This is a genomic window from Streptococcus sp. WB01_FAA12 (assembly GCF_012843315.1).
GTDB lineage: Bacteria > Bacillota > Bacilli > Lactobacillales > Streptococcaceae > Streptococcus.
The window spans coordinates 1-57,671 of record NZ_JABAEX010000008.1 but is presented as its reverse complement, the minus strand read 5'-3'; the positions used below and the strand labels follow the sequence as shown (position 1 = coordinate 57,671).

Annotated in this window: 47 protein-coding genes, 9 tRNA genes and 1 pseudogene (1 of these 57 running past the window's edge); 8 read left to right on the top strand and 49 right to left on the bottom strand. The window is 42.3% G+C overall.

The annotated features are described in order from the left end of the window. Positions 1-239 carry the start of an ATP-binding cassette domain-containing protein gene (locus tag HF881_RS08755; protein ID WP_169447165.1) on the bottom strand. Its footprint begins 469 nt before the window's first position, so 239 of the gene's 708 nt are visible here — the first part of the coding sequence; its start codon is at positions 237-239; its stop codon lies beyond the left edge, outside the window. Between the two features lie 285 nt (positions 240-524). On the opposite strand from HF881_RS08755, the gene HF881_RS08750 reads away from it, so the two are divergent. Continuing rightward, positions 525-1,007: an S-ribosylhomocysteine lyase gene (locus HF881_RS08750; protein WP_000032544.1), complete on the top strand. Its 483-nt coding sequence runs from the start codon at positions 525-527 to the stop codon at positions 1,005-1,007. 58 nt (positions 1,008-1,065) lie between these two features. Here the strand turns inward: HF881_RS08750 and HF881_RS08745 are convergent, their stop codons facing one another. Beyond that, a complete protein-coding gene (locus HF881_RS08745) occupies positions 1,066-3,171 on the bottom strand; it encodes an ATP-dependent Clp protease ATP-binding subunit (RefSeq protein ID WP_169447164.1) in 2,106 nt (701 codons plus the stop codon). Between the two features lie 393 nt (positions 3,172-3,564). Then, a complete protein-coding gene (gene pflB / locus HF881_RS08740; RefSeq protein ID WP_025172329.1) occupies positions 3,565-5,880 on the bottom strand; it encodes a formate C-acetyltransferase in 2,316 nt (771 codons plus the stop codon). A gap of 236 nt (positions 5,881-6,116) precedes the next feature. Between pflB and dinB the strand changes: the two genes are divergently transcribed. After that, positions 6,117-7,178: a DNA polymerase IV gene (gene dinB, locus HF881_RS08735; RefSeq protein ID WP_169447163.1), complete on the top strand. Its 1,062-nt coding sequence runs from the start codon at positions 6,117-6,119 to the stop codon at positions 7,176-7,178. A 33-nt stretch (positions 7,179-7,211) separates the two neighbouring features. Here dinB and HF881_RS08730 read toward each other — a convergent pair whose 3' ends face one another. Next, on the bottom strand, positions 7,212-8,057 hold the full coding sequence (locus HF881_RS08730; protein WP_169447162.1) for an undecaprenyl-diphosphate phosphatase: 846 nt from the start codon (positions 8,055-8,057) through the stop codon (positions 7,212-7,214). Positions 8,058-8,118: 61 nt separating this feature from the next. Beyond that, positions 8,119-10,008 carry a DUF2207 domain-containing protein gene (locus tag HF881_RS08725; protein ID WP_169447161.1) on the bottom strand — a complete coding sequence of 630 codons (1,890 nt, stop codon included), beginning with the start codon at positions 10,006-10,008 and terminating at the stop codon, positions 8,119-8,121. 132 nt (positions 10,009-10,140) lie between these two features. On the opposite strand from HF881_RS08725, the gene HF881_RS08720 reads away from it, so the two are divergent. Beyond that, the gene (locus HF881_RS08720; RefSeq protein ID WP_169447160.1) at positions 10,141-11,706 is read left to right on the top strand and encodes an ABC transporter substrate-binding protein/permease; all 1,566 of its coding nucleotides are present in this window, start codon (positions 10,141-10,143) and stop codon (positions 11,704-11,706) included. Next, positions 11,703-12,443 (top strand): amino acid ABC transporter ATP-binding protein, encoded by a 741-nt coding sequence (locus tag HF881_RS08715; RefSeq protein ID WP_169447159.1) that lies wholly within the window; start codon positions 11,703-11,705, stop codon positions 12,441-12,443. The genes HF881_RS08720 and HF881_RS08715 overlap by 4 nt, the downstream gene beginning before the upstream one ends. A 93-nt stretch (positions 12,444-12,536) precedes the next feature. Here the strand turns inward: HF881_RS08715 and HF881_RS08710 are convergent, their stop codons facing one another. The 25 genes from HF881_RS08710 to HF881_RS08590 form a co-directional block, all read right to left on the bottom strand. Further along, positions 12,537-12,752: a hypothetical protein gene (locus tag HF881_RS08710; RefSeq protein ID WP_001130035.1), complete on the bottom strand. Its 216-nt coding sequence runs from the start codon at positions 12,750-12,752 to the stop codon at positions 12,537-12,539. 102 nt (positions 12,753-12,854) lie between these two features. Next, positions 12,855-13,751 (bottom strand): SPFH domain-containing protein, encoded by an 897-nt coding sequence (locus HF881_RS08705; protein ID WP_084974060.1) that lies wholly within the window; start codon positions 13,749-13,751, stop codon positions 12,855-12,857. A gap of 77 nt (positions 13,752-13,828) precedes the next feature. After that, complete coding sequence (gene ilvA, locus HF881_RS08700; protein ID WP_084945604.1) at positions 13,829-15,079, bottom strand: threonine ammonia-lyase IlvA; 1,251 nt, start codon at positions 15,077-15,079, stop codon at positions 13,829-13,831. A 78-nt stretch (positions 15,080-15,157) separates the two neighbouring features. Beyond that, positions 15,158-16,180 (bottom strand): ketol-acid reductoisomerase, encoded by a 1,023-nt coding sequence (ilvC, locus tag HF881_RS08695; protein ID WP_169447158.1) that lies wholly within the window; start codon positions 16,178-16,180, stop codon positions 15,158-15,160. A gap of 64 nt (positions 16,181-16,244) precedes the next feature. After that, a complete protein-coding gene (ilvN, locus tag HF881_RS08690; RefSeq protein ID WP_001253806.1) occupies positions 16,245-16,721 on the bottom strand; it encodes an acetolactate synthase small subunit in 477 nt (158 codons plus the stop codon). After that, positions 16,714-18,414 (bottom strand): acetolactate synthase large subunit, encoded by a 1,701-nt coding sequence (locus HF881_RS08685; protein WP_169447157.1) that lies wholly within the window; start codon positions 18,412-18,414, stop codon positions 16,714-16,716. The genes ilvN and HF881_RS08685 overlap by 8 nt, the downstream gene beginning before the upstream one ends. A gap of 264 nt (positions 18,415-18,678) precedes the next feature. After that, complete coding sequence (gene fusA, locus HF881_RS08680) at positions 18,679-20,760, bottom strand: elongation factor G (RefSeq protein WP_169447156.1); 2,082 nt, start codon at positions 20,758-20,760, stop codon at positions 18,679-18,681. Between the two features lie 245 nt (positions 20,761-21,005). Then, entirely contained in the window at positions 21,006-21,476 is a 471-nt protein-coding gene (gene rpsG / locus HF881_RS08675) for a 30S ribosomal protein S7 (protein ID WP_000087876.1), read from the bottom strand. Between the two features lie 19 nt (positions 21,477-21,495). Further along, positions 21,496-21,909: a 30S ribosomal protein S12 gene (gene rpsL / locus HF881_RS08670; RefSeq protein ID WP_001142332.1), complete on the bottom strand. Its 414-nt coding sequence runs from the start codon at positions 21,907-21,909 to the stop codon at positions 21,496-21,498. Positions 21,910-22,229: 320 nt separating this feature from the next. Then, a complete protein-coding gene (locus HF881_RS08665; RefSeq protein ID WP_169447155.1) occupies positions 22,230-22,829 on the bottom strand; it encodes a response regulator transcription factor in 600 nt (199 codons plus the stop codon). A gap of 1 nt (position 22,830) precedes the next feature. After that, a complete protein-coding gene (locus tag HF881_RS08660) occupies positions 22,831-23,928 on the bottom strand; it encodes a sensor histidine kinase (RefSeq protein WP_125449818.1) in 1,098 nt (365 codons plus the stop codon). 4 nt (positions 23,929-23,932) lie between these two features. Next, positions 23,933-24,667 carry an ABC transporter permease gene (locus HF881_RS08655; RefSeq protein ID WP_125449816.1) on the bottom strand — a complete coding sequence of 245 codons (735 nt, stop codon included), beginning with the start codon at positions 24,665-24,667 and terminating at the stop codon, positions 23,933-23,935. 12 nt (positions 24,668-24,679) lie between these two features. Then, on the bottom strand, positions 24,680-25,555 hold the full coding sequence (locus tag HF881_RS08650) for an ABC transporter ATP-binding protein (RefSeq protein WP_125449814.1): 876 nt from the start codon (positions 25,553-25,555) through the stop codon (positions 24,680-24,682). After that, positions 25,542-25,736, bottom strand: coding sequence for a hypothetical protein (locus HF881_RS08645; protein WP_125449812.1), 195 nt, complete (start codon positions 25,734-25,736; stop codon positions 25,542-25,544). The genes HF881_RS08650 and HF881_RS08645 overlap by 14 nt, the downstream gene beginning before the upstream one ends. After that, positions 25,733-25,939 carry a hypothetical protein gene (locus tag HF881_RS08640; protein ID WP_169447192.1) on the bottom strand — a complete coding sequence of 69 codons (207 nt, stop codon included), beginning with the start codon at positions 25,937-25,939 and terminating at the stop codon, positions 25,733-25,735. Before HF881_RS08640 ends, HF881_RS08645 begins: the two co-directional genes overlap by 4 nt. Before the next feature lie 121 nt (positions 25,940-26,060). Next, positions 26,061-26,630, bottom strand: coding sequence for an SP0191 family lipoprotein (locus HF881_RS08635; RefSeq protein WP_169447154.1), 570 nt, complete (start codon positions 26,628-26,630; stop codon positions 26,061-26,063). A gap of 7 nt (positions 26,631-26,637) precedes the next feature. Further along, complete coding sequence (locus tag HF881_RS08630; protein WP_169447153.1) at positions 26,638-28,302, bottom strand: DAK2 domain-containing protein; 1,665 nt, start codon at positions 28,300-28,302, stop codon at positions 26,638-26,640. Between the two features lie 2 nt (positions 28,303-28,304). Continuing rightward, positions 28,305-28,670: an Asp23/Gls24 family envelope stress response protein gene (locus HF881_RS08625; protein ID WP_000216441.1), complete on the bottom strand. Its 366-nt coding sequence runs from the start codon at positions 28,668-28,670 to the stop codon at positions 28,305-28,307. Positions 28,671-28,822: 152 nt separating this feature from the next. Further along, positions 28,823-29,011, bottom strand: a complete 189-nt coding sequence (gene rpmB, locus HF881_RS08620) for a 50S ribosomal protein L28 (RefSeq protein ID WP_001140948.1) — start codon at positions 29,009-29,011, stop codon at positions 28,823-28,825. A 105-nt stretch (positions 29,012-29,116) separates the two neighbouring features. Then, positions 29,117-29,791 (bottom strand): hypothetical protein, encoded by a 675-nt coding sequence (locus HF881_RS08615; RefSeq protein WP_169447152.1) that lies wholly within the window; start codon positions 29,789-29,791, stop codon positions 29,117-29,119. Between the two features lie 5 nt (positions 29,792-29,796). After that, positions 29,797-30,243, bottom strand: a complete 447-nt coding sequence (locus HF881_RS08610) for a LytTR family DNA-binding domain-containing protein (RefSeq protein ID WP_000776591.1) — start codon at positions 30,241-30,243, stop codon at positions 29,797-29,799. Between the two features lie 113 nt (positions 30,244-30,356). Next, complete coding sequence (locus HF881_RS08605) at positions 30,357-30,860, bottom strand: phosphatase PAP2 family protein (protein ID WP_169447151.1); 504 nt, start codon at positions 30,858-30,860, stop codon at positions 30,357-30,359. A 94-nt stretch (positions 30,861-30,954) separates the two neighbouring features. Further along, the gene (locus HF881_RS08600) at positions 30,955-32,715 is read right to left on the bottom strand and encodes an ABC transporter ATP-binding protein (RefSeq protein WP_169447150.1); all 1,761 of its coding nucleotides are present in this window, start codon (positions 32,713-32,715) and stop codon (positions 30,955-30,957) included. Then, complete coding sequence (locus HF881_RS08595) at positions 32,705-34,474, bottom strand: ABC transporter ATP-binding protein (protein WP_169447149.1); 1,770 nt, start codon at positions 34,472-34,474, stop codon at positions 32,705-32,707. The genes HF881_RS08600 and HF881_RS08595 overlap by 11 nt, the downstream gene beginning before the upstream one ends. Further along, entirely contained in the window at positions 34,458-34,919 is a 462-nt protein-coding gene (locus tag HF881_RS08590) for a MarR family winged helix-turn-helix transcriptional regulator (protein WP_169447148.1), read from the bottom strand. Before HF881_RS08590 ends, HF881_RS08595 begins: the two co-directional genes overlap by 17 nt. A gap of 192 nt (positions 34,920-35,111) precedes the next feature. On the opposite strand from HF881_RS08590, the gene HF881_RS08585 reads away from it, so the two are divergent. Further along, positions 35,112-35,810: a DUF308 domain-containing protein gene (locus HF881_RS08585; protein WP_169447147.1), complete on the top strand. Its 699-nt coding sequence runs from the start codon at positions 35,112-35,114 to the stop codon at positions 35,808-35,810. Positions 35,811-35,859: 49 nt separating this feature from the next. Here the strand turns inward: HF881_RS08585 and HF881_RS08580 are convergent, their stop codons facing one another. Further along, entirely contained in the window at positions 35,860-36,576 is a 717-nt protein-coding gene (locus HF881_RS08580) for a YebC/PmpR family DNA-binding transcriptional regulator (RefSeq protein ID WP_169447146.1), read from the bottom strand. A gap of 102 nt (positions 36,577-36,678) precedes the next feature. Continuing rightward, on the bottom strand, positions 36,679-38,043 hold the full coding sequence (locus HF881_RS08575; RefSeq protein ID WP_169447145.1) for an MATE family efflux transporter: 1,365 nt from the start codon (positions 38,041-38,043) through the stop codon (positions 36,679-36,681). Between the two features lie 109 nt (positions 38,044-38,152). Here HF881_RS08575 and HF881_RS08570 point away from each other — a divergent pair, with 109 nt between their 5' ends. Continuing rightward, the gene (locus HF881_RS08570; RefSeq protein WP_000060279.1) at positions 38,153-38,707 is read left to right on the top strand and encodes a GNAT family N-acetyltransferase; all 555 of its coding nucleotides are present in this window, start codon (positions 38,153-38,155) and stop codon (positions 38,705-38,707) included. A 56-nt stretch (positions 38,708-38,763) separates the two neighbouring features. On the opposite strand, the gene recA is transcribed toward HF881_RS08570, so the two are convergent. The 8 genes from recA to rpoB form a co-directional block, all read right to left on the bottom strand. Continuing rightward, complete coding sequence (gene recA, locus HF881_RS08565) at positions 38,764-39,912, bottom strand: recombinase RecA (protein WP_169447144.1); 1,149 nt, start codon at positions 39,910-39,912, stop codon at positions 38,764-38,766. Between the two features lie 54 nt (positions 39,913-39,966). Next, entirely contained in the window at positions 39,967-41,223 is a 1,257-nt protein-coding gene (locus HF881_RS08560) for a competence/damage-inducible protein A (RefSeq protein ID WP_169447143.1), read from the bottom strand. 73 nt (positions 41,224-41,296) lie between these two features. Further along, on the bottom strand, positions 41,297-42,331 hold the full coding sequence (locus tag HF881_RS08555; protein ID WP_169447142.1) for an LCP family protein: 1,035 nt from the start codon (positions 42,329-42,331) through the stop codon (positions 41,297-41,299). Positions 42,332-42,335: 4 nt separating this feature from the next. Beyond that, on the bottom strand, positions 42,336-42,857 hold the full coding sequence (locus HF881_RS08550) for a GNAT family N-acetyltransferase (protein ID WP_169447141.1): 522 nt from the start codon (positions 42,855-42,857) through the stop codon (positions 42,336-42,338). Beyond that, a complete protein-coding gene (gene tsaE, locus HF881_RS08545; protein ID WP_061417733.1) occupies positions 42,847-43,290 on the bottom strand; it encodes a tRNA (adenosine(37)-N6)-threonylcarbamoyltransferase complex ATPase subunit type 1 TsaE in 444 nt (147 codons plus the stop codon). Before tsaE ends, HF881_RS08550 begins: the two co-directional genes overlap by 11 nt. A 103-nt stretch (positions 43,291-43,393) precedes the next feature. Continuing rightward, positions 43,394-44,017: a hypothetical protein gene (locus HF881_RS08540; protein WP_206283193.1), complete on the bottom strand. Its 624-nt coding sequence runs from the start codon at positions 44,015-44,017 to the stop codon at positions 43,394-43,396. A gap of 283 nt (positions 44,018-44,300) precedes the next feature. After that, entirely contained in the window at positions 44,301-47,966 is a 3,666-nt protein-coding gene (gene rpoC / locus HF881_RS08535) for a DNA-directed RNA polymerase subunit beta' (RefSeq protein ID WP_169447140.1), read from the bottom strand. Between the two features lie 32 nt (positions 47,967-47,998). Then, a complete protein-coding gene (rpoB, locus tag HF881_RS08530) occupies positions 47,999-51,601 on the bottom strand; it encodes a DNA-directed RNA polymerase subunit beta (RefSeq protein WP_169447139.1) in 3,603 nt (1,200 codons plus the stop codon). 439 nt (positions 51,602-52,040) lie between these two features. Between rpoB and HF881_RS08525 the strand changes: the two genes are divergently transcribed. Further along, complete coding sequence (locus tag HF881_RS08525) at positions 52,041-55,757, top strand: pullulanase (RefSeq protein ID WP_169447138.1); 3,717 nt, start codon at positions 52,041-52,043, stop codon at positions 55,755-55,757. Positions 55,758-56,067: 310 nt separating this feature from the next. Then, positions 56,068-56,714: pseudogene (locus tag HF881_RS08520) on the top strand (transposase). A 75-nt stretch (positions 56,715-56,789) separates the two neighbouring features. Here HF881_RS08520 and HF881_RS08515 read toward each other — a convergent pair. From HF881_RS08515 to HF881_RS08475, 9 genes are all read right to left on the bottom strand, one after another. After that, positions 56,790-56,863 (bottom strand) — tRNA-Pro (locus HF881_RS08515). Between the two features lie 16 nt (positions 56,864-56,879). Then, a tRNA-Arg gene (locus HF881_RS08510) sits at positions 56,880-56,953 on the bottom strand. A gap of 11 nt (positions 56,954-56,964) precedes the next feature. Next, a tRNA-Leu gene (locus HF881_RS08505) sits at positions 56,965-57,050 on the bottom strand. Between the two features lie 7 nt (positions 57,051-57,057). Continuing rightward, a tRNA-Gly gene (locus tag HF881_RS08500) sits at positions 57,058-57,129 on the bottom strand. A 21-nt stretch (positions 57,130-57,150) separates the two neighbouring features. Then, positions 57,151-57,223 (bottom strand) — tRNA-Thr (locus HF881_RS08495). 12 nt (positions 57,224-57,235) lie between these two features. Further along, positions 57,236-57,317 (bottom strand) — tRNA-Leu (locus tag HF881_RS08490). Positions 57,318-57,322: 5 nt separating this feature from the next. Next, positions 57,323-57,395, bottom strand: a tRNA-Lys gene (locus HF881_RS08485). A gap of 22 nt (positions 57,396-57,417) precedes the next feature. Next, positions 57,418-57,490: transfer RNA gene (locus tag HF881_RS08480), tRNA-Asp, on the bottom strand. Positions 57,491-57,492: 2 nt separating this feature from the next. Beyond that, positions 57,493-57,565 (bottom strand) — tRNA-Val (locus tag HF881_RS08475). Positions 57,566-57,671 lie beyond the last annotated feature (106 nt).

Here is a 57,671-nt window from a genome sequence, read left to right as displayed (position 1 = left end):
GCACCTACCGTTCTGAGTGGATAAGTCATTGACTGATAGGTTTGTCCATCAAAAGTCGCAGTTCCTGCTGTCGCCCGATCTAACCCCAAGAGAATCCTCAAGGTCGAGCTTTTACCAGCACCATTCGGGCCCAGAAAAGCTGTAATCCGCCCGCTTCTAGCTGTAAAAGAAATATCTTCCAAAATCTGCTTGCTGCCATGCTTCTTGCAGACTCCTTCTATTTTCACCATATGTTCCATACTGAACTCCTTTATCTTTATTTTCTCCAGTATATCCAATCTAGTTCAGAATTAGTTCAGAGATCGAGCAAAAATTCTAAAAGTTAATCCCACCTTTCAAAACTCGCTCTAGCTTCATTAGAAAGAACTCAGTTTTTCTTTTCCTTTACTTCATTCTTTCTTTATAATTCTGCGGATTTTGTATGGAGACTTTGTTATAATGCTAGTCTCAAAAAGTCATTTATCAAACTCCATCAAGAGCACCCTTTATGATATAATGAAAGAAGAAAACTGAAAGGAACGACCATGTCAAAAGAAGTTATTGTTGAAAGTTTTGAACTTGACCACACCATTGTTAAAGCACCCTATGTCCGCTTGATTGGAGAAGAAACAGGGCCAAAGGGAGACATCATCTCCAACTTTGATATTCGCTTGGTGCAGCCAAATGAGGACTCTATCCCTACTGCTGGGCTTCACACTATTGAACACCTCTTAGCAAAACTCATCCGTACCCGCATTGACGGCATGATTGACTGTTCGCCATTTGGTTGCCGTACAGGCTTCCACATGATTATGTGGGGACGTCACACCAGTGCTGAGATTGCAGCTGTTATCAAGGATTCGCTCAAGGAAATCGCTGAGACTACTACTTGGGAAGATGTCCCTGGAACAACCATTGAATCTTGCGGAAACTACAAGGACCACAGCCTCTTTTCAGCTAAAGAATGGGCGAAACTCATCCTAGAACAAGGAATCTCAGATGATGCCTTTGAGCGTCATGTCATCTAAACACAAAAGGAACCAGCTTTTAGCTAGTTCCTTCTTTTTTTATTCTCAAAATCTTGAGTTAGGCTTTTTCACGAATGACCAAAACGCCATCTTCCATATCTGCTTCCAGATGTTTAGCATCAAGGTTATCCAAGTGGAAGTCTGTCACCTTATCACGAATTTGTTGTTCAACCACACGACGGAGAGGACGAACACCCATGACTTCATCATAGCCTTCTTCTGTGATAAAGTCCTTAGCTGCTTGACTAACTTCCAAATCAATGTCTTTCTTAGCCAAGGTTTGGTTGACTTCAGCCAACATCAAGTCCACAATCTTAGAAAGGTCTTCCTTATTCAAGTGTGAAAACTCGATAACTGCATTAAAGCGGTTAAGGAACTCTGGACGGAAGTATGGTTTCAAACGCTCCATCAATTCTGGTTTATCTGCATCTTCCGTCAAGTTAGCTTCATAGCCAAATCCAGCGTTTGATGTTGCGATAATGACAGTGTTTTTAAAGTTCACGGTATTTCCTTGACCATCTGTCAAACGACCGTCATCCAAGACTTGGAGGAGAAGGGTGATTACTTGAGGATCAGCCTTTTCAATTTCGTCCAAGAGAATGATAGAGTATGGATTGCGACGAACACGTTCTGTCAAGGTATTGCTATTGTCATCATACCCTACATAACCGGCTGTTGTACCGATCAGCTTAGAAACAGCTGTGCGGTCACTATATTCGGACATATCCAAGCGGATAATTGCGTCCTTGGTTCCAAACATATCGAGCGCCAATTGCTTAGCAAGCTCCGTCTTACCAACCCCAGTAGGCCCTACAAAGAGAAAGCTACCGATTGGGCGATTGCCTTCATCAAATCCTGCACGGTTACGACGAATAGCACGAGCTACTGCTTCAACCGCCTTATCTTGGCCGATTACCTTGTGTTCCAAGCGATGAGCCATATCTTTCAAACGTTCGATGTCTGACGCTCCCATTTGTGACACTGGAATACCTGTCATTCGCTCTACAGACTCAGCCACATCGTTGATGCTTGCAGTCACTTTCATGTCTTCTGTGTGGTTTTCGACTTTTTTCTCTAATTCTGCAATACGTGTTTTAGCATTGAGAGCTGCTTCAAAGTCTTCTGCCTCAACTGCTTTTTCTTGCTTGTCTTTTTCTGCTTCAATTTCCCGTTCAACAGCATGCACATCTGTTACAGGATGTTGAGCTGCCAAGTGAGCTGCCGTTACATCGACAAGGTCGATAGCCTTATCTGGCAAGCTGCGTTGTGGAATGTATTGGATAGAATAATCCACTGCTGCTTTTAAGACTTCGTCTGGCAAGATAACATTGTGATGTTGTTGATAGAGGTCACGAATCCCTTGAAGGATTTTAAAGGTATCCTCTGCTGAAGGAGCATTGACCTTGACTTCGTTGAAACGACGAGCAAGAGCTGCATTTTTCAAGATAGTGTTACGATATTCGTCTTGAGTCGTTGCCCCAATAACTGTCAACTCACCTCGAGAGAGAGCTGGTTTGAGAATATCTGCAAGACCTTTAGAACCACTATCGCCTCCGATTGAACCAGCACCAAGGATTTGGTGAATTTCATCAAAGAAGAGGATGATATTTCCTGCTTCTTTCACTTCGTTGACTAGGTTTTGAACGTTTTCTTCAAAGCTACCACGGTATTGAGTACCAGCCTCAAGACCTGAGATATCAATAGAAATAATTTCCTTGTTCTTGATGGCAGCCGGAACATCTCCGTTCACAATCGCTTGTGCTAGACCTTCGACAACGGCTGTCTTACCAACACCTGCATCTCCGACCAGAACAGGATTGTTCTTGGTACGACGTGAGAGGATTTCAGATGTTTCTTGAATTTCCTTGTTTCGTCCGATAACAGGATCCAACTTGCCCTCACGAGCTTCCGCTGTCAAGTTACGACCTAGTTTAGCAAGGACACCGTCTTGTTTCATACCTGAAGCGTGTTGTTGCATTTGTCCATCAACTTCTGCATTTCCTGGCAATTGACCAGTTGCACGATAGTGAGCAAATTCCTCAGGTGTCACTTCACGTCCATTAATCAAGTAGCGACGGTTTTCAGAACTGTATCCTCGCATACCACTCATCAATTGGTTAAATAAATCATCCATGTTGTTAAAGTTATTAAAGTTGTTATTCATATTCTTTACCTCGTTTATTGTTAATTATTTGCGATCTCTGATATTGACTATCTTTGACCTTTGTTTTAAAAATTTTAGACTAGCTAACTAGCTACCCTACGTATAATTTCTGGTTTTTCTTTCTTAAATAAGCCTTCTATCATCTTCTTTTCAAAGTCTGTTAGATTTAACATAGGCCTCACCCCTTTCTAGGGTATCTGTCGTACATTTTCAAGAAATAGAATCGTTGAAAATGAGCTTTTTAAGGAATTCATTTTCCTTATGTTTCTACTATATCACTTTGGTCAGTAAAAGTCAATAATTTTTTGACCAAATTTGACTATTTTTTAAAAAATTTTTAAGCACACAAAAAGCCAGTCATATCGACTGGCTTTTCTCTATTACAATTGAATCTTAGCTCAATGCGTCATCCATTGAAAGAACTTCGTGGAAGACACGTTGTGTCAATTCAGTTTTTTGTTCTGGAGTGAGGTATTTAGTGTTTACACAGTATCCAGAGATACGTACGATAACGTCTTCACCTGACATGATCTTTTCGTAAACATCGTTCAAGTCCATAACGTTCAAGTTAACGTGTTGTCCACCGTTTTCGAAGTAACCATCAAGGATTGTTACCAAGTTATCAACTTGTTCGTCACGAGTCTTACCAAGAGCACGTGGAGAAACTTGAGTTGTCAATGAGATACCGTCAGCTGCGTAACCAAAGTCAAGGCTAGCAAGTGAGTTCAAGTTTTGCAACCATCCACCTTTAGCTTTGTTAGAAGGGTTCGCACCTGGTGAGAAGAATTCAAGTTTAGACAAGTTCACAGAACCATCTTCGTTGAGGTATACACCTTTGTGGACTGGTGAGTTACCAGTTTGTTTAGAGTAAGCAACGTTAGATGTGATTGTCAAAAGTGATACTGTAGCTTCTGCGTCTTTGTAAAGTTTGTGGCTACGTAGACGAGTTGTGTAAGCTTCGATCAACCATTCTGCCAATTCGTTTGAACGTGGGTCATCTTCACCCCAACGTGGGTATTCACCGATTGTTTCGTAATCGTAGATGTAACCATCTTCATCACGGATTGGTTTAACGGTAGCGTATTTAATCGCTGACAATGTATCAACAGTGTTAGCAAATCCACAGATACCGAATCCCATGTTGGCACGTTGTTTAGTTGGCAAGAAGGCCATTTGAACAGCTTCGTAGTTGTACTTATCAGTCATGTAGTGAATGATGTTCAAAGCATCTACGTAAGTGTCTGTCAACCAGTCAAGAGATTTTTCAAAGTTCGCTTTAACTGATTCGAATTCAAGAACTTCGTCACGAATAGGGTCGATGTCAAATACTTTGTAGTCTTTGTGAACATCGTCATAACCACCATTCAAACCAGTAAGAAGGGCTTTCAAAACGTTTACACGAGCACCGAAGTACTGGATGTTGTGGCGTTGATCTTCGTTTTCTGGGTCAAGTGGTGACACACAGCATGAGATACAGCTCATTTCCCCGTATCCGTCTTTAGCCATTGTTGTTACACCTTCGTATTGAATAGAAGAGTGTTTGTGGCTCATGTGCATACAGTAGCGACGGAAGTTGTAAGGCAATTTGTCAGTCCAAAGAACTGTCAAGTTTGGCTCTGGAGAGTTACCGATATTGTCAAGAGTGTTCAAGAAACGGTAGTCCATCTTAGTAACACGGTGACGACCGTCGTTACCCATACCAGCCATAGAAGTTGTGATGAAGGTTGGGTCACCTGAGTACAATTGGTCATAAGCTTTTGTACGAGCAAATTTAACTGTACGAAGTTTCATAACGAAATCATCAACGAATTCTTGGATTTCTGATTCAGTAAATGTACCACGAGCAAGGTCACGTTCTGCAAAGATATCAAGTACGATTGGCACACGTCCTAGAGATGTTGCAGCACCGTTAATAACACGGCAGACAGCCATGAAGGCGATATTAACCCATTGGATAGCTTCTTTAACGTTCATCGCTGGTTTGCGAACATCAACTCCGTAAAGGTCACCCAAGCGAACAACTTGTTGCAATGCTTGGTATTGAAGATTCACTTCTTCACGAAGACGGATTGTTTCTTCATCAATTTCTTTGATTGCATTCCAGTCGTTTACTTTTTCTTGCATCAAGTAGTCTGCACCGTAAAGAGCAAGACGTGCGTAAACACCGATGATACGTCCACGTGAGTATGCATCTGGAAGACCAGTTACAGTGTGAGCGTGACGAGCACGACGAATGTTTGAAGTGTAGGCACGGAAGATACCGTCGTTAACTGTTGTTACGTATTTAGTAAAGATTTCGTGAACAGCTGGGTCTGGTTCGTATCCATTTTCTTTCAAAGTAGTTTCAGCCATACGGATACCACCTTTTGGCATGAAGTTCAATTTGAAGAGTTCATCGTTTTGGATACCGAAGATAACTTCGTTTTCTTTGTCGATAAATCCTGCAGGGATATCAGCAATAGATGTTGGACGAGTGTCCATTGGGAAACGAGTTTCTTCGTAGTGAGCTTTTGTTTCTTCTACAATCTTTTTAATGTGAAGTGAACGTTCTGTTGGTCCAGCAAGGAAGCTTTCATCTCCATCGTAAGGTGTGTAGTTAGCTTGAACGAAGCGAGAAACGCTTGCTTTTTCTTTCCAATCTACGCCTTTGAAGCCTTCCCAAGCTTTATCAAAAATATCTTGTGCTTCAACAACTGTCTTAACAACCATGTTAATGTCCTCATTTTTCTTTCTAGTAACAGTCATCTGTTACATTCATGAGACCAGTATACCATACAGTAACCGATTTCAACAAGCGAAAAAAGGCTTTTTTATCACTTTCTTTTCTAATACAGTCTGTTTATCGGCACAATCTGTATTATATATTTGAAAGAATGAGTACTCTTTTCCATTTTTTCAGAAAAAAAGGTATAATGAATAAAAAATGACATTAGAAAGGAAGCAAAATGCTCATATTTCCATTGATTAATGATTTGTCCAGAAAAATCATCCATATCGACATGGATGCCTTTTTTGCTGCGGTGGAAATAAGAGATAATCCTAAGTTAAAGGGCAAGCCTGTTATCATTGGGAGTGATCCCAGACAAACAGGCGGACGGGGAGTTGTGTCTACTTGTAGCTACGAGGCACGAGCCTTTGGCATTCACTCTGCCATGAGTTCTAAAGAAGCTTATGAGCGTTGTCCTCAAGCCGTCTTTATCTCAGGGAATTATGAAAAATACAAGACTGTGGGGCTTGAAATTCGAGCTATTTTTAAGCGCTATACCGATCTGATTGAACCTATGAGTATTGACGAGGCTTACTTGGATGTGACGGAAAATAAACTTGGTATCAAGTCGGCAGTCAAAATAGCTCGTCTCATCCAACAAGATATCTGGCAGGAACTACACCTGACTGCTTCTGCAGGTGTTTCTTATAACAAATTTCTAGCTAAAATGGCCAGCGATTATCAAAAGCCACATGGTTTGACAGTTATCCTCCCAGAACAAGCTCAAGATTTTCTCAAACAAATGGACATTGCTAAATTCCATGGCGTGGGCAAAAAAACAGTTGAACGCCTTCATGAAATGGGCATTTATACTGGTGCAGACTTATTAGACGTTTCTGAAGTCACTTTAATCGATCGGTTTGGCAGACTCGGTTTTGACCTTTATCGGAAAGCTAGAGGCATTCATAACTCACCAGTCAAGTCCAATCGCATTCGTAAGTCCATCGGCAAGGAGAAAACCTATGGTAAGATTCTTCAGGCAGAAGAAGACATCAAAAAAGAGCTGACTCTTCTCTCCGAAAAGGTAGCTCACAATCTCAGCAAGCAGGACAAAGCTGGAAAAATCATTATCCTTAAAATTCGTTATACTGACTTCTCCACTCTGACTAGACGAAAAAGCCTCCCACAAGCAACACAGGATGCTAGCCAGATTTCTCAAACTGCCCTTCAACTTTACGAAGAACTAGCTGAAAAAGAGAAAGGCGTTCGTTTACTAGGAATTACAGTGACAGGATTTTAAAAAGCTTGAAGGAAAATTCCCTCAAGCTTTTTCTTATACAAACAAACGCACAAAACTATAGAGCAACAAGACACTACCGAGTACGATACGGTATTTACCAAAGAGTGTAAAGTCGTGTTTCTTCACATAGCTGGTCAAGAAACGAATGGCAACCATGCTGACTGCAAAGGCAACTCCCATAGCGACCAAGAGCAAGAACAGTTGGCCAAAACTCAAGAGTTGACCTGCTTTAACAAATTTGAAAATCTTTAAAGCACTAGCTCCGAACATAACAGGAATCCCAAGGTAAAAGGTAAACTCCGTTACAACAGAGCGGCTTGTCCCATTCAACAAACCACCGACGATAGTAGCACCTGAACGACTTGTTCCTGGTAAAAGGGCGAGGACTTGGAAGAGCCCAATGTAAAGGGCTGTTTTATAAGGCAACTTGTCTAGCTCTGTTACTGTTGGTTCAATAGCTTGGGCCTTATTTCTTTTTTCAAGATAGATAAAGGCAACACCATAGATAATCAACATAATGGCAACTGAAACCATGTTGTGGAAGTTGGCATCAAACCAATCATCTAGTTTAAAGACCAATAGCAAAGGCAAGGTTGCAACGAAGACTTTTGACCACAACTGCCAAGTTCGACGAACTTCGACCTTGTTTTTACCAGGTTTGAAGGGATTGAGCTTGTTAAAGTAAATTACCATAACTGCTAAAATGGCACCGAGCTGAATGACAACATTAAACATGGACATGAAGGCTTCATTTTGGTCCTTGTATTGGACAAATTCTTCAACCAAAATCAAGTGACCTGTACTTGAAATGGGCAACCATTCTGTAATTCCTTCAACAATCCCAAAAAAGATTGACTTCAAAATTTCAATAAAATACATACATTACTCCTTTTTCTGTCCTCTATTATAGCATAATTTCGGATGTTGCGATAGATTTTTTCTAGAAGGCGCCGATGCTACCACCGCCTCCGCCTCCTGAGAATCCGCCACCTGACGAACCACTTCCAGAAGATACAGAGTAGTTACTAGCTGTATTTGCAATACTAGCATAGTGGCTCATTTGAGCAGTTGAATGATAAAACATACTGTGCCAGCCATAAGCTACGTAAAGATTGATATCTGGATTCTCAACTTGAATCTGATAAGATTTCATCAAATGACTCACCTTGTCCGCATAACCAAATAAAGTAGCATAGACAAGGAGGCGATTCCAAAGAACAATACTCTCTAATTCTGCCTTGTCTAGGTGAGCGATATCGCGAAGCATGTTTTCAAAACTAGTCCAGAGATAGTATGCTTCTAGTCCTTCTTCGTTTAAAACACCATCACGAGTATCAAATCGGGTCGTCCAATAATAGACGGCAGCTAACATCAAGCTCACAAACCCAAGGATAGGAAGTGGCAGAGAAAGGTACCCGTGAGCATCCAAACTATACAAGAACCAGCCAAAACCAACGAAAGCAGGTAGAAGCGTAGAGACACCTATCGTCAATCGCAGGATTTTTTCCCCATTACTCAGTGGACGATAATAATCTGGAAGTTGCAAAGAGGAAACCCGCTTTCTCACCCCATCCTGCATCTGCTTCAGAGCTTGCTCGAAAGAAGACTTAAGCTTACGTCCTGTTTTCTGAATCCTTTTTTCATCAGCTGCTTTGGCACCTTGGTAAAGACTAGTTGACACTTGGTAATCTGCAAACAAATCTGAAACAAGCACTTCTTCTCTTCCTGAAAAGGCCAAATTAAGGCAATCTTTTTCAAAACTTGCCAATCCTTTTTCTTTTACGACTTTTAGACGGACCTCATCTCCATTTGAGATGATTGAAACATTTCCACGGTCAATCACATCCAATAAAGTGGCCTGAACGAGTTGGTCAAAGGTGAACTTCCCTCCTCCCTTGGTCAAGGGGCTGACTTCCTCTAAAGAAGTAGAGTAAACAGTTTCCGATAAAACCATCGGTTCTAAGTCCATTGGCGGTTCATAGAGACGGTGATTTTTAGCATATTTCTTCGATGGGGAGGTTTTTCTTCTGTAAATGCAGTATAAAATAACACTAAAGACTAAAGAAAGCGAGAGTAGCAAAGGGATGATCCACGTAACCAGAGCTTTGCTTTGAGCTTTTTCAGCAGTAATGGATTCCTCTATTTGTTCAAATTCTGCTAAACGATTGCCCTTCAATCCCTGATCCAAAGCTGTTCCAAAATCTTTTCTAGGCCAATATGCATGCAATTCAACCCCACGCTGACGAGGTAGGTTCTGTAAATGAACACGATAATCACCATCTATCTTTTCTACCTTGCCCTCTGTAAAGAGTTTCCCTGTATGAAAGAATAATTTTTCTGCTCCATTAAAGCCCGTTACTCGAAACTCAAATTTTTCGATAGGTTCTGAACTATCCGTCAGGGGCTGCCAATTAAGTTCCGCGATATCATCATATAGAAATAAGAGATTTTTTAGTTGCCATGTGATTACCACTTCAACGGTATCCCCCCCTTGGCCTGGATTATACACTTTTACAGTATAGCCTTCCGATTCTTCTATCACTTCACTATTGACATTTTCAATGGTAGCAGCATTCTTCCATACCTGAATCTTCGGACTGGAATCTATTTCAAAGCCCTTTGGCATCTTACCCGCATGGCCAAGTCCTACTAGTTGTCCATTAAAGTCTTCATCAAAATAATAGACTACTTTCTCCCTAAATTCTGCTGTATTATCTGCATGAATATACAAATCACCTTGATAAGAGCGAATCTTGAAATCAACCGCAAAAACAGAGAGTGGTAAAATACAAAACAAGCTAAATAAAAGCAAGAAAAAAGTCTTTTTCACAACACAATCCCCCTTTTTATCTTTGCTATCATTATATCATTTTTTATAAGTAAAGGCTTACTTGTATTGAAAATCTCACTATTTTTAGATACAATAGAGAGAGTCATTTTTAGACTAGAAATAGGAGAAAACATGAAAAAATTATGCTTATCTATCCTTGCTAGCCTAGCCCTTACCTTAGGACTAGTTAGCCAAGTCCAAGCCGACGAATATTTACGCATCGGGATGGAGGCTGCTTACGCCCCCTTCAACTGGACCCAAGACGATGATAGTAACGGCGCCGTCAAAATCGACGGTACCAACCAATATGCCAACGGCTACGATGTTCAAATTGCTAAAAAGATTGCCAAAGACTTAGGCAAGGAACCTTTGGTCGTGAAAACCAAATGGGAAGGGCTTGTTCCAGCCCTTACTTCTGGCAAAATCGATATGATCATTGCAGGTATGAGCCCAACGGCTGAACGTAAACAAGAAATTGCCTTTTCAAGCAGTTACTATACTAGTGAACCTGTTCTATTGGTCAAAAAGGACTCCGCCTATGCCAACGCCAAATCTTTAAACGACTTTAGCGGAGCAAAAATCACATCTCAACAAGGCGTTTACCTTTATGACTTGATTTCTCAAATTCCAGGTGCCAAAAAAGAAACAGCTATGGGAGACTTTGCCCAAATGCGTCAAGCTCTAGAGGCTGGTGTTATCGATGCCTATGTTTCTGAACGACCTGAAGCCCTGACCGCTGAATCTGCCAACGCTAAGTTCAAAATGATTCAACCCCAACCAGGTTTCAAAACTGGCGAAGAAGACACCGCTATTGCCATTGGTCTTCGTAAAGATGACAGCCGTATCAGCCAAATCAATGCGAGTATCGAAACCATCTCTAAGGATGAGCAAGTAGCCCTCATGGATCGTATGATCAAAGAGCAACCAGTTGAGGCGACAACAACGGAGGAAGAAAGTAGTTTCTTTAGCCAAGTCGCTAAGATCCTTTCTGAAAACTGGCAACAACTCTTGCGTGGTGCTGGTATCACACTCTTAATCTCCATTATCGGAACCATCACAGGTCTCATTATCGGACTTGCAATCGGGGTCTTCCGTACGGCCCCTCTATCTGAAAACAAGGCCATCTATGGCTTGCAAAAACTACTTGGCTGGATTCTCAATGTCTATATTGAGATCTTCCGTGGTACGCCAATGATTGTTCAATCGATGGTTATCTACTACGGTACAGCACAAGCCTTCGGAATCAATCTCGATCGTACACTGGCTGCCATCTTCATCGTTTCAATCAACACGGGTGCCTATATGACAGAAATCGTCCGTGGAGGTATCCTAGCAGTCGACAAGGGACAATTTGAAGCCGCAACTGCTCTTGGTATGACCCATAATCAGACCATGCGCAAGGTTGTCCTCCCTCAGGTCGTTCGCAATATCTTACCTGCTACTGGTAATGAGTTTGTTATCAATATCAAAGATACCTCTGTATTGAACGTTATTTCAGTTGTTGAGCTTTATTTCTCAGGAAATACTGTCGCAACTCAAACCTACCAATACTTCCAGACCTTTACAATCATTGCCGTGATTTACTTTGTCCTCACCTTCACCGTAACGCGTATCCTACGCTTCATCGAACGCCGTATGGACATGGATACCTATACTACAGGTGCTAACCAAATGCAAACGGAGGATTTGAAAAAATGACACAACCAATCCTTGAAATCAAACACCTCAAAAAATCCTATGGGCAAAACGAAGTGCTAAAAGACATTTCTCTCACCGTCCATAAAGGAGAGGTTATTTCCATCATCGGAAGCTCAGGAAGCGGAAAATCAACCTTCCTTCGTTCGATCAATTTACTAGAAACACCTACAGAGGGAGAAATTCTCTATCGAGGAGAAAACGTCTTAGAAAAAGGCTATAACCTCACCCATTATCGTGAAAAACTCGGTATGGTTTTCCAATCCTTTAATCTATTTGAAAACCTGAATGTCCTTGAAAATACTATCGTTGCCCAAACGACTGTACTCAAACGCGACCACTCTGAAGCTGAAAGAATTGCAAAAGAAAATCTCGAAAAAGTTGGTATGGGAGAACGTTATTGGCAAGCCAAGCCTAAACAACTCTCTGGTGGACAAAAGCAGCGTGTAGCCATCGCTCGCGCTCTCTCCATGAATCCTGATGCCATTCTCTTCGACGAACCAACATCTGCTCTTGACCCGGAAATGGTCGGAGAAGTCCTCAAAATTATGCAGGATTTGGCTCAAGAAGGCTTGACCATGATCGTCGTAACCCACGAGATGGAATTCGCCCGCGATGTCTCTCACCGTGTCATCTTCATGGACAAAGGCGTCATTGCAGAAGAAGGCAAACCAGAAGACCTCTTCACGAACCCTAAAGAGGAACGAACACGAGAATTTCTTCAACGCTATCTCAACTAACAAACAAAGGCTGCATATTTTATGCAGTCTTTTTGCTAACTGTTTGCAAAACAAAAGGCAGACCCATTTTAAGAATCTGCCTGTAAGCCTAGTTTAATCTTCAAATTTTTCATGATTCTTATCATAAAAATCAATCAAGCCTAGAGCTGTTTCAAATGAAATATTTTTTACCTTTGCACGACCTTGCGCTAGAGCGATGATTGACATTTCACGCGCATTTGTTTCCTTAGAGATACGGTAACCTGTGATTTTCTTATCACGAACCCAGCCAACAACTGATTCTACTTTTTCAAAGTTTGATTTAGCCATGTTCTTCTCCTATTTTGTTCTTTACGATACTGAAATATATCCATTCTTTTAGGATTATCTACAAAAAACATCTACTTATTGAAAACAAATAATGAATTGTTATTACTTAGCTTTTAAAGCTGATAATATGCTTGTTCGTATATCTTCAACTCCATCAGGATTTGCTGGTAGGAAGATGGTATTATTGCCCTTATTGTCTGCGAAATTATTCAAAGTATCCAAATACTGATTTGTTAATAGAATGGACATAATCTGGGCTTCCGTGAGTTCAACATTGGCTCCTTTTAATTCTTGAATAGAATCAGCAAGTCCGTCAACAATAGCCTTACGCTGTTCTGCAATCCCTACCCCGTGTAGGCGATCTTTTTCTGCCTCTGCTTCCGCCGCTGTCACAATCTTAATCTTATCTGCTTCTGCAAGTTCTTGCGCAGCGACTCTCTTACGTTGGGCAGCATTGATTTCATTCATTGATTGTTTAACTTCAGCGTCAGGCTCAACCTTCGTAATCAATGTTTTTACAATGATGTAACCATATGTAGACATTTCTTCTGCTACTTGCTTTTGAACTTCTAATGCGATTTCATCTTTTTTCTCAAATAATTCATCCAAGGTCAATTTAGGTACAGACGAACGCAAGGCATCCTCAATATAGGATTTGATTTGAGCTTCTGGTCTCATTAGTTTATAGTAAGCATCTGTGACATTGTTCTCATTCACACGATACTGAGTCGCCACATTCATGGTCACAAATACATTATCTTGTGTTTTTGTTTCCACGACGATCTCACTTTGCAATAGACGCAACTGCACCCTGGCCGCAATTCTATCAATTCCAAAAGGTGCTCGTACATGAATACCACTATTACTCAACTTTTGGTATTTACCAAAACGCTCGATAATAGCGACAGACTGTTGTCGTACCACATACACAGAGCTGACAATAATCGCTGATGCAATCAGCACTAGAATAAAGAGAACAAGTAAAACATGTAAAACCATGGGAATCTCCCCCTTTCGTCACCATCATTATAGCATCATTATAGGAAATTGGCAAATAATATGATAGCAAATTTATTTTAGACTAGCATATTATACAAAGTCTCATTTCCGTTCAGATTGATATAAGATGGGTCAAACTTTTCCATCCGATGAATCAAGCCAGCATAATCATGCTTATCAGCAAGAGCAATCCCAATCAAGACTGGCCCTGTCCCCTTGCTTGCTCGTTTGATATATTCAAAACGAGTGATGTCATCATTTGGCCCCAAAATGTCATTTACAAACTCTCGTAGAGCTCCTGGACGTTGTGGGAAATTGACTACAAAGTAATGCTTGATGCCATCGTAAATCAAGGCACGTTCTTCCATCTCTGGCATACGGTTGATATCGTTATTTCCCCCAGAAATGATACAGCAAATCGTCTTACCTTTGATATAGTCTGATAGAACTTCCAAGGCTGCAATGCTGGCCGCTCCAGCAGGTTCGGCGACAATCCCTTGCTTAGAATAAAGATCAATCAAGGTCTCCGAAATCAAACCCTCATCTACTCCAATAAGAGTTTCAACATTCTGACGAGTTGCTTCATAAGTCAACTGCCCAACTTTCTGCACAGCTATTCCATCAGCAAATTTGTCAATTTCTTTGAGTTTAACTGGTCCTCCAGCCTCAAAGGCTGCCTTCATCGAACGGGCACCATTGGCTTCTACACCAATCACCTCGATAGCGGGATTGGTTTCTTTGATATAGGTCGAAACCCCTGCAATCAGTCCGCCACCACCTACCGGAACTAGTACTGTATCAAAATCAATAGACTCTTTACGGGCTTCTTCAAGAATTTCATAGGCTACAGTCCCTTGACCAGCTTGAACATGGATATCATCAAAAGGATCAATGAAGGTACGGTTTTCTGACAACGTAAACTCTTGCGCTGCCTTAGCAGAAGCATCAAATGTATCCCCAACCAACTTGATTGTCACAAACTCTCCACCGAAAAAGCGAACCTGCCCAATCTTTTGTTGCGGTGTTGTGATGGGCATAAAAATTGTTGCAGGAATCTTCATCTCCTTACAAGTATAGGCGACACCTTGGGCATGATTTCCCGCAGAGGCACAGACTACACCACGCTCACGTTCTTCTTTTGATAGTTGAGAAATGGCATAATAGGCTCCGCGAATTTTAAAAGAGCGAACTCTTTGCGCATTCTCCTTTTTCAGATAGATCTTAGCTCCATACTTTTCTGATAAGTAATGATCATATTCCAGTGGTGTATTCACTACTACACCACTTAAAACTTTGTGGGCTTTCACCACATCTTTTGCACTTAGCATGTCTCCTCCTCAAATACTTTACAAGGTAAAAAGCGAGTTAGGTCCCCCCCAACTCGCCTTCTGTTTTTATTCTAAGAATTAGTTATAGATTTTGAAAGCATCATCGTCGTTTTTACCAACGAATGGCATTGCTTTACGTAGTTCTGCACCAACTTTTTCAATTTCAAGGTTAGCTGCTTGTTCACGGTAAGCAGTGAGTTTTGGACGGCCAGACTTGTAGTCATTTACAAAGTCATTTGCAAATGTACCATTTTGGATGTCTGCAAGAACTGCTTTCATGTTTTCTTTAACTTGCTCAGTAATCACACGTGGGCCTGATACATAGTCACCGTACTCAGCAGTATTTGAAATAGATTGACGCATTTTCTTGAATCCACCTTCATAAATCAAGTCAACGATCAATTTCATTTCATGAAGAACTTCAAAGTAAGCCAATTCTGGGGCATAGCCTGCTTCTGTCAAGACTTCAAAACCTGCTTCGATAAGGGCAGTCAAACCACCACAAAGTACAGCTTGTTCACCAAACAAATCTTCTTCTGTTTCTTCTTTGTAAGTTGTTTCAAGCAAACCTACACGAGCTGCTCCAACCCCTTTACACCAGTCCATGGCAATATTTTTCGCATTCCCTGTAGCGTCTTGGTAAACTGCATAAAGAGCTGGAACACCAAAACCTTCTTCGTAAGTACGACGTACCAAGTGACCTGGTCCTTTAGGAGCACACATGAAGACATCTACATCTGCAGGAACTTTGATAAATTCAAAGTGGATGTTGAAACCATGGGCAAATCCAACTGCATTTCCAGCTTCCAAGTTTGGAGCGATTTCTGCTTCGTACAATTCTTGTTGGATTTCGTCTGGTGCCAAAATCATGATGACATCAGCCAATTTAGTCGCTTCTGCTACTGTATAAGTGTCAAATCCATCTTCTTTTGCTTTGTCAAAAGATTTACCAGGACGTACACCGATGATGACATCACGACCTGAGTCACGCAAGTTTTGCGCATGCGCATGTCCTTGTGAACCATAACCGATTACGGCGATTTTTTTACCATCAAGCGCTGCTACTTTAACATCTTTTTCGTATTCCATTTGAACTGCCATAGTTTTTCTCTCTTTTCTATTTTTATTGCCTCATAGGCTGGTTTAACAAATTTAAGTTAGATTTTTAGTCGCGGGTAAATCCAGTTGCACCCGTACGAGCGATATTTTTAATACCGTATGGTCGAATCACTCGCAATAAAGCTTCACTCTTTTCAGCATTTCCAGTCATCTGGATCGTAATCGAACTTGGAGCCACATCCACCACCGTTGCACGGAAAGGTTGAATAATAGCCAAGATTTCTGCACGCTTCTCAGCAGGAGCAGATACCTTTACCAAGATAACTTCTCTTTCCAAGTGTGGTTTATCTGTAATATCCCGAATGCGAATCACATCGATCTGACGGTTGAGTTGCTTGATGATTTGCTCGACCTCATCATGTGAAGCCACATCAATAATGATGGTAATCCTTGATACATCAGGATTCTCTGTCGCACCAACTGAGATACTCTCAATGTTGACTTGACGACGAGAAAGGACACCTGTAAAACGATTGAGGACTCCTGAACGATTTTGTAGTTTTGCCGTTAACATTCTACGCATGGAACTTCACCCCCAACATCTCATGATTGCTCTTACCGGCTGGTACCATTGGTAAGACCTGTTCCTTACGAGAAATGTCCACCTCGATAAACATGGGCACATCCTCCAGAATGGATTCTAGATCCTTCTCTATCGTCTCTGGATTATCAAACTTGTAGTTTTTGATTCCGTAAGCCTGTGCCATCAGCTGGAAGTCAGGAAGAGTATCAAACACTGACTCTGACGTTCTACCTTCATAGAAAGATTCCTGCCACTGACGAACCATTCCTAGGGAGTGGTTATTCAGCATCACGACCTTAATGGGTACCTTGTAGATGTTTAGGATGGCTAGTTCTTGGTTGGTCATTTGGAAACCACCGTCACCGACAAACAGAACTACTTCTTTTTCTGGATTGGCAATCTTAGCTCCAATAGCTGCAGGAACTCCAAATCCCATGGTACCCAAGCCACCTGAAGTGACCAATTGACGTTCATTCTGATATGGATAATACTGGGCTGTCCACATTTGGTGTTGGCCAACGTCTGTGACAACAATGGCATCTCCATTCGTCAACTCGCCGATGCGTTCAATGACTGCCTGCGGTTGAACCACACGTTCCTTCTTATCATAAGAACGAACGCGGTTCTTGTCCTTAGTGACTTTGTCAATCCACTTTTCAGTATTATTATGAACAGTTGGTTCTGCCAGTAGCATCTGCAAGGCTTTCTTAGCATCCCCAACCACTGGAATATCTGCATTAATAATCTTGCCAATCTCTGCTGGGTCAATGTCGATATGAGCAACCTTGGCATTCTTAGCAAAGGTCTTAGGATTACCAGTCAGGCGGTCATCGAAACGGCAACCAATACTAATCATAAAGTCCGCTTCGGTCATGGCAATGTTGGCTGCGAAAGAACCGTGCATGCCTCCCATACCAAGGAAGAGTGGATGACTTGTCGCAATCGTTCCTTGCCCCAAAAGACTGGTCACAACTGGAATTTGGTAACGTTCAGCAAATTCATTAAGTTCATTAGAAGCTTCTGCATAGCTGATACCACCACCTGCCAACAAAACAGGTTTCTTAGCCTTAGACAATTGTTTCAAGATTTTCTTGATTTGCATGTCATTTGGTTCTATCGTCGGTTGATAACTCGGTAAATGGACTTCTGGTGAATAGATGAAGTCTGTCTCTAAGGCAGATACATCCTTAGGCAAGTCAATCACGACTGGGCCCGGACGACCTGTGGTCGCGATATGGACAGCTTCCGTAATGATACGAGGAATATCAGCTGTCTCACGGACTTGATAATTGTACTTGGTAATAGGCATGGTAATACCGACAATATCCGCCTCCTGAAAGGCATCCTTCCCAATTCCTGCTCGAGCGACTTGTCCCGTAAAGACCAAAAGAGGAACACTATCACTCATGGCATCCGCGATCCCTGTAATGGCATTTGTTGCTCCTGGTCCACTTGTGACGACGGCGACACCCAACTTTCCAGTTGATTTGGCATAACCTTCAGCTTCGTGCAAACAGCCTTGCTCATGACGGCCTAAAATGTGACGAATACCTTTGAAATTATAAATCGCATCATATAAAGGCAAGACAGCCCCACCAGGATAACCAAATATGGTATCAATTCCTAAATCACGGAGTGTTTCCAAAACTAGGTCCGACCCCGTCTTAGGAGAGTCTAAACTGATTTTCTCCATTGTTCCCCTTTCTCTTCTTTTAAAAATAGCTTGTTACTATCATACCATTTTTTCAAAAATTTTCAAGACAAAAGAAGCAATTTTCTGAATTTTCTATCTAAACGTGTTTTTATGAATGTTTTTCCTATTTTTATAAATATGAATAGGGAATTGAACGATCTTATTACTTCCAAATTTAATTTAGAGTATATTTTTCTAATCTTCTTTGATATAGAACATAAAAAAGAAGCCACCATAGTGACTTCTTTCTATAGCGAAGATGGATTATTCTTCACCTTTGTTTTTCTTAATGATTTCTTCTTGTACTGACTTAGGTACATCTTCATAGTGGTCGAATACCATCATGAAAGTACCACGTCCTTGAGATGCCGAACGAAGAACAGTTGCGTAACCAAACATTTCAGCAAGCGGAACGTAAGCACGAACGATTTGGCTGTTACCGTGAGCTTCCATACCATCTACACGTCCACGACGAGCAGTTACGTGACCCATAACATCACCAAGGTTTTCTTCAGGAACAGTGATGGTTACAAGCATCATTGGCTCAAGGATAGCTGGTTGTGCTGACTTAGCAGCTTCTTTAAGGGCAAGTGAAGCCGCGATCTTGAAGGCAGTTTCAGATGAGTCGACATCGTGGTATGAACCATCGTAAAGCTTAGCTTTAACGTCAACCATTGGGTAACCTGCAAGAACACCGTTAGCCATAGATTCTACCAAACCTTTTTCAACCGCTGGGATAAATTCACGAGGAACCACACCACCGACGATTGCGTTTTCGAATTCGAATCCTTTTCCTTCTTCGTTTGGAGTAAATTCAATCCAAACATCACCGAATTGACCTTTACCACCAGACTGACGTTTGAAGAATCCACGTGCTTGTGTAGAAGCGCGGAATGTTTCACGGTAAGATACTTGAGGAGCACCTACGTTCGCTTCAACTTTGAATTCACGACGCATACGGTCAACAAGGACGTCAAGGTGAAGTTCACCCATACCAGAGATAACTGTTTCACCAGTTTCAACGTTTGTTTCAACGCGGAATGTTGGATCTTCTTCAGCCAATTTTTGAAGGGCAATACCCATCTTGTCTTGGTCAGCTTTAGATTTTGGCTCAACCATCAATTGGATAACTGGTTCTGGAACGTTGATTGACTCAAGGATGATTTTAGCTTTTTCATCTGTCAATGAGTCACCAGTTGTAGTATCTTTCAAACCAACGGCAGCAGCGATATCACCTGAGTAAACAGTGTCAATTTCTTGACGGCTGTTAGCGTGCATTTGAAGGATACGTCCGATACGTTCACGTTTACCTTTAGAAGTGTTCAATACGTATGAACCTGATTGAAGAACACCTGAGTAAACACGGAAGAATGTCAAACGACCTACGAATGGGTCCGTCATGATCTTGAAGGCAAGAGCTGCGAATGGCTCTTCATCAGATGCTGGACGAGTTTCTTCTTCGTCTGTATCTGGGTTGATACCTTTGATTGCTGGGATGTCAAGTGGGCTTGGAAGGTAGTCGATAACCGCATCAAGCATCAATTGAACACCCTTGTTCTTGAAGGCAGAACCACACAATACTGGGAAGAATTCAACGTTGATAGTCGCTTTACGGATACCAGCTTTCAATTCTTCGTTAGTGATTTCTTCACCTTCGAGGTATTTCATCATCAATTCTTCGTCAGTCTCGGCAACTGCTTCGATCAATTTTTCACGGTATTCTTGAGCTTGGTCAAGGTATTCAGCTGGAATATCTTCTTCAAGGATATCTGTACCAAGGTCGTTAGTATAGATTTCAGCTTTCATCTTGATCAAGTCGATGATACCACGGAAGTCATCTTCAGCACCGATTGGCAATTGGATTGGGTGTGCGTTTGCTTGAAGACGGTCGTGAAGTGTGCTTACTGAGTAAAGGAAGTCAGCACCGATTTTGTCCATTTTGTTGGCAAATACGATACGTGGAACTCCGTACTCAGTTGCTTGACGCCAAACTGTTTCAGTTTGAGGCTCAACACCTGATTGTGAGTCAAGAACGGTAACCGCACCGTCCAATACACGAAGAGAACGTTGTACTTCAATTGTGAAGTCCACGTGTCCTGGTGTGTCGATGATGTTTACGCGGTGGTTGTTCCATTGAGCTGTTGTCGCAGCAGATGTGATAGTGATACCACGTTCTTGCTCTTGCTCCATCCAGTCCATTTGTGACGCACCTTCGTGAGTTTCACCGATTTTGTGGATTTTACCAGTGTAGTAAAGAATACGCTCAGTAGTTGTTGTTTTACCAGCATCGACGTGAGCCATGATACCGATATTACGAGTTTTTTCAAGTGAAAATTCGCGTGCCATGAGGTTAGTTTCTCCTATTTTTTATTTTACAATCTATTATAACATTATTTAGAAAAAACGGATAGGCAGGACCTACCCGTTCTCAATGTTTATCTTGTTTTTGTTGGTTTCAACTTACGAACTGGTAAGTTGAATTGAACTCGGGCTAAAAGCTCGGAAAATAGATAAGCTCTCCTAGAATCTTCGATTCTTCGTCAAGCTTCCTAATTTTCAGTCGCTTTTTTAACGCCCTTAGTATCTTAATCTTACCAACGGAAGTGTGCGAAGGCACGGTTAGCTTCAGCCATACGGTGAGTGTCTTCACGTTTCTTAACAGCTGCACCAGTGTTGTTCGCAGCATCCAAGATTTCTTTTGCAAGACGGTCTTGCATTGTGTGTTCACCACGAAGTCGAGCGATTGTTACCAACCAACGAAGTCCAAGTGTTGTACGACGTTCTGGACGAACTTCAACTGGGACTTGGTAGTTAGATCCACCAACACGACGTGCACGTACTTCAAGTACAGGCATGATGTTTTCCATAGCTGTTTCAAATACTTCAAGTGCATCGTTGCCAGTAACTTCTTTGATTTGCTCAAAAGCACCGTAAACGATTGAAGCAGCTGTACCACGTTTACCATCAAGCATAACGCGGTTGATAAGACGAGTAACTAGTTGTGAATTGTAAAGCGGATCTGGCAATACGTCACGTTTTGGAGCTCTATTTTTACGACTCATTTCTCTTTATCCCCTTTCCTTATGCTTTTGGACGTTTAGTACCGTATTTAGAACGGCCTTGTTTACGATCGTTAACACCTGCAGTATCAAGTGCACCACGGACGATATGGTAACGTACCCCTGGAAGGTCTTTTACACGTCCACCACGAAGAAGCACCACGCTGTGCTCTTGCAAGTTGTGTCCGATACCTGGGATGTAGGCAGTAACTTCGATAAGGTTGCTCAAACGTACACGAGCGAATTTACGAAGGGCAGAGTTAGGTTTTTTAGGTGTCATTGTTCCAACACGAGTTGCAACACCACGTTTTTGTGGTGAAGAAACGTTTGTTTGAACTTTTTTATGACTGTTGTAACCAACGTTCAAAGCTGGTGATTTAGATTTTTCTACTTTTGATTTACGCGGTTTGCGAACCAATTGGTTAATTGTAGGCATCTACATTCTCCTGTGTTTTTTTATTTTTGGTGATGATACACTTGGTGACAGCTACCATCTGTGTGTACTTTTGCAACATTTGTCAGCACGTCCCTGTACACTTTTGAGAGACCAAAAGTAAAAAGTACCGTCTATTATTGTAACACATTTTTTCTTTCCTTGTCAATATTTTTTTCGTTTTTATTCTGATCTTTTAAGTCTTCGAAACTAGCTCTTACCGCTTTTCTAAACCAGAAAGCAGGAGGCAAAATTGCCTCCTGCTTTCTGGTATGGATTTCATTCAATTAAGCATTCGTTTGGGATATTTTTATCTTTACTTATCAAAGCCAACCAGATTCTTTTGCAATGTTGGCTGCCTCTGTTCGATTACCAGCATCTAGCTTGGAAAGAATATTGGTAACATAGTTTCGGACGGTTCCATTTGATAGATAGAGTTGATCTGCGATTTCTTGATTAGACAACCCCTGAGCGATTCCCTTTAAAACGGCGATTTCTTGTTCTGTTAAGGGGTTGGGATGCGTCATCACCACTTCCATCAATTCAGGTGAATACTCCTTGCGTCCTTCGAGAACAGTGTGCAAGGTCTGCATGAGGTCTGCAATGCTTCTTTCTTTTAAGACATAAGCATTCACTCCAGCCTTGACCGCACGTTCAAAATAGCCAGGGCGTTTGAAGGTCGTCACCACAACCACCTTTGTTTCTGGCTTTTCTGCTCGTATCCACTCCAAGACTTCGAGGCCTGTCTTAACAGGCATTTCTACGTCAAGAATGGCGATATCGACAGACTCTTTTTCTAAAAGTTGGATTGCTTCTTGGCCATCCTTGGCTTGTAGGACAGAATCTACATCTGGTTGAAAGGTAAGCAACTGGCACATAGCATCTCGCAACATACTTTGATCTTCTGCAACAAGTAGTTTCATCTTAGTTTCTCTCCTTATAAGGTAGCCGAACCTGCACTTCCGTCGGATGTTTCTGACTGATTACCTTTACTTCTCCTGAAAATGGAAGGACACGATCGCGGACTGTATGAAGTTCATCCCCTTTTAGAGAAGCAAAGCCACAGCCATCATCTCTCACTGTTAGAATGAGTTCCTTCTCAGTTCGTTCTAATTTTAAGTAGGCTTTCGACGCTTTGGCATGTTTGATGATGTTGGTCACTAATTCAAGTAAAATCATGGAGGCCGTTGATTCTAATTCCTGAGTTAGGCTAGCTGTATCTAGTTGGTGATTGATTTCTGTTTCAATTCCTGCAATTTCCAGCATTTTTTTAACAGTCGTAAATTCAGAAACAAGGGTTCTGGATTTAAGATTTTCGATAATTGTACGAACTTCATTCATGGATTCTTTACTGATCTGATGAATTTCTTTTAATTCTTTTTCCACTTGAGGATAGGCTTGCATTTGAAGTAGCTGGAGGGCAAGGTCCGTCTTCACACTCAGCATAGCAAAGGTATGACCTAGGCTGTCATGGAGATCCTGCCCGATACGACTGCGTTCATTTTCAGCCAAGAAAAGATTGAGCTTAGCATTTTGCTTTCTCTTTTCTTCTTTTATTTCCTCTGACACTCGAATTCGATAGAGACCAAAGGTAAAGGCATCAGAAAAGACAAAGGTCAACAAGAAAAAGAGGAGTTGCCAAGGACTAACATGATTGACCATATAGATTCCGGTCAGAATCAATGGTTGGAGGACAGCAAAACTGACAAAGCGCCAAGAGTGAAAAGAAATCTCATCCAGCTCATAAATAAGGAGATTGGATAAATAAAAGATAAACCATGTGAAACCCGAATTCAGCCAAACCGATGTATAAAAAATGTAGGCAATCATGACCCACCAAGCCAGCCACTGCACAGTACGGTTTTGACTTAATAAAATCGAATAAAAGGCTAGGACAAATAATAATGTCCAGAACAAGGTCAAAGGCGGGTATTCTCCACTGATGACACCCGCTATAGGAAAGATGATAAACACTGTTGAAATATGAAACATATAATGAGTGTTTTTTAATTTTTCCAACATAGATTTATTTTACCTCGATCCGTTTTTTCAGTTGGATTACCAAGACACCAAAGAAAACCGTATAGCCTAGTACAACCAAGGAAGCAAGAACGTTAAACTCGTGGTGCTCCATATAAGTAGAGACGACCTGCATCAGTTGATAGGTTGGAGTCAGTTTTCCAATGGATTGGAGCCATTCTGGGAAGGAACTCAAAGGGAACCATAGTCCGCCTAGAACAGCCAAAGCAATATAGGCAATATTTCCAATAACCGTCATCAGTTGAGCACTGGGAAGCAAGCTCACCAAGACACCCATGCTGATAAAGACCACGCTTCCGACCAGCAAAATAGCACCTATTACCAACCAGTCAAGCCAAGGTAGCGTAACTCCACGGACAAAATGACCAACCGAAAAGACAACTATAATTGATAACAAGAAAGTTAGCAGAGTACTGAACAGTTTTGATACATAATATTCTACCATAGATACAGGAGAATGTTGGATCAATTTTTGCCAGTTGTTTGTCTTGTCGGATTCGAGTGTGCTAGGGATACTGAAAAAGGCGCTTGACATGATACTAAAGAGAGTCATGGCAAAAAGATAGGCTTGAAGAACGATTTCTGGAATATCTGACCCTGACATCATACCAGAGAATATAAGGTAAAACATACTTGGAAGTCCGATGGAAAGCAAGTAGTAGACGGCTTGCCGTTTCATCAAAATGAGTTCCACTTTCATGAGACTTGTCATATTTTTCATCGTCAATCTCCTTTAGTCTTGAGTCGTTTCGAAGATACTGTCTAAGAGAGTTCGATTACGAACTTCAATTTCTTCGATCGTGCAGCCCTGTTCTTGCAAGGCTTTCCATACTTGGCTGGCTTCTTTGGTGGTGAAGGAAAGAGCATTTTGCTTGATTTCAAGCTCTTGAACTATAGTCAGGGTATTGACAAAATCCTGATAGGTTAGAGGCACGGTAAAGTGTTTTTCTTGTTCTTCACCACGCATAGCATAAGGCGTCGTATCGCGAATCAATTCTCCCTTATGGAGCACCAAAATGCGGTCAGCCGTATGTTCTACCTCTTCGATATAGTGAGAAGAATAGACAATGGTGACACCATTTTTCTTCAACCGATCGACAATCTCCCAAAAATGCTGACGTGTCGAGGTATCCATGGCAGCAGTCGGCTCATCTAAAAATAGAATTTTCGGACGACCTATTAAAGTCAACACGAAAGAGAACAAACGTTTTTGCCCACCAGATAACTTGCCCGCTAGCTGATTTTTTTGCTTGTCCGAAAATCTTAACAGATCATCAATTTCTTTGTCTGAAAGGCTGTCGGGATAAAGTGACTTGAAAAATGATAGAAGTTCTTTCACCTTCAAGCTTTGAACAACTGCATTTTCTTGAGGCAAGACAGAAACAAGCTTCTTTAATCGAGGATCTGTTGGCGCAAAGCCTTGAATGCCTATCTGACCTGAGCTCATGAACTTGTCGCCCAAGAGGCAATCAATCAAGGTTGTCTTCCCTGCTCCGTTAGGTCCGATCAAGGCGACACATTCACCATCGTTGATTTCAAAAGAGATGTTTCGCAAGATCTCCTTGTCTTTTATTTTCTTACTCAATTTCTCAACTTTAATCACAGTCATGAGATTCTCCTTTCAACCACTTCATTCCCATAGGGAAAACAATGAAAATCATAAATCCAACCCCCCAAGCACCACGAATAAATTGGCGAAGCAAGGTTTGGTCAAACCAACCAGTAAACATTTCCACTAACCATACCAAGAGTGACAGGCCGATAAAGAAATAGATGATTGCCTTTTTCATTCCTTAAACTCCTTTTTCACATCTCTGACTAATTTCAAACCTTCTCTGACGAGCCAAGACAGCATTCCAAAGCAAGCAAATAGCTCCCAAGGAAAATGATAGAAGCCCTCGTCCAATCCTGAAAACATGAGATAGGTCATAACTCCTGCTGCTACCAAACTCACTGCGACAATCATTTTATTTTTCATTTCTTCTTCCTCCAGTTTCTACTTCAATTATAGTCTTTTGAAGTTAGCGGAGCTAGATGCTTCTGTCACTAGGAAATATGACAAATGTCATAAAAAAAGAAAGTTGAAAAATCAACTTTCTTATTCAACGATATTTTTATACAGCAGAGGTTGTACTCTCTTCTTTGAAACCTTCAACTTTTAATCCAGCGATGAAAATATTAGGTTTTTTAATATCTTCTACATCCTCCAGAAGATCCTTAAAATAATAAGTATTTTTAATCTTATCTACATTTGCCTTTTCAAAATCAAGACTAAGTATCGCTTTCCAGTTTTTGTCTTCTGTGACAAAATAGTCCATAGAAACCCCTGGCTCATCTTTAATTTCTAAATATTCTGGACTAGTAACCATTTCCCCACGCAGAAGAGCTTGCAATTCCTCTACACTCACTTCGGCAGGGATTTCATTTCCAAAATCACCCATCAGTTCCATCGTAAATTGTTTGACAACATCTGTGTAAACAACCGTTATACGAGCGTCGGTATCTGCGACTTTTCCTACAAAGACTTTGGTTGTTTCCTTGATTTCTTCTTTTACCTGACTGGACTGACTAGATGAATCAACTGAACTTGCTGTACTACTTGACTCTGTTGTTGCGGTGTTGGTTTGACCACAGCCAGCAAGAGCAAGTAACGCTGCAAAAATCAACCCTAAAACTTTCTTCATAAATCTCCTACTCCACACTAAAAAGATATGGATATACAGGTTGTTGACCTTGGTGAATCTCTACTTCAACATCTTCAAATTCTTCTGCGATTTCTTGAGCAATTTCATTGGCAAGTTCTTCACTTCCATCTTCACCGACATAGAAGGTTACGATTTCACTGTCTTCGTCTAGCATGTGCTTCAAAGTTTCAGTCAAGGTTTGGTGCATGTCAGGGTTTGACACAAGGATTTTGCCATCTACCATACCAAGATTGTCATTTTCATGAATTTCCAAGCCATCGATAGTTGTGTCACGAACGGCCGTAGTTACACTACCGCTGATAACATCACCGAGGGCTGCAGTCATACGTTCTTTGTTTTCTTCGATAGACTTGCTTGGGTCAAAGGCAAGCAGACTCGTCAATCCTTGAGGAAGAGTACGAGCTTCTACCACAACAGCTGGTTGATCTAACACCTCTGCGGCAGATTGAGCTGCCATGAAGATATTTTTGTTGTTTGGCAAGAAGATGATGTTGCGAGCATTGACTTGCTCAACAGCCTTGATAAAGTCTTCTGTCGAAGGGTTCATCGTTTGACCACCTTCAATGACATAATCCACACCTTGGGCACGGAAGATATCTGCCAATCCTTGACCTGCTACGACTGCGATAAGAGCATATTCCTTTTCTTCAGCTGGCTTGCTGACTTGAGCTTCTTTTTCTACTTGTGCTTCGTGTTGGTTGCGCATGTTGTCCACTTTAACCTTGACCAAGCTACCATATTTAAGTCCCTCTTGCATAACAAGACCTGGATCTTCGGTATGGACGTGAACTTTGACAATCTCATCATCGTTGACAACAAGGAGCGAGTCCCCAAGTTCATTCAAGTAGTTACGGAATTCATCATAGTCAAAGTCCTTAGAATAAGTTGGGCCTTGTTTGAGAGCAACCATGATCTCAGTACAGTAACCAAAAGTGATATCCTCTGTTGCAACATGTCCAGCTACTGACTTGTGGTGTTCAGCATTGATCATTTCACCCATGTTGGCAGGTGTTGCCACAAAGTCCTCAGAAGCGCTGTATTCACCAGTGAGTGCTGAAAGGAAACCTTCATAGATGAAGACCAAACCTTGACCACCAGAGTCCACGACACCAACCTCTTTCAAGACCGGGAGCATATCAGGAGTCTTAGCCAGAGCTCTCTTAGCACCTTCTAAGGCCGCACGCATGACTTCAACGGCATCATCTGTTTGCTCAGCTTTTTTCTTGGCACCGATAGCCGCTCCACGAGAAACTGTCAAAATAGTTCCTTCGACTGGTTTCATAACTGCCTTGTAAGCTACTTCGACACCAGATTGGAAAGCAAGGGCCAAGTCTTGACCTGTTAACTCGTCTTTATCTTTGATAGCTTGAGAAAAGCCACGGAAAAGTTGAGACGTGATAACTCCTGAGTTTCCACGCGCACCCATCAAGAGCCCTTTAGCAAGAATGCTCGCCACTTCTCCGACTGTAGAAGCTGGCTTGTCTGCTACTTCTTTGGCACCATTCTCGATGGTCATCCCCATGTTTGTCCCAGTATCTCCATCTGGAACTGGAAAGACGTTTAATGAATTGACATATTCAGCTTGCTTATTCAAACGAGTTGATGCAGCCTGCACCATTTCTTGAAATAAGCTGGTAGTAATTTTTGACACGATTATTCTCCTACAACTTTGATATTTTGAATGTAGACATTCACAGTCTGAGCAGTGATTCCTAGTTGGTTTTCCAAACTAAAACGAACACGCTCTTGGATGTTTTTTGAGACTTCACTAATCTTTGTTCCGTAGCTCAAGACGGTATAAACATCAACTGCAATACTGCCATCTTCGGCTGCTTTTACGACAACACCTTTTGCATAATTTTCCTTACCAAGGAGGGCTTGGAAATTATCTTTGAGGGTATTTTTGCTAGCCATACCGACCACACCAAAAATCTCAGTTGCTGCACCACCTACAACGGTTGCAATCACTTCATCTGTTAGTTCGATTTGACCATCTTTTGTATTAATTTTTACAGTCATTTTTTTTACCTCAACTAGTTGATACTTTATTTTATCATATTTCATCCCAAGTGTAAAAGCAGAATGCTGTATTGGTAGATATTTACTCTATTTTTCAAATGGTTTTATCTCTAGAGCAAAAGAAAAAGACCAGTTAGGTCTTTTCATTTTTATTAAACGCGTTCAACTTTACCTGATTTCAAAGCACGAGCTGAAGCCCAAACTTTTTTAGGTTTACCATCGATAAGAACAGTAACTTTTTGAAGGTTTGGTTTTACGGCACGTTTTGTTTGGTTCATCGCGTGTGAACGGTTGTTTCCTGATACAGTCTTACGACCTGTAAAGTAACATACTTTAGCCATTGTGTTTTCCTCCTATTAGATCTAATATAGCGGATGTGCTAGCACCACATACCGTACTATGTTATCACACTTTCTTGAATTTATCAAGAGAATTAAAATATTTTTTTATTTGACGTAAACAACACCAAGTTTACCAAAAGCAACTTCCCCGCGAATAATCAAGGTTTTGCTGGTTGGGGCTACAGGAGCGTCTGCCTTGGCTGCACCAAAGGATGTTTCTACTTTCAAGTCTACACGCCAGTGTTGTGGAACATAGACAGTTGCATTACCAAAAGCCACTTCAATATTCAGAGTGGCAAAATCACCTAACATCTCTGCGTTGTCATAGTAAATTTTTGCGTCTCCAAAAGCGACTTCCACTTGGTCATCTACAAGATCTTGATCTTGTTTATAGAAGGTTCCACTACCAAAAGTGACTTCCTTATCCGTGATGACTGTTCGCTCACCGTTGTACCACCATTTTTTACCATACCAAAACTTACTTGAGTGAGTGAGATAGCCGACTCCTAGCACTGCTAGAATACTAGCCCAAAACAAAGACTGGTTTGGGATTGGCAAAATGTTATAAAAATGATTCGCAATCATTAAGGCTACTAGAGCGGTAAAAACTGCCGATGTCAGGTGACGACGAAGTAAAGCTTCAACTGATTGGTAAGCAAAAAAGGCGATACCTAGTAAAGGCCATATCTTGCCATCCAAAGAAGGAATTCCAAAATTCCCTTGCAGCAAGATCCAAGCTGCTAAAACCAATAAAACAATACCAAATGCTTTCTTTTTCATGTTTTTTACCTCATGTTTCTTAGATTTTCTTTTAGGAGGGATTGGTAATGTCGTGAGACATGGACCTCCTTGTGCGTCTGATAAAAGGAAATGGTGCCCGTTCCTGAAAAGGACTTGTCCACTGAGTAAATCTGACGGATGTTTGCGATAGTTGACTTGGACACTCGACTAAAATAACGAGGCAAGATGGACTCCAACTCATAAAGTTTGAGACGAACTTCATAGGCTTCCTTCTGGTTATGAGCGTAAATCTTGCTCCCTTCTGTTTCAAAGAAGAGAATTTCTGACAGGTCTAGATAATATTCACCTGTCCCCTTGTAAAAAGTCAACCTCGGAGCCTTTGACTCTTGCAAAAGTCGTTGCAAATCTGCAATTTCATCTGTCAAAGTGGGTGTCTTGATGACAATTTCAGTCTCCTCTAAATTGCCGTCAATCTCAATTCGTAACTTCATCACATCTCCTTTCTGACTCTACTATATCAAAGCTAAGTTAGGAATACAAGGGCAAAAAAGCAAGTGGTCAATTTGAAGCAGTAAGTGGTTGTAAGACTAGCTTGACTTACATGTCAGAATAGGAAGAAAAGGAATCCCCACATGAGACCACAAGCATAACCAACAAACACATCCTTGGGATAATGAACACCCCCTAAAACCCTCACCAACCCCAACAAAGCTGAAAAGAGCAAGCATATCAATCCAACAGGTAGACTAGCATGCAGACAGGCCATGGAGATGATGGTTGCAGAAAAGACATGTCGACTGGGCATCGACCGTCCCGAACTATCCTTATCAAGAAGGGGACAGATATCCCAAGTTTCATAAGGTCGCGGGTGATTGATTTTCTTACGAAAAAGGGACAAGATCACAAAACCTGTAGCGGGGACAAGCAAATAGACCACAACTTGCTTCCCAAGCCCTAACTGCAGATAAGTAGTGACTAGCAAGGTCAGATAGACCAGAGGCATGGCGACTGTCATCAAACGATTGAAACTGCGTAATAGGAATAAAAGAATTGGATGACTAGTTAGTCTGGAGCTGATATTTCGATACCATTCTTGATAATTTTTCATTTATACTTCTCATTCATTACTTTTTTGCCCCTAGGTAAGGCGCTTGTCTTCTAGTATAGTGCAGAAAAAGAAGGCCGTCAAGCCTTCTTTTGATTTATTCTTCTGCTTCGTCTTCTGTAAACTGGCTATTGTACAAGTCAGCGTAGAAGCCACCTTGTGCCATCAGCTCCTCGTGATTGCCTTGCTCGATGATATTGCCTTCTTTCATGACAAGAATCAAATCAGCATTTCGGATAGTAGACAAGCGGTGGGCAATGACAAAGGATGTGCGTCCTTCCATCAAACGGTCCATGGCTTTTTGGATCAATTCCTCTGTCCGTGTGTCAACAGAAGAAGTCGCCTCATCCAAAATCAAGAGCGGCGCATCCTTGAGAAGCGCACGAGCGATGGTCAAGAGTTGTTTTTGTCCAACAGACAAGGTCACTGTATCATCCAAAATAGTATCGTAACCATCTGGCAAGGTCATGATAAAGTGGTGGATTCCTACAGCCTTGCTGGCTTCCATCATTCGTTCATCGCTGATGCCCGTTTGATTGTAGATGAGATTTTCTCGAATGGTTCCTTCAAAGAGCCAAGTGTCCTGCAAGACCATTGAAAAGGCATCGTGTACTTCTGAGCGCTTCATATTCTTGGTATCGACACCATCGATACGGATACTTCCCTTACCAATCTCATAGAACTTCATCAAAAGATTGACAATGGTTGTCTTACCAGCTCCAGTAGGCCCAACGATAGCGACCTTCTGGCCTGCATGAGCTGTCGCAGAAAAATCATGGATGATGGTGCGTTCTGGTGTATAACCAAAGGATACGCGATCAAAGACCACTTCTCCTCTCATGCCAGTCAATTGTCTTTCCTTATGGGATTCATCCTGCATCTCTGCTTCAGCTAAAAATTCTAATACACGAGTCATGGCTGCACTAGCCTGCTGAAGACTGGTAATCCCTTGAGCGATTTGAGAAAGGGGCTGAGAAAAGATACGCACGTAAGCCATAAAGGCAACGATAATTCCGATACTGATGTGCCCATTCAATGCCAAGGCTGCACCAACGATAATCACCAAGACGTAGCTAAAGTTTCCAATGAATATCATGATTGGCATCATAATCCCTGAAATAAACTGAGATTTCCAGATACTGTCATATAGACGATGATTTAATTTCGCAAATTCTTCTTTAGTGCTCTCGATAGCATTGTAACTGGTCACCACATTATGGCCAGAGTACATTTCCTCCACATAACCATTTACAGCTGCCAAATCCTGTTGCTGATTCTTAAAAAAGCCCTGTGACTTGCCCATAAAGATGGACACGAAAACGAAACCGATAAGAGTTGAAACAACCGTAACCAAGGCTAAAATCCAGTTCATACCAAACATGGTAATCAAAACAGCAATTAGCAAGAAACTAGCTGAGATAACTGTCCCTAGACTTTGGTTGAGAGATTGCGCTGCCGTATCCACATCATTGGTCACACGAGATAGAGTGTCCCCTTGTGAATGACGATCAAAATAGCCAAGGGGCAAACGATTGATTTTTTCAGCGATTGCTGTCCGCAAGCGTTTTGAAAAATGTTGGATACTTGTTGAAAAGATATAGGCCTGCGTATAATTAAGGATAGCTCCAAACACATATAGGACAACCAAAAATCCAGCAATGTTTGACACAGCTACCAAGTCGATTTCTGTAGTCAAACCATCTGAAATCAAGTTAGTAATTTCTTTAATCTTAGTTGGACCATAAACGGTAATGATGCTTGAAATGACTGCAGCCACAACTGCTATTAGAAGAGGGAGTTGGAGGCCTGCCATATAAGGTTTGCACTGTTTCCAGACCGACACTTTTTTATTTTCCATGTTCCAATTCCTCCTTCGATAGTTGTGAATAGGCAATTTCTTGGTAAACTTCATTGGTAGCTAGAAGTTCCTTGTGGGTGCCTTGTCCCACGACTTTTCCTTGATCCAATACTAAGATCAAGTCTGCATCCATAATGGTAGAAATTCGCTGCGCTACGATGAGCTTGGTCATGGATTTTGTTTTCTCTGCTAGTTCTTGGCGTAGAACACGATCTGTCTTGTAGTCCAAAGCTGAGAAAGAGTCATCGAAGATGAGAATCTCTGGTTTACGAGACAAGGCACGCGCAATGGCCAAACGCTGTCTTTGACCTCCTGAGAAGTTAGTTCCACCTTGGGCCACTTCTGATGCAAGACTTGCTTCCTTATCCTCTATGAAGCTTTTAGACTGGGCCAATTCCAGGGCTTGCCACATAGCAGCTTCGCTTAGAGGACTTTCTTGACTCTTACCAAAGTCGAGATTGCCCTTGACATCTCCAGAAAAGAGTACAGCTTTTTGAGGAATATAACCAACCTTATTGCGCAAATCTTCCAAGTCGTAATCTTGCACATTGACACCGTCGACTAGGATTTGACCAGCTGATACATCGTAAAAACGAGGAATCAGATTGACCAAGGTAGATTTACCAGATCCAGTTGATCCGATAAAGGCAACTGTTTGACCTGCTTCTGCTTTGAAAGTGACATGTTCCACGACTGCTTCAGAGTTTTTAGAGTAGCGGAAAGTCACATCACGGAATTCCACTTGTCCCTGAACTGAAGGATCCGCTGTCTGTGCATGACTAGGATTTTCAATAGAAGAATGCAGATCCAATACTTGATTGATACGTCCTGCCGAAACCAAGGTACGAGGAAGAACGATAAAGAGTGCTCCCATGAGAAGGAAGCCCATCACGACCTGCATAGCATAGGACATGAAGACCACCATATCACTAAAGAGCGGCAGACGATTTGTTAAACTAGCATCGTTGATAAGATAGGCACCAATCCAATAAATAGCCAAGGTCAAACCGCTGGAAATCGCCATCATAATAGGGTTCATAATCGCCATCAAACGGTTGACAAAGAGATTAAGTCGTGTCACCTCATCATTAGCTTCTTCAAATTTCTGATCTTGATAATCCTCAGCATTATAGGCACGGACTACTCGAATCCCAGTCAGACTTTCACGGGTGATGCTATTGAGTTTATCTGTCAATTTTTGGATGACAGATTGTTTTGGAAAGGCCAGGGTCATGAGAACGGTGGTCATCAAGACATTCACAATAACGGCCACAACCACTGCCCAGAGCCAGTATTCCGATTTCCCAAGGATTTTTCCAATGGCCCAGATGGCCATGATAGGCCCACGAGTGACTACCTGGAGTCCCATGGTAAAGAGCATCTGAATCTGAGTGATATCATTAGTTGTCCGAGTCAAGAGACTAGGAATAGAGAAACGTTTAATTTCTGTCTGAGAATAATCTAATACACGATTAAAAATATCACTACGTAGATGAGCCGTATAGGACGCCGCAACACGAGAAGCAAAAAATCCAACTGTTACAGATGACATAAAAGCTAGAAGAGATAAGCCCATCATCTTCGCAGCAGGAGACCATAGTTGTCCTAACTCCGTACCCGGTGTTCCAATCAATTCTGTTATTTCTGAAATATAGGTCGGCACTTCTAACTCGAGATAGACCGAGAAACAAGTGAAAAGCACGGTGAGTAGGATCATCCCCCACTCTTTTCCTGTAATACGTTTAGCGAGTTTCTTCATTCTCTCCTCCTATTTTTTCTACATTAGCCTGTAGTTGTCCGAGGACTTCTTCAAAAATGGCTAGCTTTTCCTTTGAAATTCCTTCCAGTAGACTCCTGTCAATCCTATCAAAGAAAGACTTGACTTGCTTCATCTGAGATCGTGATTTGTCGGTCAAACGAACAAATTTTGCTCGTTTATCACTTGAACTGACCTCTAACTCTACCAAACCATTTTGCACCATACGCTTGACTAAATTACTAGCAACGGACTTGGTGACATTGAGTTCTTGCTCGATATCCTTAATCAAGACCAGTTCCTCTTTTTGTTCACAATGATCTAAAAATCTCAGAACCTGCCCTTGCGGTCCACCCATAAATTCAATACCGCAACGTTTGGCTTCTTTCTGCACCATCAGGTGAACCTGGTGCCCAAAACGTTTAAAAATCAACATCGGTTTGTCCATGATTGCTCCCTTCTCACGATTTTATATAGTTCTCTGGAGAACTATCCAGTTCCCATGAGAACTATTTTACCACTTGCACAAAATATGTCAAGAAAAAAGTTTCCTAGAGAACTATTCTAGTCTGAATTGACATTGGAGAATATTTTCTCTATAATAAGCACTAGCTACCATGGATAGAAATCCATTCACTCGATGAAGGGAGAAAACGTTCAAATGAAACCAGAAGAACAAAAAGTTTTAGGGATTTTAGCAACCATTTTTGGAGCCATCGCACTTTTAGGGTCCTGGATTCCATTTATTAACTATCTATCGTTTTTCATCGCCATTGTCGCATTTATCTTGGGCATTATCGGCCTTATCGTCAACCTTAAAAAACGGAAAGCAATGGCCATTATCGGAACATCCCTCGCAGTTGCTTCTGTTGTACTTTTCTTTACGACCCAGATACTGTACGCTAATGTCTACAAAGAGTTTATCAGAGAGTTTAACCGTTCCTATAGAGAGGCAAGTTCCTCAATGGAACGCGAAGAAGAAAGCGACTTGACAGATGATAGTGCCTATTCCATCCCTGAGGAGGAAGAAGCCGATACCTTCACTTGGACCCAAGAACAGTTCGACGCTTTAATCGAAGGTGACCTTGACAACAAAGGAAAAGGTGGTACCAACTACAAGGATATTATCAAAAAGCATGGACTACCAGATTCCGAATTTGATTCAATCATTGAGGGCTACGACACAAAGAAAATTACCTATATTGGCATTAATGATAGAATCAAGACCGTTACTCTAACCTTTGTAAAACAGGATAATGGTCAACTCTTACTAGTTCATAAAATAGCTGTAGGTCTAGGAGAAAGCCAGCAGCAGAGAGATTCTGAAACCAGAGTCTAATTTCAAATATAAAAAAAACGAACAGCTAGTAAAACTGTTCGTTTTTCTATTAGAATCCATCTACGTTTGTGTAGATCTTTTGTACGTCTTCGTCGTCCTCAAGAACGCTGTAAAGTTTTTCAAAGGTTTCAAGGTCATCCCCTGACAATTCCACTTCTGACTGAGGAATCATTTCCAATTCTGTCACTTGGAATTCTTCGACACCTGACTCACGAAGAGCAACGATAGCCTTGTGAAGGTCTGTTGGAGCTGTGTAAACAGTGATTGTTCCTTCTTCTGCTTCGACATCGTCCACGTCCACATCTGCTTCTAGCAATTGCTCAAAGACTGCATCTGCATCTTCACCTGCAAATACGATAACACCCTTATTGTCAAAAAGGTATGAAACCGAACCTGAAGCACCCATGTTTCCGCCGTTTTTACCAAAAGCTGCACGAACATTAGCTGCGGTACGGTTGACGTTTGAAGTCAAGGTATCAACAATCAGCATAGAACCATTTGGTCCAAATCCTTCGTAACGTCCTTCTGTAAAGGTTTCGTCTGTGTTTCCTTTTGCTTTATCAATCGCTTTATCGATAACGTGCTTTGGCACTTGGGCTTGTTTAGCACGGTCGATAACGAATTTCAAAACAGTATTTGATTCTGGGTCTGGATCACCTTTTTTAGCTGCTACATAGATTTCTACACCAAATTTTGCATATACTTTAGAGTTAGCTCCATCTTTAGCCGTTTTCTTGGCTACGATATTGGCCCATTTACGTCCCATTAGGAATCTCCTTTTTTCACATTTTAATCTTTCTTATTATAACACAAGTTTTTTCGATTTTCACTAGAGGAAATGGATTTTATTCAGCAAATCCAGCTAGGATTATCCTTTAGTTGCCAAGATTGCCTTGCCCTCTTTTATCAAGGGGTGACGAAAAAGCGAGAAGTAAAGTTGGATAGTCATGGCAACCCAGATAAGGGGTTCACAGAGGATAACTCCCCTATACCCTGCCCAAGGGATAATCAAGACCACAAAAACGATTTTGCCGATTAGTTCAATAAAGCTAGAAACTAGAGGGAGGACTTTCTGACCCAATCCCTGCAAGCAATTGCGATAAATCAGTAAAAGGCTCAAAATCGGATAAAAGACTGAACTGATTTGCAAGTAGAGACTACCATTTTCTACCAAGTAATTATCCGTTGAACTGGCCAAGAAGGAAACCAAGGCTGGACTGGCAAAAAAGAGGAAAATACAAACAAAACCTGCCCAGAACATGCTCAAACGACTCCCAATACCAAGACCTTGAACAATGCGGTCTGGTCGCTGAGCCCCAAGATTCTGAGAAGCAAAGGTCGTCATGGCAGAAGAAATAGCCGTCATAGGAAGCAGAGCAAAGGCCATAATGCGTCGAGCCGCTGTTTGCGCACTTATAATCACAGCTCCAAAGGTATTGACAGAAGACTGTAAAATCACACTACCGATAGACACAATCGAACTCATCAATCCCATAGCCAAACCTTGCTCCAAAAGATCCGCGTACAAGGCCTTGTCCCATTTGAAATGTTTAAACTGTGGTAAGAGTTCTGGAACGCTCTTGCGGATATAATAAAAGCAAAGAACCGCTGACAAACCTTGCGAAATGATGGTAGCAAGTCCCGCAGATTGAACTCCCAGTTGCAGTTGCGTGATAAAATAGAGATCTAAAACCACATTGACCAGAGCAGAGAAAATCAGAAAACCAAGCGCAGCCAGACTGTCACCAATGGACCGCAACAAGCCTGCAAAGAGATTATAAGCAAAGCTAACGCCTACACAGGTCACAATCATAGAAATATATTGATAGGACTGGGGAAGGATTTCCGCCGGAGTATCTAAGTATTGCAAGAGTGGATAGAGGCCGACAAATCCCATCAGCATAACTAAAATACTTAGAAGCCCTCCTAATATCCAAGTTGCAGCAACCGCTTCTTTAATTTTAGTGAAATTACGAGCCCCATAATAGCGAGCAATGACAATCCCCATGCCATTTCCCACACCAAGCGTAAAGCCTATAATCAAGTCAAAAATGGCCGTTGTTGCTCCTACTGCTGCCAAGGATTCTTGGCCAAGAAAACGCCCAACAATCAAGACGTCAGCCGTATTATAAAGCTGTTGAAAGATATTAGACAGTAAGATTGGAAAGGCAAAGCTTAAAAGCGAAGGAAGGATTGGACCATTGACCAAATCCACTTTTCTTTTCTTATTCATAAAGCTATTATATCAGCTTTCTAAAGGAGCGACAAGAATTGCTTGGATTTCTTAAAATCAATTGCTTACAGAGGGACAATTTGCTATAATCAAGAAAAGGAGGTCATTTATGAGTTTGACCAGTCAATTAATAACCGATGCATTTCCGGATCTTGATAAGGTTGAAAAGCTAAACAAGGAAGCTTTCCCTGAGGAAGAACGAGTCCCTCTGTCAGAGTTTTTACGCTATCAAGACCGAGATGACGCCCACTTCTTTGCCTTTTATAACCAGGAAGAGTTTGTCGGCTTTGCTTTCTCTATTTCCAACCCCAAAGCTTTCTATATCAGCTTTTTTGCCATCATGCCCCACCTGAGAAGCCACGGGTACGGAAAGGAAATTATCGAAAAGCTGACTGATTTTTACCAGCGAACCATGTTGCTTGAAGTCGAGCGATTGGATGAAGAATGCGATAACTTGGAGCAGAGAAAGGCCCGCATGGATTTCTATCGCCAAAATGGTTTCAAAACAGCCAACGCTTTTCTAGAGTACGATGATTTGAGTTTTGAAATTCTCTACCGCGGTGACCATTTCGACGAGGAAGCCTATCGCGACATCTTCCAGAAATTGCAAGATGAACATTACTTTGACTTTCATATCGAGTATCGTCGTTTTAGTGACCATTAGTTCTTTCATCTGAAACAAACATAAAAAGTAGCAGTTCCTATCTGCTACTTTTTATGTTATTCTTCGATTTCGATTTCAAGTCCATCGCCTAGGTCAAGTGTTACTTCTTGGTTAGGTGCTAGATCCTCAACGCCAGAAGTAGGAGTTGTCCCTTCTTCATCTTCAATCAAGCCATATTGAACACGAACTTGATGGTCGATGGCATCAAAGATCTCTGGGTGATCTGCCAAGTATTTCTTAGCATTTTCAGATCCTTGCCCGATTTTTTCACCCTTGTAAGAGTACCATGCTCCCGCTTTTTGGATGATATCGAGATCACTTGCAATCTTCAAGAGCTCACCAGTCTTAGAAATTCCTTCTCCATACATGATTTCAACAAAAGCTTCCTTAAATGGTGGAGCCACCTTGTTTTTCACGACCTTGATCTTGGTTTCCTTACCGACATTGGTATCTTTTTGGTCACCAGTTCCCTTGATTTGTGTGCTTCCACGAACATCCAAACGGACTGAAGCGTAGAATTTCAAAGCACGTCCACCGGGAGTTGTTTCTGGATTTCCAAACATGACCCCAACTTTTTCACGTAATTGGTTGATAAAGATAGCAATTGTTTTTGTCTTATTGATAGAAGCTCCAAGTTTACGCATGGCCTGACTCATCATACGAGCCTGCAAACCAACGTGGCTGTCTCCAATGTCCCCATCAATTTCTGCACGAGGTACAAGGGCCGCAACTGAGTCAATAACAACAAGGTCAACTGCACCTGAGTCAATCAATTTTCCTGCAATTTCAAGGCCTTGCTCACCTGAGTCTGGTTGTGACAAGAGCAATTCATCAATATTTACACCAAGGGCTGCTGCATAAGCTGGATCAAGGGCATGCTCCGCATCGATAAAGGCCGCAATGCCACCTTCTTTCTGTGCTTGCGCTACTGCGTGAAGGGCAACCGTTGTCTTACCAGATGATTCTGGTCCATAGATTTCGATGATACGTCCCTTAGGATAACCACCTGATCCAAGTGCAATATCAAGCGCCAATGAGCCTGAGCTCATCACTTGCACTTTTTGCTCCGCACGCTCACCCAAGCGCATGATTGAACCCTTACCAAAGTCTTTCTCAATCAATTTAAGGGCATCGTTCAAAGCCTTTTCACGATCTGCTCCAAATTTTTTTGAAATTTCATCTAATTTTTTTGGTTTTTTCGCCATTCTATTCTCCTGTATTCTAATAGTCCTAAGACCTATCTACTATTATATCAAAAGTTAGTCACTTAATAAAGCCTTGCGAACTAGGTTAAAGGCATGCATAACCGCAATCTGACGAACATCTGCTCGGCTCCGCCCTGCGATATTGGCTTTGATAACCTCTGTCCCTTTTGCATGTGCCAATCCGATAAAGACCGTTCCAGCTGGATGCCCCTCTAGGCTATCTGGTCCTGCCACACCCGTCAAACTGACTCCGTAGTCAGACTGAGTCTTGAGTCGTGCCTGCTCTGCCATCTTTTTAGCCGTAAACTCTGAAACGACACCATGTCTCTTTAGCTCTTGCTCGGAAATATCCAGCATCTTAGACTTTTCTTCTAAACTGTAAGTGACAAACCCTCCATTAAAGATGGCAGAAACGCCTGAAAAGTCTGCTAAAGTAGCCTGAAAGAGACCTGCAGTTAAGCTTTCTGCTGCAGTAATGCTTTTCTGTCTCTTCTTTAGCTCTTCTACAACGACACTTGCTAGACTGGTTTCTTCCCCATATCCATAACAGATATCCCTTAAAGAGAGTCCCTCGAAAGTCTGGCGATCTAAGATTTGATTTTCCAAGATGTCCAATACTTTATCAGCCTTTTCTTGACTGACTGCTTTTGTGGACAAGCGCAAGGTCACTTCTCCCGTTTTGGCATAAGGTGCCAAGGTTGGATCGGTTTGATGGTCAATCAAATCCGCCAAAATGGTCACCAACTGACTTTCACCAATCCCAAAGAAACGGAGCACTCGTGAGTACAACTTAGCACCAGTCATTAACTTAGGTAAGAGCTGATTTAAGACCATGGGTTTCAACTCACTAGGAGGTCCTGGAAGAACTACGTAAGTCACACCTTCAACTTCCGATACTCCTCCTACCGCTAAGCCTGTCTCATTTGGCAGTGGGGTTGCCCCTTCTACAATTTGAGCTTGCCTCTCGTTATTGGGTGTCCGAGCATAGTCTGGCCTTTGAGCAAAAAAGTGGTCGAGTTTTTCCTGGGCTTGAGCATCAAACACCAAAGCTTTTCCCAAAAATTTTGCCAACGTTTGTTTGGTTAAATCATCTTCAGTTGGTCCCAAGCCTCCTGTCAAAATGACTAAACTGCTACGTAAACTCGCAATTTCTAGCAAGGATATAAGGCGCGCTTCATTATCTCCGACAGCTGTTTGGAAGTAGACATCTACTCCGATTTCTGCTAGCTTTTCTGACAAAAACTGGGCGTTGGTATTGACGATCTGCCCTGTCAAAATTTCTGTTCCTACAGCAATAATTTCTGCTTTCATCTTTCCTCCTACCTATCTATTCGGATTCTTTTTGAAAAAATCGCAGGAAAGTCCCACGATTTGATTTTTCATTTTATTCGGATTCTTCGCCTAAAGTATTTGTTGAAGGCACTGTTCGACCATAAAGATGCTCGTACAGAACAGCGTTGGTCTCCAACTCTGCTACGTCCTCTCTCCCTAGGGAACGACGCAAAAGATTTTGCATTTCCAGCATATGCTCCATCGTTACGATTTGATAAGAGATACCTTGCAACTCAGCATCTTCACCACGAAGTTGATGAGTTTCGATGTTTTTAAAGGAATCTTGGTAACCAAGTAGTTGTGGAATACTGGATGCAGACAAATCAACATTTGTCTGCATATTATCACTAAGCGCTTTTAAGATAGCTTGATAATGACTGATACTATTGAGGCTCAAGACCTTTTCCATAATCTTTTGAATGACTTCACGTTGACGTTTTTGGCGACCATAGTCTCCCTCAGGATCCTGATAACGCATCCGTGAATAGACCAGGGCTTCCTCACCATTCAAAGTTTGCTCACCGACTCCAATCGAGATTTTATTAAATTCTTCCTGGTCAGCAATCGAAATCGGGAAACCGAGTGTGTTATTTACTGTGATGCCCCCAACTGCATCAACTAGCTGTTGGAGTCCTTGCATGTTGACCATCACATAGCGATCAATATGGATGTTCATCATTTTTTGAATGGTTGAAATAGCCAACTCTGCACCACCATTGGCATAGGCAGCATTGAGTTTTGCTTCCTGAACTTGGCCATTTCCAGTTTCAATCTTGGTCAAAATATCCCGTTCCAAACTCATCATAGTAGTTTTCTTGGTTTTCGGATTGACTGTCAGAAGAATCATGGAGTCACTATTCCCCGCCCAAGGGTCTGTACGTTCTACATTTCCCGTATCTACCCCCATTAAAAGAATGGTCAAAGGCTCTGTCGCCTCAATAACATTGGTTTCTTCACCAATTTTCTTATAAGTTTTTTTACTTAAGGTTTCAGTTCCTTGATAATAAATAGTATAGGCATAAGCACCCACACCTAAAACTGTTACTGCTAGAAAAGCTAATAGCATTCCGATTATTTTTTTTACCATCTTATCATTTATCTATCAGTCTACCCATCAGGTAAACGTCTAAAAATATCCCTTCTTCTAAATAGGCTCCTCTTTCTTGTAAGCCTTCTGTAACAAATCCAAATTTTGAATAGAGGTGGATAGCTGCCTCGTTGCGCTTTTGTACACTGAGCTGCAAACGACGCAGAACTCCACTGGTTTTAGCCCACTCAATTCCCTCTTCAAGGAGTATGCTTCCTAAGCCATGATTCCAAAACTTCCTTTGGATGACCAGAAAGATATCCCCAATATGACGAACCCGTATACGTTGCTCTGCCGTGATGTTCAAAATACCTGCAATTTCATCATTCAGGAGGGCTAGGAGAGTGATTTGGTTATCTGAAGTCGCTTGCTTTTCAATAAAAAGCGCCATTTCAGATTCTGTCATCAGGATACCATTTTCATCCAGACTGGTGAAATCTGTCTCCTGTCCAACTAAATCCAAGAATGCAACCAAAGCAGCGGCATCCTGAGCTTCAGCCTCACGAATACAAAGTTCATACTCCATCTTGAAGCTCCTTAATCAATTCCTCAGCACGAGAACCCTGAGCGGTAAAATAGAGGCGACGACCCTCAGCCTCTTTCAAGAGTTCCAACTCCAAGTAGGAATCTGGCAAATCCTCACCCAAAAGATGTCCCCACTCGATAACGGTCACACCACCACCAAAGAGAAACTCATCCAAGTCAATCGAATCAGCATCCCCCTCAATCCGATAGACATCCAAGTGGTAGAGCGGAAGGCGGCCCTCATACTCTCTCACGATGGTGTAAGTTGGACTTTTGATCATCTGACGAATACCCAAGCCCTTGGCAAGACCCTTGGTAAAGGTTGTTTTACCAGCACCCAATTCCCCAGACAAGATCAAAACATCATTTTTTTGGAGCAAGGTTCCTAGGCGTTCTCCCAGATTGATCAGCTCTTCTTCATTTTTTGTGTACATGTTACTATTATACCAAAAAGTTTTCTTTTGTGTGAATTTTCTTTACAAACTTACTATAACAACTTTGCTAAAATAAGGGATTTTTATTGATAGACAAGTGTTTTTAAAAAAATATACACATAGCGCTAACAAGTAAAATATCTCGGATTACGTGGCCGTAAAAGGAAAATTCTCTTCTCATGGATTTCGGAAATAAAAACCGAGCAAAAATGAAGCCTAAACCAACATAAAAAACAATGGATAAAACTGTCATTGGATTTCTCAAGAACAGCAAGGTTGCGATAACTGTCAGGATAACTGTTTTTTTCTTATTGAGAGTTGCTCCCAAATCTCGGCTGTATTTTTCAAACGGTAAAAAGACAAGTAAATCAATGCCAAACAAGAAAAAGAAGGAGGGCAAGAAAAGGTCTACCAACTCTTGCTGAAAAGCTGTCTGTGTTAAGATAGTCTCCGATAACACCAGACAGACACCTACTAGGTTTAAGACCAACAAGGTACTATAAAATAGTTTCACTTTTTTCTGACTGTTTATAATGCTATGAACATCCTGATTTTGGGTATAAAAGAAATTCATCCCCGCGCACAGACCTGATGCCAATACGATAAACACTAGAAAATAGGCGCTTGATTGCTTTAAGGTTACGATGGTTCCCTTCCACAATAAACAGCTACTCAGACTAATCTGGATCAAAGCCAGTAACAATAAGATGCGAATTGATTTTATCATTTTCAGTCCCCCCTTCGTATACATGATTATACTCTACGTGAAAGATAAAATCCCTCCCCTCTTCTCAAGTGTCTTGTTTTAGCGCTCAACTGACAAAAATGGAAAATTATTGGTGAGGATTATTTTTAAGTTCTGACAGACCCCTATCCGATATTTTTTTACTTTTTGAAAATGAACTATAAAAATTGTTGAAGCGATTTGAGAGATATTGCGTCGTGCTCACCTAACCCCAATAGGTAGAAGAGTAAAACAAAAGAGAACCTTTGGGTTCTCTTGTTTGCTTTTATTCCACTGTTTCTTCAACTTGGATTTCAACAGCTTCCTCTACTGGAGCAAGATCAGTCTCTTCTTGTTCTGGAGCCAGATATGCTGCTTCATTGATAGCTTGTGGTTCAAGGTTACGGTAACGAGCCATACCAGTACCAGCTGGGATGATCTTACCGATGATAACATTTTCCTTGAGTCCAAGGAGATGATCTTTCTTACCACGGATAGCCGCATCTGTAAGGACACGAGTTGTTTCCTGGAAGGAAGCCGCTGACAAGAAACTATTGGTTTCAAGTGATGCTTTAGTGATACCCATAAGGACTGGGCGACCTGTCGCTGGAACTCCACCTGCGATAAGGACGTCTTTGTTAGCATCTGTAAAGTCGTTGATATCCATGAGGGTACCCATGAGAAGATCTGTGTCACCTGGATCCATGACACGAACTTTACGGATCATTTGACGAACCATTACCTCGATGTGTTTGTCACCGATTTCTACCCCTTGGCTACGGTAAACTTTTTGTACTTCACCGAGAAGGTAGGTTTCAACTGACAAGACATCACGAACAGCAAGGAGACGTTTGGGTTGGATAGAACCTTCTGTCAAGGCTGCACCGCGAGAGACTTGATCTCCAACTTCGACACGCATACGTGCTGTAAATGGTACCACGTATTCGCCTTCGCCAGTTTCACCCTTAACAAAGACTTTCTTGGTACGAGTTGAAGCATCTTCTTCGATGGCTGTAACCTCACCCTTGACTTCAGTGATAACCGCTTCCCCTTTCGGATTGCGAGCTTCAAAGATTTCTTGGACACGAGGAAGACCCTGAGTGATATCGGTATTTGAGGCAACCCCACCCGTGTGGAAGGTACGCATTGTAAGCTGTGTACCAGGTTCCCCGATAGATTGGGCAGCGATTGTACCAACTGCTTCACCAACTTCAACCGCATCACCAGTCGCCAAGTTGATACCGTAACAGTGACGGCAGACACCGTGACGAGTGTTACATGTAAATACAGAACGGATAGTGACTTCTTCCACACCAGCATTGACAATTTCACGCGCCTTGTCTTCTGTAATCAACTCATTTGGACCGATGATAACCGCACCAGTTTCTGGATGTTTAACAGTTTTCTTAGTGTAACGACCATTGAGACGCTCTTCGAGAGACTCGATCATCTCTTTTCCTTCTGCGATAGAGCGGATCAAGAGACCACGGTCTGTTCCACAGTCGTCCTCACGGATGATAACGTCTTGGGCCACGTCAACCAAACGACGAGTCAAGTAACCTGAGTCGGCTGTCTTAAGGGCCGTATCGGTCATACCCTTACGGGCTCCGTGAGTTGAGAAGAACATTTCGAGTACTGACAGACCTTCACGGAAGTTTGAAAGGATCGGCAATTCCATGATACGTCCGTTCGGAGCGGCCATCAGACCACGCATACCGGCAAGCTGTGAGAAGTTTGAGATGTTACCACGGGCTCCAGAGTCCATCATCATAACGATTGGGTTCTTAGGATCTTGGTTGGCAACCAAACGTTTCTCCAATTTTTCACGGGCTGCACGCCATTCAGCTGTAACAGCATTGTAGCGCTCATCGTCAGTAATCATACCACGACGGAATTGTTTGGTGATTTGTTCCACACGTTTGTGTGATTCTTCGATAATTTCAGCCTTGTCTTCAACGACTGGGATATCGGCAATACCTACTGTCAAACCTGCAAGAGTTGAGTGGTGGTATCCGAGGTTCTTCATGCGGTCAAGTAGGGCAGAAGTTTCTGTCGTACGGAAACGTTTGAAGATTTCAGCGATGATATTTCCAAGATTTTTCTTCTTGAATGGAGGGTTGAGTTCAAGGTTGCGAATGGCTTCCTTGATATCTCCACCTAGTGGCAAGAAGTATTTAGCTGGAACACCTTCTGTTAAATTGGCATTTGTTGGTTCTTGCAAGTAAGGCAGACCCTCTGGCATGATGTCGTTGAAGAGGATTTTACCAACCGTTGTCAGCAAGACCTTGTGTTTTTGCTCTTCTGTCCATGGTTTGTTGAGGCTATCTGTCGCGATACCTACACGTGAGTGGAGGTGAACATAGCCATTACGGTAAGCCATAACAGCTTCGTCACGATCTTTGAAGACCATTCCTTCACCTTCACGACCAGCTTCTTCCATGGTCAAGTAGTAGTTACCCAAAACCATGTCCTGAGACGGAGTAACAACTGGTTTACCATCTTTCGGGTTCAAGATATGCTCAGCAGCCAACATCAAGATACGAGCTTCTGCTTGGGCTTCTTCTGAAAGCGGTACGTGGATGGCCATTTGGTCACCATCAAAGTCGGCATTGTAGGCTTCACAGACAAGCGGGTGCAAGCGAAGGGCCTTACCGTCAATCAAGACTGGTTCGAAAGCTTGGATACCCAAACGGTGAAGGGTAGGTGCGCGGTTCAAAAGCACTGGGTGTTCTTTGATTACTTCTTCAAGAATATCCCAGATACGTTCATCTCCACGTTCTACCAAGCGTTTAGCTGCTTTCACGTTTTGCACGATATCACGCGCAACGATTTCACGCATAACGAATGGTTTAAAGAGCTCAATCGCCATTTCACGTGGCACACCACATTGGTACATCTTAAGAGTTGGACCAACGGCGATAACAGAACGTCCTGAAAAGTCAACACGTTTACCGAGCAAGTTTTGACGGAAGCGTCCTTGTTTACCTTTGAGCATGTGGCTTAATGATTTGAGCGGACGGCTACCTGGTCCTGTAATCGGACGACCACGACGACCATTGTCAATCAAAGCGTCAACCGCTTCTTGAAGCATACGCTTCTCATTTTGAACGATGATACCAGGTGCATTCAACTCAAGCAAACGAGCCAAACGGTTGTTCCGGTTGATAACACGGCGGTAGAGGTCGTTCAAGTCAGATGAGGCAAAGCGGCCACCATCCAACTGCAACATTGGACGAAGATCTGGTGGAATAACCGGAAGGATGTTGAGAATCATCCATTCAGGTTTGTTTCCAGACTTGTAAAAGGCATCCAAAACATCCAAACGACGGATGGCTTTGACACGTTTTTGTCCAGTAGCTGTTTTCAACTCTTCTTTGAGTTCCGCAATTTCTTTTTCAAGATCTACTTGTTTCAAGAGGTCTTGGATGGCTTCGGCACCCATCTTGGCAACGAATGATCCATAACCGTACTCACGCAGGCGCTCACGGTATTCACGCTCTGTCATGATTGACTTGTGCTCAAGTGGAGTATCCTTCGGATCAATTACCACATAAGCCGCAAAGTAGATAACTTCCTCGAGGGCACGAGGGCTCATATCAAGGGTCAAGCCCATACGGCTTGGAATCCCCTTGAAATACCAGATGTGAGATACAGGAGCTTTCAACTCAATGTGCCCCATACGCTCACGACGAACTTTTGTACGCGTTACTTCAACCCCACAGCGGTCACAAACAATCCCTCTGTAACGAATGCGTTTGTACTTCCCACAAGCACATTCCCAGTCTTTTGTAGGGCCAAAGATGACTTCGTCAAAGAGTCCTTCACGTTCTGGTTTCAACGTACGGTAATTGATTGTTTCAGGTTTTTTGACTTCTCCATAAGACCATGAACGGACTTTGCTTGGAGAAGCTAGGGTGATTTGCATACTTTTAAAACGATTTACATCAACCACTATTTCTTCCCTTTCTATTCTAAGTGAACTGCTTATTCTTGGTCAGCAGCTTCTTCTGTTGCTTCCGCTTTTGCAGTTTCTTCAGCTTCAAATGCTGCTTTTGCATCTTGGGCTGCTTTTTCGCGGGCTTTTTCAAGGTCATCTACGTGGATGACATCTTCGTCCATTCCTTCATCCAAGTCACGAAGTTCCACTTCTTGATCATCTTCGTCAAGGACACGCATGTCAAGACCAAGAGATTGCAATTCTTTGACAAGAACTCGGAAGGATTCTGGAACACCTGGTTTTGGAATTGGTTTTCCTTTTGTAATAGCTTCATAAGCTTTCAAACGTCCGTTGATATCGTCAGACTTGTAAGTCAAGATTTCTTGAAGGACATTTGACGCACCATAGGCTTCAAGAGCCCAAACCTCCATCTCACCGAAACGTTGTCCACCAAACTGAGCTTTACCTCCAAGTGGCTGTTGGGTAACGGTTGAGTATGGTCCGACTGAACGAGCGTGCAATTTATCATCAACCATGTGGTGGAGTTTGATCATGTACATGACACCAACTGATACACGGTTGTCAAATGGCTCACCTGTACGTCCATCGTAAAGGATTGTCTTGGCATCACTGTCCATCCCTGCTTCTTTAACGGTTGACCAAAGGTCTTCAGAACTTGCTCCGTCAAAGACCGGTGTCGCGATGTGGATACCAAGAGTACGAGCTGCCATACCAAGGTGAAGCTCCATAACCTGACCGATATTCATACGTGATGGCACCCCAAGTGGGTTCAACATGATGTCGACTGGAGTTCCGTCTGGAAGGTAAGGCATGTCTTCTACAGGAACGATACGGGATACAACCCCTTTGTTTCCGTGACGTCCGGCCATCTTGTCTCCGACCTTGATCTTACGTTTTTGAGCGATGTAGACACGAACCAGCATATTCACACCAGATTGCAACTCATCACCATTTGCACGGGTAAAGATCTTGACATCACGAACGACACCATCGGCACCGTGAGGTACACGAAGAGAAGTATCACGAACTTCACGAGACTTGTCTCCGAAGATAGCGTGCAAAAGACGTTCTTCAGCTGAAAGGTCTTTCTCACCCTTAGGTGTGACTTTACCTACAAGAATATCGCCTTCTTTAACCTCAGCACCGATACGGATAATTCCCATCTCGTCAAGGTCTTTAAGGGCATCTTCACCAACGTTTGGAATTTCACGAGTAATTTCTTCAGGCCCAAGCTTTGTATCGCGCGTTTCTGATTCATATTCTTCGAGGTGAACAGATGTGTAGACATCGTCTTTGACCAAGCGTTCGCTCATGATAACGGCATCCTCGAAGTTGTAACCTTCCCAAGTCATGTAGGCAACGATTGGGTTTTGTCCAAGCGCCATTTCCCCTTTTTCCATAGAAGGCCCATCAGCGATAAAGTCACCTTTTTCAACGACATCACCAACTTTTACGAGAGTGCGTTGGTTGTAGGCAGTACCTGAGTTTGAACGACGGAATTTTTGGATGTGGTAAACATCTAGCGAACCGTCTTCACGACGAACTTCTACCTTGTCAGCATCTGCGTAAGTAACTTTACCGTCATACTGAGCAATCACAGCAGCTCCTGAATCGTGGGCTGCTTGGTATTCCATACCAGTACCAACGTAAGGTGCTTTTGGATCAATCAAAGGCACTGCCTGACGTTGCATGTTGGCACCCATGAGGGCACGGTTGGAGTCATCGTTTTCCAAGAAAGGAATACATGCTGTCGCAACGGCAACTACCTGTTTTGGTGATACGTCCATGTAGTCAACAACATTAGCTGGATACTCTTGGTTGACCCCTTGGTGACGTCCCATGACAACTTTCTCAGCAAAAGTCCCATCTTCGTTGAGGCGAGAGTTAGCCTGCGCTACAGTATATTCATCTTCTTCATCGGCTGTCAACCAAACGATTTCGTTGGTCACAACACCTGTTTCACGGTCAACCTTACGGTATGGTGTTTGAACAAATCCATACTTGTTCAAGTGTCCGTAAGATGACAAGTTATTGATCAAACCGATGTTAGGTCCTTCAGGTGTCTCGATTGGACACATACGACCATAGTGAGTGTAATGCACGTCACGTACTTCATATCCAGCACGGTCACGTGTCAAACCACCAGGTCCCAAGGCTGACAAACGGCGTTTGTGAGACAACTCAGAAAGTGGATTGTGTTGGTCCATGAACTGTGACAACTGTGATGAACCAAAGAATTCTTTAACCGCAGCTGTTACAGGACGGATGTTAATGATTTGTTGCGGTGTCAAAACTTCATTATCCTGAACAGACATACGTTCACGGACATTACGTTCCATACGAGAAAGTCCAAGACGTACTTGGTTTGCAAGCAATTCACCAACTGCACGGATACGACGATTTCCAAGGTGGTCGATATCATCCACACGTCCGATACCTTCTGCCAAGTTGAGGAAGTAGCTCATCTCAGCAAGGATATCCGCAGGAGTTACAACACGAACCTTGTCATCTGGATTGGCATTCCCAATGATGGTTACGACACGATCTGGATCTGTTGGCGCAACAACCTTGAACTTTTGAAGGACAACTGGTTCTGTCAGAACAGCTGCATCGTTTGGAATATAAACGATCTTGTTCAAGTCGCCATCCAAGTGGTGCTCGATACTTTCAATCACGCTACGAGTCAAGACAGTTCCTTTTTCTACCAAGATTTCACCAGTTTCAGGATCTACCAATGGTTCAGCGATGGTTTGGTTGAGCAAGCGTGTCTTGATGTTCAATTTTTTATTGATCTTGTAACGACCAACAGCTGCCAAATCGTAGCGACGTGGGTCGAAGAAACGTGCCACAAGTAAGCTACGTGAGCTTTCAGCAGTCTTAGGCTCACCTGGACGAAGGCGTTCATAAATTTCTTTCAAGGCTTCGTCTGTACGAGAGTCCATTGGATTCTTGTGGATATCTTTTTCAACAGTATTGCGAACCAACTCACTATCACCAAAGATATCAAAGATTTCATCATCACCTGAGAAACCAAGCGCACGAACCAAGGTCGTAAATGGAATCTTACGAGTACGGTCAATACGAGTATAGGCGATGTCTTTTGAATCGCTTTCAAGTTCCAACCAAGCTCCACGGTTAGGGATAACAGTTGAACCGTAACCCACTTTACCGTTTTTATCAACTTTATCGTTAAAGTAAACACCTGGCGAGCGAACCAACTGAGATACGATAATACGTTCACCACCGTTGATGATGAAAGTACCCATTTCGGTCATGATTGGGAAATCACCAAAGAAGACTTCTTGGGTCTTGATTTCGCCAGTTTCCTTGTTGATCAAGCGGAAGGTTACAAAAATTGGTGCTGAGTAGCTAGCATCGTGGATACGAGCTTCTTCAAGTGTGTATTTTGGTTCCTTGATTTCATAGCCAACAAATTCCAACTCCATAGTGTCTGTGAAGTTTGAAATTGGCAATACATCTTCAAATACTTCCTTAAGTCCGTGGTCTAGGAAATCTTTGAATGAATCCGTTTGAATTTCAATCAAATTTGGTAAGTCAAGAACTTCTTTGATTCTTGAAAAACTACGACGGGTACGATGTTTCCCGTATTGAACGTCATGTCCTGCCAAGATGATTCTCCTTTGTAAATAAATTCCAAGCCTTGTCAATCAGGCTTTTATATTCGTCATATGGTTGTAAAACCCTATCACCGTGTCCCTTTGATGAATTTTCAGAATCTTTAAATCTTTGTTACAACGACTCGAAAACCTGAAAAAAAGCACAAAAAGAGCAGCTAAATCCGACTTTTTCAGGAGATTTAACTGCTGTGAGTCCTGTCTGGACAATATTTCAGACAAAACCTACGACAAATGATTATTCATATTATACCTTATTTAGCCAGATTTTTCAAGTTTTTTTTACTATTTTTTAAACAATCTTTTCCTATATATTATTTCAAAATTTCAAGAAAATCGGTCTCATATTTTCTCTCAAAAAACAGGAAAACGCTTGCACTAATGTTTACCTCGTGCTATACTGATAGGGAACAACTACACAAGGAGAATTGTAATGAAAAAGAACCCATCTCAAACTGAGAAAAAAATGATTTATGGTATACGTTCCTTGAAGAACGGAACTGGCTCTGTCCTTATTGGTGCCAGCATTGTCTTGCTTTCTGCTACAATGCCAACTATTTCGGCTAACGAAAACCTGCCTCAAACTCAGGAAAATACTAGCGCTGTGGCTAAGGCTCCTACTGAGACTGAAACTAGTCAAATTCAAAAACAGACGCCTAGTTCTGAGCAAAATAATGCAAACGCTTCCCTTGACGCTAAAAATGAAGCCCCAGCAACTGAAACTGCTTTAGCAGCTGAAACACCTAAAAAAGAAGAAGCTACCACAAGCCAGCCTAACAGCAAGGAAGAGAAAGTAGATACTAGCACTTCGACGCCAAGTTCAGATCAAAAACCACAAGCTGACACATTCTCTGAAGAACCCATCGCAGACAACCACTTCCGCATCCACGTAAAAAAACTCCCTGAGGAAAACAAGGATTCCCAAGGTCTTTGGACTTGGGACGATGTTGAAAAACCTTCTGAAAACTGGCCCAATGGAGCCAAGTCCTTCAAGGATGCCAAGAAAGATGACTATGGCTATTACCTAGATGTCAAACTCAAAAATGATCAAGCCAAGAAAGTCAGCTTCCTCATCAACAATACCAAAGGGGATAACTTGACTGGGGACCGTTCGGTAGAGCGCCTCTCTCCCAAAATGAACGAGGCTTGGCTAGATGAAAACTACAAGGTATACAACTACCGTCCTCAACCAGCAGGAACTATTCGTGTCAACTACTACCGCACCGACGGGAACTATGACAAAAAATCTCTCTGGTATTGGGGCGATGTCAAAAACCCAAGCAGTGGAGAATGGCCTGACGGTACTGACTTTACGGCAACTGGAAAATACGGCCGTTACATTGATATCCCACTCAATGAAGCTGCAAGAGAACTTGGATTTTTATTACTAGACGAAAGTAAGAAAGGCGATGATGTGAAAATCAGAAAAGAAGATTATAAATTCACTGATCTAAAAAATCACAGTCAAATCTTCCTCAAGGATGATGACGAAACCATCTACACTAACCCCTACTATGTGCACGACATCCGCATGACTGGTGCCCAGCATGTGGCTAAATCTCGAATCGAAAGCAGTTTTTCTACCCTAGTTGGAGCTAAGAAAGACGATATCCTCAAACACTCCAGCATCACTGATTACCAAGGGAATAAAGTAGCTATCACAGACGTGGAAGTGGATGAAGCTAGTAAGAAAGTGACCTATATCGGCGACTTCTCTGACACACAACACCCTTACACTGTCAGCTACAATTCAGACCGATTTACCACACGTTCAAGCTGGCGCCTCAAGGATGAGTCCTACAGTTACGATGGTCCACTCGGCGCAACTCTAAAAGAAGATGGCAAGCGTGTTGAACTCATCCTCTGGTCTCCAAGTGCTGATAAGGTTTCCGTTGTCGTATATGACAAGAAAGACCCTGAAAAAGTGGTCGGAACTGTCGCCCTTGAAAAAGGAGAAAAAGGAACCTGGAAACAAACTCTGGATGCAAACTCTGGTCTCGGTATCAGCAACTACACTGGCTACTACTATCACTACCAGATCGAGCGCCAAGGTAAAACCGTTCTCGTTCTTGACCCTTATGCCAAGTCACTAGCAGCTTGGAACAGTGACCTAGCAAAAACAGATGCCGCTCATAAGGTCGCTAAAGCTGCCTTTGTCGATCCAGCGAAGTTAGGTCCGCAAGATTTGACCTATGGGAAGATTCGCAACTTCAAATCGCGTGAAGATGCCGTTATCTACGAAGCTCATGTTCGTGACTTCACTTCGGATCCTGCCATCGCAAAAGACTTGACCAAGCCATTTGGTACCTTTGAAGCCTTTATCGAAAAACTAGACTATCTCAAAGACTTGGGTGTGACTCATATCCAACTCCTTCCAGTCTTGTCCTACTACTTTGTCAACGAATTGAAGAACCATGAACGTTTGTCTGCCTATGCTTCAAGCAACAGCAACTACAACTGGGGATATGACCCTCAAAACTACTTCTCCTTGACTGGTATGTACTCAAGCGATCCTAAGGATCCAGAAAAACGTATTGCCGAATTCAAAAACCTCATCAACGAGATCCATAAACGTGGCATGGGGGCTATCTTGGATGTGGTCTACAACCATACTGCCAATCTCGACATCTTTGAAGACTTAGAGCCAAACTACTACCACTTTATGGACGCAGACGGAACTCCTCGTACTAGCTTTGGAGGCGGCCGTTTGGGAACAACCCACTACATGTCTAAGCGCGTCTTGGTAGACTCTATCAAGTATCTGGTTGAAACCTACAAAGTAGATGGTTTCCGTTTCGATATGATGGGTGACCACGATGCGGCTTCAATCGAAGAAGCATACAAGGCTGCACGCGCCCTCAATCCAAACCTTATCATGCTAGGTGAAGGCTGGAGAACCTATACTGGTGATGAAAATACGCCTGTACAACCTGCTGACCAAGATTGGATGAAACATACCGATACTGTCGCAGTCTTTTCAGACGACATCCGTAACAACCTCAAGTCTGGTTATCCAAACGAAGGCCAACCTGCCTTTATCACAGGTGGAAAACGCGATATCAATACTATCTTTAAAAATCTGATTGCCCAACCAACTAACTTTGAAGCAGACAGTCCCGGAGACGTTATCCAGTATATCGCAGCCCATGATAACTTGACCCTCTTTGACATCATTGCCCAGTCTATTAAAAAAGACCCAAGCAAGGCTGAAAACTACGCTGAGATCCATCGCCGTTTGCGACTTGGAAACCTCATGGTCTTGACTGCTCAAGGAACACCGTTTATCCACTCTGGTCAGGAATACGGACGTACCAAACAATTCCTTGATCCAGCCTATAAGACTCCTGTCTCAGAGGATAAGGTTCCAAACAAGTCTCACTTGTTGCGTGACAAAGACGGCAAGCCATTTGTCTATCCTTACTTTATCCATGACTCTTACGACTCTAGTGATACTGTCAACAAGTTTGATTGGGCCAAAGCAACAGATGGCAAAGCATATCCTGAAAATGTCAAGAGTCGTGACTACATGAAAGGTCTGATTGCTCTTCGTCAATCTACAGATGCCTTCCGACTCAAGAGTCTGCAAGATATCAAGGAGCGCGTCCACCTCATTACTGTCCCAGGACAAAATGGCGTTAAAAAAGAAGATGTGATCATCGGCTACCAAATTACTGCTCCAAACGGTGATGTCTACGCTGTCTTTGTCAATGCAGATGATAAGACCCGCGAATTTACTCTAGGGACTGCATTTGCTCACTTGAGAAAGGCTGAAGTCCTCGCAGATGAAAACCAAGCAGGACCAGTAGGAATCGCTAAACCTCAAGGTCTTGAATGGACTGAAAAAGGCTTGAAATTGAACGCTCTCACTGCCGTTGTTCTCCGCTTATCTCAAGGCGGTGCCATTGTCGCCCCAGCTGTGGAAGAAAAACCAGAATTTGATCTTTCTAGCTTGGAAGTTGAACCAGAACAAGGCCAAGTCCAAAACCTAGCAGCAAATCCTAACTCTCAAGAAACTGCTGCAGAGGCTCACTCTCAGAACCTCCTTCCAAACACAGGAACTGAGAGCAAATCCCTCCTTGCCCTTGTTGGATTCAGCATCCTTGCCCTTCTCGGACTTGGATGGTTGATGAAAAACAAGAAAAAGAACTAATACTCAATGAAAATCAAAGAGTAAACTAGGAAGCTAGCCGTAGGCTGCTCAAAGCACAGCTTTAAGGTTGTAGATAAGGCGAAGCTGACCTGGTTTAAAGAGATTTTCGAAAAGTATAACCTAGCCCTCCTATAGAGAAAACACCCCATGATTAGAAGAATCTTCTAGTCATGGGGTGTTGTTTGCAGACTCTATAATATTTGTAGTGGGTAAATCCCCTATAGATATTATGGAGCCTATTTTGTTGTAGAAAAAAAGTCCCATAAGATCTATAATAAAAAGCGACTAAACCATCATTAGAAAGAATCATATGGAACAATTACATTTTATCACAAAACTACTTGATATCAAAGACCCTAATATCAAGAGTGTAGATATTATCAATATGGATCCCCCACAAGGAAATCACTGAAGAAATATGATTTTCAAAAACCGTCTAAGATTCCTTCCCCTGAAACGACTGACATGCCTACTAGAATTCTCCTAAAAACGCCGTTTAAAGTGCTATCATTACTCAAAAATTAGTTGAAAAAACTTCTATGACCGATATCGCTCACCAGCTTTCCATTTCAACTTCAACCGTCATTCGGAAACTCAATGACTTTAGTCGACTTCATAAGACTATGTCCTGAGACGAGTACGCCTTTAAAATGAGCTTTATCCGTACAAGGCTTTAAGAATCTCAATATCATCACTGTCCTTGAATGCAGAACACAAGCGATTATTCGAAATCGCTTTCAGGCTGTCTTTCAAACCTTTCTCAAGGACAAAGAGAAAATCATTAATGCCCTTGAATCACTCTATTCCAAAGCCAAACTAGAAGCAAGCAATCATCTCATTAAACTCATCAAACGCAATATCTTTGACTTTCGGAACTTTGACAATTTTAAAACTAGAATTCTCGTCGCTTTGAATATCAAAAAGGAGAGGACTGATTTAGTCCTCTCCAGAGTATGACTTTTTGGTAATCCACTACAGTTGACAAATAGCCAAAAAAAGATACTCACTTAAGTATCTTGGTCAATAAATCAATCGGGAAGACAGGATTCGAACCTGCGACACCTTGGTCCCAAACCAAGTACTCTACCAAGCTGAGCTACTTCCCGAGTTAAATAGAAAAAATGCACCCTAGAGGATTCGAACCTCTAACCGCCTGATTCGTAGTCAGGTACTCTATCCAGTTGAGCTAAGGGTGCTCATTATTATATGCCGAGGACCGGGATCGAACCGGTACGATCGTTTCCAATCGCAGGATTTTAAGTCCTGTGCGTCTGCCAGTTCCGCCACCCCGGCCTCTCTAAGCGAACGACGGGATTCGAACCCGCGACCCCCACCTTGGCAAGGTGGTGTTCTACCACTGAACTACGTTCGCATCGATCTCTTCTAGTTTTAATGCCGGCTACATGACTTGAACACGCGACCCTCTGATTACAAATCAGATGCTCTACCAACTGAGCTAAGCCGGCTAATTTCTACTATGCGGGTTAAGGGACTTGAACCCCCACGCCGTTAAGCGCCAGATCCTAAATCTGGTGCGTCTGCCAATTCCGCCAAACCCGCAAATATGACCCGTACTGGGCTCGAACCAGTGACCCATTGATTAAAAGTCAATTGCTCTACCAACTGAGCTAACGAGTCTAAAATAACTTCCGTTATCTTACGGTCCCGACGGGAATCGAACCCGCGATCTTCGCCGTGACAGGGCGACGTGATAACCGCTACACTACGGGACCTATGGGAGTTAACGGGATCGAACCGCTGACCCTCTGCTTGTAAGGCAGATGCTCTCCCAGCTGAGCTAAACTCCCAAAAAGGAAGTCTCTAAACTTCCTATTCTGCTAAGCGACTTCCATATCTCACAGGGGGCAACCCCCAACTACTTCCGGCGTTCTAGGGCTTAACTGCTGTGTTCGG

Excerpts from the sequence above, each read along its gene's own strand:
- HF881_RS08750 (WP_000032544.1), top strand. The coding sequence starts at position 525 with ATGTCAAAAGAAGTTATTGTTGAAAGTTTTGAACTTGACCACACCATT.
- HF881_RS08745 (WP_169447164.1), bottom strand. The coding sequence starts at position 3,171 with ATGAATAACAACTTTAATAACTTTAACAACATGGATGATTTATTTAAC.
- pflB (WP_025172329.1), bottom strand. The coding sequence starts at position 5,880 with ATGGTTGTTAAGACAGTTGTTGAAGCACAAGATATTTTTGATAAAGCT.
- dinB (WP_169447163.1), top strand. The coding sequence starts at position 6,117 with ATGCTCATATTTCCATTGATTAATGATTTGTCCAGAAAAATCATCCAT.
- HF881_RS08730 (WP_169447162.1), bottom strand. The coding sequence starts at position 8,057 with ATGTATTTTATTGAAATTTTGAAGTCAATCTTTTTTGGGATTGTTGAA.
- HF881_RS08720 (WP_169447160.1), top strand. The coding sequence starts at position 10,141 with ATGAAAAAATTATGCTTATCTATCCTTGCTAGCCTAGCCCTTACCTTA.
- HF881_RS08715 (WP_169447159.1), top strand. The coding sequence starts at position 11,703 with ATGACACAACCAATCCTTGAAATCAAACACCTCAAAAAATCCTATGGG.
- HF881_RS08710 (WP_001130035.1), bottom strand. The coding sequence starts at position 12,752 with ATGGCTAAATCAAACTTTGAAAAAGTAGAATCAGTTGTTGGCTGGGTT.
- HF881_RS08705 (WP_084974060.1), bottom strand. The coding sequence starts at position 13,751 with ATGGTTTTACATGTTTTACTTGTTCTCTTTATTCTAGTGCTGATTGCA.
- ilvA (WP_084945604.1), bottom strand. The coding sequence starts at position 15,079 with ATGCTAAGTGCAAAAGATGTGGTGAAAGCCCACAAAGTTTTAAGTGGT.
- ilvC (WP_169447158.1), bottom strand. The coding sequence starts at position 16,180 with ATGGCAGTTCAAATGGAATACGAAAAAGATGTTAAAGTAGCAGCGCTT.
- ilvN (WP_001253806.1), bottom strand. The coding sequence starts at position 16,721 with ATGCGTAGAATGTTAACGGCAAAACTACAAAATCGTTCAGGAGTCCTC.
- HF881_RS08685 (WP_169447157.1), bottom strand. The coding sequence starts at position 18,414 with ATGGAGAAAATCAGTTTAGACTCTCCTAAGACGGGGTCGGACCTAGTT.
- fusA (WP_169447156.1), bottom strand. The coding sequence starts at position 20,760 with ATGGCACGCGAATTTTCACTTGAAAAAACTCGTAATATCGGTATCATG.
- rpsG (WP_000087876.1), bottom strand. The coding sequence starts at position 21,476 with ATGAGTCGTAAAAATAGAGCTCCAAAACGTGACGTATTGCCAGATCCG.
- rpsL (WP_001142332.1), bottom strand. The coding sequence starts at position 21,909 with ATGCCTACAATTAACCAATTGGTTCGCAAACCGCGTAAATCAAAAGTA.
- HF881_RS08665 (WP_169447155.1), bottom strand. The coding sequence starts at position 22,829 with ATGAAACTACTTGTTGCAGAAGATCAAAGTATGTTGCGAGATGCTATG.
- HF881_RS08660 (WP_125449818.1), bottom strand. The coding sequence starts at position 23,928 with ATGTTGGAAAAATTAAAAAACACTCATTATATGTTTCATATTTCAACA.
- HF881_RS08655 (WP_125449816.1), bottom strand. The coding sequence starts at position 24,667 with ATGAAAAATATGACAAGTCTCATGAAAGTGGAACTCATTTTGATGAAA.
- HF881_RS08650 (WP_125449814.1), bottom strand. The coding sequence starts at position 25,555 with ATGACTGTGATTAAAGTTGAGAAATTGAGTAAGAAAATAAAAGACAAG.
- HF881_RS08645 (WP_125449812.1), bottom strand. The coding sequence starts at position 25,736 with ATGAAAAAGGCAATCATCTATTTCTTTATCGGCCTGTCACTCTTGGTA.
- HF881_RS08635 (WP_169447154.1), bottom strand. The coding sequence starts at position 26,630 with ATGAAGAAAGTTTTAGGGTTGATTTTTGCAGCGTTACTTGCTCTTGCT.
- HF881_RS08625 (WP_000216441.1), bottom strand. The coding sequence starts at position 28,670 with ATGACTGTAAAAATTAATACAAAAGATGGTCAAATCGAACTAACAGAT.
- rpmB (WP_001140948.1), bottom strand. The coding sequence starts at position 29,011 with ATGGCTAAAGTATGTTACTTTACAGGTCGTAAGACTGTATCAGGAAAC.
- HF881_RS08615 (WP_169447152.1), bottom strand. The coding sequence starts at position 29,791 with ATGAAAAAGAAAGCATTTGGTATTGTTTTATTGGTTTTAGCAGCTTGG.
- HF881_RS08610 (WP_000776591.1), bottom strand. The coding sequence starts at position 30,243 with ATGAAGTTACGAATTGAGATTGACGGCAATTTAGAGGAGACTGAAATT.
- HF881_RS08605 (WP_169447151.1), bottom strand. The coding sequence starts at position 30,860 with ATGAAAAATTATCAAGAATGGTATCGAAATATCAGCTCCAGACTAACT.
- HF881_RS08600 (WP_169447150.1), bottom strand. The coding sequence starts at position 32,715 with ATGGAAAATAAAAAAGTGTCGGTCTGGAAACAGTGCAAACCTTATATG.
- HF881_RS08595 (WP_169447149.1), bottom strand. The coding sequence starts at position 34,474 with ATGAAGAAACTCGCTAAACGTATTACAGGAAAAGAGTGGGGGATGATC.
- HF881_RS08590 (WP_169447148.1), bottom strand. The coding sequence starts at position 34,919 with ATGGACAAACCGATGTTGATTTTTAAACGTTTTGGGCACCAGGTTCAC.
- HF881_RS08585 (WP_169447147.1), top strand. The coding sequence starts at position 35,112 with ATGAAGGGAGAAAACGTTCAAATGAAACCAGAAGAACAAAAAGTTTTA.
- HF881_RS08580 (WP_169447146.1), bottom strand. The coding sequence starts at position 36,576 with ATGGGACGTAAATGGGCCAATATCGTAGCCAAGAAAACGGCTAAAGAT.
- HF881_RS08575 (WP_169447145.1), bottom strand. The coding sequence starts at position 38,043 with ATGAATAAGAAAAGAAAAGTGGATTTGGTCAATGGTCCAATCCTTCCT.
- HF881_RS08570 (WP_000060279.1), top strand. The coding sequence starts at position 38,153 with ATGAGTTTGACCAGTCAATTAATAACCGATGCATTTCCGGATCTTGAT.
- recA (WP_169447144.1), bottom strand. The coding sequence starts at position 39,912 with ATGGCGAAAAAACCAAAAAAATTAGATGAAATTTCAAAAAAATTTGGA.
- HF881_RS08560 (WP_169447143.1), bottom strand. The coding sequence starts at position 41,223 with ATGAAAGCAGAAATTATTGCTGTAGGAACAGAAATTTTGACAGGGCAG.
- HF881_RS08555 (WP_169447142.1), bottom strand. The coding sequence starts at position 42,331 with ATGGTAAAAAAAATAATCGGAATGCTATTAGCTTTTCTAGCAGTAACA.
- HF881_RS08550 (WP_169447141.1), bottom strand. The coding sequence starts at position 42,857 with ATGGAGTATGAACTTTGTATTCGTGAGGCTGAAGCTCAGGATGCCGCT.
- tsaE (WP_061417733.1), bottom strand. The coding sequence starts at position 43,290 with ATGTACACAAAAAATGAAGAAGAGCTGATCAATCTGGGAGAACGCCTA.
- HF881_RS08540 (WP_206283193.1), bottom strand. The coding sequence starts at position 44,017 with ATGATAAAATCAATTCGCATCTTATTGTTACTGGCTTTGATCCAGATT.
- HF881_RS08525 (WP_169447138.1), top strand. The coding sequence starts at position 52,041 with ATGAAAAAGAACCCATCTCAAACTGAGAAAAAAATGATTTATGGTATA.